A 57,671-nucleotide genomic window follows, 5' to 3' on the forward strand; every position below is an offset into this window, starting at 1 on the left:
GGCTGGTAAGGGCAATCAGGCCAGCACGGAGCAGGCATACAGCCAGTGTGGCGTGCAGAGATATAAAGTCACTGAATTTATTGATGATGTTGCGGCAGCGTATGACTGGGCTGATCTGGTGGTTTGCCGCTCTGGGGCGCTGACCGTCTCTGAGTTATCGGCAGCTGGCGTCGGCGCGATATTCGTGCCTTTCATGCATAAAGATCGTCAGCAGGCTTTGAATGCAGATCATCTGGTGGCGTGTGGTGCAGCACACATGATAGAGCAGCCGGATCTGAGCGCAGATCGTCTGGCGCAGCTCATAACAACTTTAGATCGCCCGGCTTTGCTGAGCATGGCCGAGGCGGCGAGACAGGCGGCGATTCTTGATGCAGATGCCCGGGTGGCTGATGTGATTAAGGCGCAGGCGAAGTAAAGAAGAGAACAGAGTGATGAGTAAACTGGATAACCAGCAAATAGCCAAAATCAGAACCATGGTGCCAGAGATGCGCCGCGTTGAGCGTATTCACTTTGTTGGTATCGGCGGCGCCGGGATGAGTGGCATCGCCGAAGTTCTACTGAATGAAGGTTACCGCATCAGTGGTTCGGACATTACTCCGAATTCAGTAACTGAGCGGCTTGCAGAGCGCGGGGCTGAGCTGTTTTTTGGTCACGCGGGCACCAATGTTGAAGGGGCCAGCGTGGTGGTTGCCTCCACCGCAATATCAGCGGACAACCCTGAACTGAAAGCGGCCCGGGAGCTGCGTATTCCTGTGGTGCGTCGTGCGGAAATGCTGGCCGAGCTGATGCGCTATCGCCATGGGATTGCGATAGCGGGCACACACGGTAAGACAACCACGACGGCACTGACCACTCAGATCTACTCCGAAGCCGGGCTGGATCCGACCTTTGTCAATGGCGGCCTGGTCAAGAGTGCCGGTACCAATGCTCGCCTGGGTTCCAGTCGCTATCTGATTGCTGAGGCCGATGAGAGCGACGCTTCTTTTATCCACCTGCAACCCATGGTGTGTGTGGTCACGAATATCGAAGCGGACCATATGGAAACCTATGGCGGTAACTTTGAAAACCTGAAGCAGACGTTTATTGATTTTCTGCATAACCTGCCGTTTTACGGGCTGGCCGTGATGTGTATTGATGATCCTGTGGTTCGCGAGTTATTGCCACGTGTGGGCCGTCAGGTGATTACTTACGGTTTTGCCGAGGATGCCGATGTTCAGTTGGTGAATTATCGTCAGCAGGGCCAGCAGGGGCACTTCTCGATCCTGCGCAAAGGCAAACCTGAGCTGACGGTGACACTGAATATTCCGGGGCAGCACAATGCCCTGAACGCCGCTGCGGCCGTTGCCGTGGCGACGGAAGAAGGTGTCGAGGATGAAGCGATCCTGCGCGCGCTGGTTGAATTTGAAGGAACCGGTCGCCGTTTTGATCATCTGGGTGAATTTGACAGCGGCAACGGCAATGTGATGCTGGTGGATGACTATGGCCACCATCCCAGTGAAGTGGATGTCACCATCAAGGCAGCACGGGCCGGCTGGCCGGGTAAGCGCCTGGTGATGGTCTTCCAGCCCCACCGTTATACCCGTACCCGTGACTTGTACGATGATTTCGCCAATGTGCTGGAACAGGTGGATGTACTGCTGATGCTGGATGTGTACAGCGCAGGTGAAGCGCCGATTCCCGGCGCGGATGGCCGGGCATTGTGCCGTACCATTCGTGGGCGGGGTAAGCTCGATCCGATTTTTGTGCCGAACACAGCTGCATTACCGGGCGCTCTGGCCAATGTGATTCAAGAGAATGACCTTGTTCTGACGCAAGGTGCTGGTGACGTTGGTAAAATTGCCCGTCAGTTGGCCGCGATGGCGCTCAACGTGAATGAAATGAAGAAATAATGTGCCGGCGTGGCAGGTAAAAGCTAAAATCTGGATTATTTTGTGTCACTTTCTTGCGCTTCTTCGCTAAGCTTGAAGAGAAAGCCAGAATAATCCTGCTTTTGCATGCACTTTGATGTCTAAGCACAGGAAATTGCGAACAATGGTTGGAGAGCATCGAGTTGGTCGGTATAATCGGCCAGCTTTGTTGCTATATCCTGATTCTGGTGAAATTTTATGACGGGTAAGTCATTCGTTGTCTTGTCTGGCCCATAAAATAACGTCAGACTGACATGATTCAGGAAATAAAGTGTTAAACCATGACAGAAACAGCCTTGAAACAGCGTAATTTGATTGGCGGTACGTTTTCCCAATGGCGGGGATTCAGTTTTCTGGTGCTGGTCATTACGGCAATGGCCTGGATGTTTGTCGCGGTTGTTCACTGGATGACAGATGCAAACCGGTTGCCCTTATCTCAATTGATTATTCAGGGTGAGCTGCACCATCTGACGACAGATCAGGTCAGGCAGGGCATTCTTGAAATGGGCTCACTGGGCAGTTTTATGCTTCAGGATGTGGATGAGCTCCAGCATGCCCTGGAATCTTTACCTTGGGTTGCTCAGGCATCGGTTCGCAAACAATGGCCGGATACCGTCAAAGTGTATCTGGTTGAGCATCAACCGGCAGCGATCTGGAATGATAAGTATCTGGTAAATCTGCAGGGCCAGGTGTTCCATGCCCCGGCTTCCGATGTGTCGGGCGAGCCGATGGTGACGCTGGAAGGACCGGATGGCAGCAGTGAGGAAATGCTCAGAACGTGGCGTGAAATGCAACCTGAGTTGCAGCGCGGCGGTTTAGAAATTGTTAGGCTGTCGTTGAATGAGCGGCGGTCATGGCGAATCTGGCTCAGCAATGGTATCCGGCTGGAATTGGGCCGGGAAGCCAGAATTGAGCGTATCAAACGGTTTATATGGTTATACCCGGAGCTGGAGCAGCAGGGTAAAGCTGTTGATTATGTTGACCTCCGCTACGACACAGGTGTTGCGGTTGGATGGCAACAGAATAATGAATAAGTGGTTCAGGATAAGAGCGTGCGCTAATGACGAAGGCTACAGATAAAAAACTCATCGTTGGCCTTGATATCGGTACTTCCAAAGTCTGTGCTTTGGTCGGCGAAGCATTACCTGACGGCCAGGTAAATGTCATTGGTGTGGGGAGCAGCCCGTCTAAAGGCATGGACAAAGGCGGCGTCAATGATCTGGAATCTGTCGTCAAATCTGTGCAAAGGGCGGTTGACCAGGCAGAATTAATGGCGGACTGCCAAATTGCCTCTGTTTATCTGTCGCTGTCTGGTAAACATATTCGTTGTCAGACCGAAAAAGGCATGGTGCCGATTTCTGATAAAGAAGTGACTCAGGATGACGTGGATAACGTCATTCATACGGCCAAATCGGTGAAAATCAGCGACGAGCACCGTACGCTGCATGTGATTCCGCAAGAGTTCGCGATTGACTACCAGGAAGGGATTAAGAACCCTGTGGGTTTGTCCGGCGTCCGGATGGAAGCCAGCGTTCATATGATCACTTGTCATAATGATATGGCACGTAACATAGTGAAAGCGGTCGAGCGTTGCGGCCTGAAAGTGGATCAGCTGATCTTCTCCGGACTGGCTGCCAGCTATGCGGTACTGACGGCAGATGAGCGTGAACTGGGTGTGTGCGTCATTGATATTGGTGGCGGCACCATGGACATGGCTGTCTGGACGGGTGGGGCATTACGGCATGCGGAAGTGATTCCTTATGCCGGCAATGTGGTCACCAGCGACATCGCTTATGCTTTCGGCACACCACCGGGTGATGCAGAGGAAATTAAAGTGAAGTACGGTTGCGCACTGAGCGAGCTGGTCAGTAAAGATGCCAAAGTCGATGTGCCGAGTGTGGGTGGCCGACCATCGCGCAGCCTGCAAAGCCAGACACTGGCTGAAGTTATTGAACCGAGATACAGCGAATTGCTGGGTCTGGTAAATCAAAAGTTGGTGGAAATACAAGAACAATTGCGTAATACGGGTGTTAAACACCAGCTGGCCGCTGGGATAGTGTTAACCGGTGGAGCCTCACAGATGGAAGGGCTGGTCGAATGTGCTGAACGGGTATTCCGTAACCAGGTACGTTTGGGCCGACCGCTGGCATTGAGTGGTCTAACGGACTATGTCCAGGCCCCGCATTACGCGACAGCAGTAGGCTTACTGCATTACGGAAAGGACAGTCAGACATTTGAAGATGGTGAACTTGAACCGAAACGGTCCGTTGCCGGTCTGTTCACTAAAATTAGTGGTTGGCTAAGAAAAGAATTTTAAACCTGATGCGAACAGGAAGAACGGAGAGAACACATGTTTGAACCGATGATGGAATTGTCTGATGAAGCGGTAATTAAGGTCATTGGCGTTGGCGGTGGTGGTGGTAACGCTGTCGATCACATGGTTCGTGAATCGATCGAAGGCGTACACTTTATCAGTGTGAACACTGATGCGCAGGCCTTGCGCAAAAGTAACGTCGGCACAGTGATCCAGATTGGTGGTGATATCACTAAAGGTTTGGGCGCAGGCGCAAATCCTCAGGTTGGCCGTGATTCTGCCCTGGAAGATCGCGAAGCGATCAGAGAGGCATTAGAAGGTTCTGATATGGTCTTCATCGCTGCGGGCATGGGGGGTGGCACCGGAACAGGTGCGGCGCCTATCATTGCTGAAGTAGCGAAAGAGCTGGGTATTCTCACTGTTGCAGTTGTCACGAAGCCATTTAGCTTTGAAGGCAAGAAACGTTTGGCATTTGCGGAACAGGGTATTGAAGAGCTGTCCAAGCACGTTGATTCCTTGATTACGATTCCAAACGAGAAGCTGCTCAAAGTGCTGGGCCGTGGTATCACCTTGCTTGACGCTTTTGCCAAAGCAAACGACGTCCTGAAAAACGCGGTACAGGGTATTGCTGAGCTGATTACCCGCCCGGGCATGATCAACGTCGACTTTGCAGATGTACGGACTGTGATGTCTGAAATGGGTCATGCCATGATGGGTAGCGGTGTGGCGACTGGCGAAGACCGTGCCGAAGAAGCAGCAGAAATGGCGATTTCCAGCCCGCTGCTGGAAGATATCGATCTGGCGGGCGCCCGTGGTGTTCTGGTGAACATTACTGCCGGCCTGGATATGCGTCTGGACGAGTTTGAAACTGTCGGTAATACAGTGAAGGCCTTTGCTTCTGATAACGCAACCGTTGTTATCGGTACGTCTCTGGATCCGGATATGACCGACGAGCTGCGTGTGACTGTTGTGGCAACCGGTATTGGTAAAGAATCTCGTCCGGATATCACTCTGGTGACGAGCTCAGCCAAGCCTGCAGCACAGGAAAAGCCTGTGATTCAGGAAAAGGAAGAGCCGATCGCAGCGAAAACACCAGCACAACCTGCTGTTGTTGAGAAAGGTGTTCAGTCAGGATCTGCCGCTACGGCTGCTAAGCCTAAGCAGCAAGCCGATCATGACTATCTGGATATCCCAGCATTTTTGCGCAAGCAGGCAGACTAAATTTAAAAAATTTGGGTTAGGTCACGTTTGATGGTAATATGAGCGCCTGGCCGCCCTCAAGTTTGCAGATTGGTGGCCGATAAATAGTCATCAGTCAGTTGAGACGAGTAAGCAGATGATCAGACAACGTACACTAAAAAGCATCGTTAAAACGATTGGAGTGGGTTTACATTCCGGGCGTAAAGTGACGCTTATTCTGCGGCCAGCTGCCGCAAATACTGGTGTAATCTATCGTCGTACGGATCTAAATCCGCCGGTGGATTTCCCGGCGAATGCAGATTCTGTGCGAGATACTATGTTGTGCACCGCGCTGGTGAACGATCAGGGCGTACGCATCTCAACTGTTGAGCACCTGAATGCTGCCCTTGCTGGCATGGGGATTGATAACGTGATTGTGGAAGTGGACGCACCGGAAATTCCGATTATGGATGGTAGCGCCAGTCCCTTTATTTATCTGTTGCAATCTGCCGGGATTGAAACACTGAATGCGCCTAAGCGTTTTCTGCGTTTGAAAAAAACGGTTCGCGTCGAAGATGGCGATAAGTGGGCGGAACTGCGACCGTACAACGGTTTTCGTCTGGATTTCGCCATTGAGTTTAATCATCCGGCGATTGATTCTGAGCAGCAGCGTCTGGTACTGGATTTTTCCAGCCAGTCGTTTGTAAAAGATATCAGCCGTGCCCGTACGTTCGGTTTCATGCGTGATATTGAATACCTGCAATCTCAGAACCTGTGTCTGGGTGGTAGCTTCGATAATGCGATCGTACTTGATGATTATCGCATTCTGAATGATGAAGGCCTGCGTTTTGACAATGAGTTGGTCACGCACAAGGTACTAGACGCAATTGGCGACCTGTATATGTGTGGTCACAACATTATCGGTGAAATGGTGGCTTATAAATCCGGTCATGCCCTGAACAACAAACTGCTGCGCGCAGTGCTGGCGGATCAGGAAGCTTTTGAATGGTCGACATTCCAGGACGAAGCTGAAGTACCGGTCACCTTTGCTCAGCCAGGCATGGTCCTGGCGTGAAGCTAAGCCGTTAAAGAAAAAACGTCAGACTTTGTCTGGCGTTTTTTTTTCGCCTGTTGTGCCGGTTACGGGTTGTTTTGCTTGGCAAGCGCAGCCAGCCGTTCCAAACGTGCTTTAATTTTGGCGGGGGCATCCTGAGCGGTTTCCAACAGAGACTGCGCTGCATGTTGTGAGATAGGCTTACGTTTGAGCACAGAGGTGCTGTTGGACTTCACTGGTGTTGCCGCCAGAGCCGGGTTGACACTGATTCGGATATCCTGCAACTGAGGCAATAGCTGTTCTCGGAGCCGCTGCATCAGTTGGTTCCGCTCATAATTCAGCCGCATGGACCAAGCCGCAGAGGCGACCTCAATCAGTAATATGCCTTGCCGGTAGTTGCTGACACGGCAGAGTTGCGCACAATTGAGATATTGCTGCACTTGTACATTGAGCTTATGCAGCGCCATGGCTCTTTGCTGAATATTGCCCAGCGCTGTGTCATCATCAAGCAGGCTGGCGGTTGTCTGTGGACGGTGATCTCTCATTTTGGCGCCGTAACAATGAATAGGATGAATGTTAGAGCACACCAAACGGAGTGAGATCTAACTTTTACTATCTGATCGTCAAGTTATCGCCTTAATGATAGGCGGACCAGAGAATATTTTTTATCATAACAAATTAAGGACGCAACCAGCGCTTTTTCTGGCGCTGCGGTGCATGGTTCCAACTCGCAAAGCGTGATATTGTGCCTTGATTGCCCTTGAAATTTCACAAGGGAAACACAATATCTCCATCACAGACATTTGTTTTCAACCAAGCTTGACCTTAGCGAACAGTATTGGGAAGGACGGAGCATGGAAGGGCTTCGTTTTGATTGCAATTTATTGAGTACTCAGCCTGCGCTTGTGCTGGGATCTGACATCACAAAGAGTAAAACGGCATCGCCATGTTATCAAAACTACTGACTAAAGTTATCGGCAGCCGCAACGACCGTACCATTCGACGTTTGCGTAAAATTGTTGATGAGATCAACAAGCTAGAACCACAATTTGAAAGCCTGCAGGATGAAGAGCTGAAGGCCAAGACGGCGGAGTTCCGTCAGCGTCTGGAGCAAGGCGAATCGCTGGACCAGCTGCTGCCTGAGGCATTCGCAACCGTTCGCGAAGCCTCTAAGCGTGTGTTTGGCATGCGTCATTTTGATGTGCAGCTGATCGGCGGCATGGTGCTCAATGACTGCCAGATTGCTGAGATGCGTACCGGTGAAGGTAAAACACTGACCGCCACTCTGCCAGCTTATCTCAACGCACTGACAGGCAAAGGCGTTCACATTGTGACTGTGAACGACTACCTGGCCAGCCGTGACGCAGAAACTAACCGGGCTCTGTTTGAATTCCTGGGAATGACAGTAGGTGTGAACCTGTCTCAGATGCCGCCACAGGTGAAAAAAGAAGCCTATGCATGTGACATTCTGTATGGCACCAACAACGAGTTCGGCTTTGATTACCTGCGTGACAACATGGCTTTCCGCCCGGAAGATCGGGTGCAGCGTGAACGCTTTTTTGCGGTTGTCGATGAAGTGGACTCCATCCTGATCGATGAAGCCCGTACCCCTCTGATTATTTCCGGACCTGCGGAAGACAGCTCTGAGCTCTACACCCAGATCAACACATTGATCCCTGAACTTGTTAAAGAAGACAAGGAAGACAGCGAAGAATACCGCGGCGAAGGTCATTACACAGTCGATGAGAAATCAAAGCAGGTTCACCTGACGGAAAATGGTCAGGAGTTTGTCGAAGAATTGCTCAAGCAACGCGGGTTGATGCAGGAAGACGACACCTTATACTCACCGGCCAATATTTCTCTGTTGCACCATGTCAATGCTGCCCTGCGCGCGCATGTGCTGTTTGAACGTGATGTTGACTATATCGTTAAAGATAACGAAGTCATTATTGTTGACGAGCACACCGGCCGTACCATGCCGGGTCGCCGCTGGTCAGAAGGTCTGCACCAGGCAGTTGAAGCCAAAGAAGGTGTGAAGATCCAGAATGAAAACCAGACGCTGGCTTCGATCACCTTCCAGAATTATTTCCGCCTGTATGAAAAACTGTCTGGTATGACAGGGACAGCCGATACCGAAGCCTTCGAATTCCAGAGCATCTATGGCCTGGAAACTGTGGTCGTGCCAACCAATAAACCGATGATTCGTGATGACATGGGTGATTTGGTTTACATGACCGAACGCGAGAAGTTCGCCGCCATCACTGAAGATATTCAGGCCCGTGTGGCCAATGGTCAACCGGTGCTGGTGGGTACGGTCTCGATTGAAAAGTCTGAGCTACTTTCCAGTCAGCTGAAAAAAGCCGGTATTGCGCATCAGGTTCTGAATGCCAAATTCCACGAAAAAGAAGCCGATATCGTCGCTCAGGCCGGTAAACCTGGTTCTGTAACGATTGCGACCAATATGGCTGGTCGTGGTACAGATATCGTATTGGGTGGCAGCTGGCAGAGCGAAGTCGAAGCCCTGAAAGAGCCGACTGAGGAGCAAATCGCTGCGATTAAGACGGCATGGAAAGAGCGTCATGCCGCGGTACTGAACTCAGGTGGTCTGCATATCATAGGCACTGAACGCCATGAATCTCGCCGCATCGACAACCAGCTGCGTGGCCGTGCAGGCCGTCAGGGCGATGCCGGTTCTTCCCGTTTCTATCTGTCGATGGAAGACGGTCTGATGCGTATTTTCGCTTCCGATCGCGTGTCTGCGATGATGAAAAAGCTGGGCATGGAAGAAGGTGAAGCGATTGAGCACCCATGGGTGACAAAAGCGATTGAGAATGCGCAGCGCAAGGTTGAAGGCCGTAACTTCGATATCCGCAAGCAGTTGCTGGAATTTGATGATGTAGCGAACGACCAGCGTAAAGTGGTCTATGAGCTGCGCGACGAACTGATGCACGCCGATGATATCAGTGAAATGATTTCGCATAATCGCGAAGATGTGCTGAACAGCGTGATTGATACTTACATTCCGCCGCAATCACTGGATGAAATGTGGGATATCCCTGGTCTGGAAGAACGCTTGAAAGCAGATTTCGACCTGGATTTGCCGGTTCAGCAATGGCTGGACAGCGATGATAAGTTGTATGAGGAAGCCTTGCGCGAGCGCATTGTTGCCGAAGCGGTCAATGTGTACAACAGCAAAGAAGAAGCGGTTGGTGCCCCTGTGCTGCGCAACTTTGAGAAAACTGTGATGCTGCAGAACCTGGATACACTCTGGAAAGAGCATCTGGCTGCAATGGATCATCTGCGTCAGGGAATTCACTTGCGCGGTTATGCGCAGAAGAACCCGAAACAGGAATATAAGCGCGAGTCGTTTGAACTGTTCCAGGGCATGCTTGAGAACCTGAAAAACGATGTCGTGGCCATCCTGAGCAAAGTGCGGGTACAGCAGCAGGATGACGTAGAACGTGTTGAAGCTGAACGCCAGCGTATGGCGGAAGAAATGGCCCGTCGCCAGCAATTTAACCATCAGGAAGCAACCAGTGCTGTGGCCGAAACCAGTCAGGGCGGGGAAGATTTCTCGACCGGTGAGCGTAAGGTTGGCCGCAACGAGCCGTGTCCTTGCGGTTCAGGTAAGAAATACAAACAATGCCATGGCCGAATCAGCTGATTAGGCAGGGTAATGATTCAAAGGCCGCGAATGCGGCCTTTGTTTTTTTCTGTCACAGGTTAAAATCAACCCAATGCTCTCTTCTCGAGCGAAATCATATTGGAACAGGGAAACAGCGTGAATAAAAAACGAGTCTGGATATCGGCGGGTATTATCCTGAACCGCCAGCAGGATAAAGTGTTTATCACCCGTCGTGCTGAAACGGCCCATAAAGGCGGTTTCTGGGAATTTGCCGGCGGTAAAGTCGAAGTGGGAGAAACGGCAGAGCAGGCCGTGATTCGGGAACTCAATGAAGAAGTGGGGATCACTGCCACTGAGCTGGAACACTTTATTGAGTTAGAGCATGACTATCCGGAAAAAGCCTTAAAGTTCGACTTTTTCCTGATCAAGGCTTTTGATGGCGAAGCGTACGGTCGTGAGGGGCAACCCGGCCAATGGGTGACATTAGAGGCGCTGCGTGAATTCACCTTCCCTGAAGCCAACTATCCGGTCATTGATAAGCTGCTGGCCCGATAAACCAGCAGGCTTGATAGCGGGTTGTTGACCCGCTATGTTACGCGTTATCTTCTGACCAGCCGTCTGAGTCTGACATGTCTGGGGCTCCGGGTATGGCTTTTTCCTCTGCTGCCCATTCGCCTAAATCGATCAGCTGGCAACGTTTGGAGCAAAAAGGCCGGAACGGGCTGACTTCTCCCCATACAACGTCGGCCTGGCAGGTTGGGCATTGGACTATCGTGGGTGTTCTTGGTTGCGACACGGGAACCTCAGCAAATCGCTAGTGTGAATTCAATTTTTTCGTTCACCGGATGATTTGTCGTGTTCTGCGCTTCATCAAAGGGCATGAATCGGATGGCAAACCGGCTACGGTGACCGGATATCATAGGGTAAACCCCATAGCTGGGGCAAATCTGTAAGCGAAGCAGGCTGGCATTTTCCGCATCATGCTGGAAAAAACCGTTGCGGGCTATCTGGGGTTTAAAGTGACCGGACTCCCGGGTGACTCTCAGCCACAGATGAATCGCCTGTGCCATTGGCTTGAGCTGATCGAACCAGTACGCCATATCGGCTTGCTTTCCGTCCTGCGACAGGTGTAACCAGTGATGCAGGCTGGGCAGATCAAAGCAACAACTGCCGCCGGGCAGCGAGAAGCGTTGTTTGATCCCGGCCAGAAAGCGATCTTCACGCAGAATCTGGCCCAGACGCGGTGCGGTGATCAGGTTGTGATGGATCGACGCCATTTGATCCAGCAGCGACAGCACGGCGCTTTGATCCACACCGTCGACATCCAGCCAGAGCTTGAGCTGGGACTGCAGTTTATCGAGATCTTTGGCCAGCTCACTTTTTACCTGGATCTGATCAAGAATATCCAGCACATCAAACAAAGCCCGGAAAAAGAGCTGATATTGCCAGGGATCCTCGGATTCACTGGTGTGATTCATTTGGAGCAATAAATACTCCAGTCGCAGGTAAATACGGACTTTTTCGTTTAACGGATGCTCAAAACGGGTAGTCTGTCGGGGTGTCTGCATAGTGCGGCCCTGTTATCTATCTATTGATCAGCGCGGTATCAATTGCGATCAGCCTGCTCGCTCAGAAGCAGATATTGCTGATGCAGCCGGGCAACTTCACCGCGTAACTGGTGACTGTCACCATTGTTATCAATCACATCGTCAGCCGCAGCCAGCCGTTGTTCCCGGCTGGCCTGAGCCGCCAGAATTTTCCGAACCTGCTCGTCATTGACCTTGTCCCGGACTGTGGTGCGGGCTATCTGTATCTCTTCCCGCACATCGATCACCAGCAGCCGGTCGGTCATGGCTTGCAGCTGATTCTCCACCATTAAGGGGACAACTAACAGGCAATAAGGCGAACTGGCTTGACTGATATCCTGTTTCATCTGCTGGCGAATCATGGGGTGCAGCAGGTTATCGAGCCAGGCTTTCAATGCCGGCTCATTAAAGATAGCCTCTCTGAGTTTACTGCGATTGAGCTGGCCATCTGTCAGCAGGATGTCATTCCCGAAGCGTTCAACAATGGCTTTCAGACCTGCTGAGCCTGGTGCCACGACCTCTCTTGCAATCAAATCAGCATCAATAATATCAATACCATAGTTGGCAAACAGGTTCGCTACTGTGGTTTTACCGCTGCCAATACCGCCTGTCAGGCCGACAACCAAAGTCATAATGGGTATCCTAAATATGTTCCGACATACCAGTGAAGCACGGGGGGGCCCCAGAGCAGGGCTATCCAGCCAGCCAGTGCAAGATAAGGACCGAATGAAAACGGTGTTTGCATACCGGCTTCATTGTCGCTGTGTTGCATACGCAGCAAAATGATGCCACAGATAGCGCCGAGCAAGGAAGAGAGCAGGACAATCAAAGGTAACAGCTGCCATCCGGCCCAGGCGCCCAAAGCGGCCAGGAGCTTGAAATCACCATAGCCCATGCCTTCCTTGCCTGTGAGCAGCTTGAAGACCCAGTACAGGCTCCAGAGGGACAGGTAGCCGGCCATGGCACCAATCACGGCAGATTCCAGGCTGACCGGGCTGATATCCAGCAGGGCCAGCAGCAGGCCGGCCCACATCAGAGGCAGGGTGAGCTGATCGGGCAGCAGCATTTTATCGATATCAATGAAGGTCAGGGCGATCAGGGTACAACCGGCGCCAATCACCGCCAGACTCCAGGCCGAGAAAGGCAACACCAGCGCGACCGCCAGTGCCATGAGTGCCGTCAGGATCTCAATCGCGGGATAGCGGGCACTGATTTTGGCTTTGCACTGACTGCAGCGACCGCGAAGCAGTATCCAGCTGATGACAGGAATGTTTTCCCAGGCGCGGATCTTATGTTGGCAGTGCGGGCAGCTGGAGGCCGGGACACTGAGATTAAAGACAGGCTGGGGGCCGATGTCTGCATGGCCCGGAAAACACTCGGCGCAATCAGCGCGCCATTGTCTTTCCATCATGACGGGCAGGCGCAGGATGACCACATTCAGAAAGCTGCCGGCGATCAGGCCGAAAACCGCAGCAGCAAGCGGGTAAAGCCAGGGGTAGTAGGTCAGTAACGCCATGAGATGACTCATTTTCCATCAAGATATCCGAAGAACCGTTATTTTAGCCTGATTTGGTTGTCCGTAGCGAGTCGCAGAAAAAGAACTCAGCCGACGGCTTTCATCAGGTCAAACACCGGCAGGTACATCGCCAGCAGCAGCGTACCGATAATCGTCCCGATAACAAGGATCAGCACAGGCTCGAGCAGGGTTGCCAGCGTTTTCAGCTGTTGTGACAGCGTGTTGTCATAATAAACCGCCAGCTCGAACAACAGGGTGTCTATGTTCCCGGTTTCTTCACCGACCATAATGAGCTGTATCAGACGCTCAGGAATGCGCGCTTGTTGTTTGTCCATACTTTGCCGGATGGCGGCGTGGAGCGGCTGTCCGCCGGCGACCAGCCGGGCAGTCTGACGGTAGGTGTGTGTCAGCACTTGGTTACCGCAGGTCTCTGCTGCAAGATTCAGCCCGTCCAGCAAAGGGACACCGGCTTTAAAGGTGGTACCCAAGGTTCGGGTAAACCGTGCTTGTGCGGCCAGATGCAAACAAGGGCCGGCGACGGGCAACCGCAGTACCGCACGGTGACAGCGGTACTGCCAGCCCTGGCTGCGGCGATACTGCCAGCGGCAAAGCCCGGTGAGCAGAGCCACACCGGCGATGAGTGGCAGGCTGTACCGGCTGGCGTAGTCCGACAGCGTCAGCACAGCGCGGGTCAGCCAGGGGAGCTGGTGGCCCATAGTGGCAAAAAATCCGGCAAATTGCGGAATGATCCACACCAGCATTAGCACAGTCACCGCCATGGCTACCACACAAACTGCAGCAGGATAGAGCAGGGTATGGAATAGAGTACGCTGCAACTGGTGATACTGTTCACGGTAAGCGGCAATCTGTTCCAGAGTCTGTGGCAGTTGCCCGGCGAATTCACCGGCTTTGAGCAGGCTGGTGGTAATGGCATCGCAGCCGGGCGTGTGGCGGGCTACGGCTTCAGAAAACGGGGTGCCGGATGTGACCTGCTGCTGGATGCGACTCAATATGGTAGCGGCTTCCATCCGGTGCTGCTCTTTGGTCAGAATACCCAGGGCTGCGCCCAGCGGCAGAGAGGCACTCAGCAAGCTGGCCAGTTGCCGGAACATCCCGGTCAGATCCTGCTGTCGGAAACGATGACGGCGATAAGTTCTCCAGCCGGGCCTGACACGGCGGATGGCCTGGACAGTTATCGATTGCAGACGAAGGGAAGCTTCGACCTCGTCGGGCTGGAAAGCGACACGCATGCCGCTGGTGCGGCGGCCATTGCTCAGGCGTCCGCGCCAGCGAAAGTAGCCTACCTTTTCAGCCGGTCCCATCAGCCGCACTCAGTCTCGGGCTGCAGACTGTCATACGCCAGCACCCGTTGCAGCTCGCTCAGGCTGGTGATCCCCTGGCAGAGCAGGCGGATCCCAGCTTGCTCCAGCGACATGTCGTCAGCCTGATCAGTCATAAAATCGCAGAGCGCGGTTTCATTGAACGGGTTTGCCTGACTGGTTGTGCAGGAGACCAGTTCAAATATCCCGGTTCTGCCTAAGTAGCCCTGATTACAGTGCTCGCACCCCTGAGGGTTGGCGGCGAACAAGGATGTTGCGGTGTCTATCGCCAGTCTGTCGCGCTGACTGGCCGTTAACTCAGCCGGCCGCTTACAGTGCGGGCACAGGCAGCGGACCAGCCGCTGGGCGATAATCAGGCTGAGGGAGGCACTGAGCTCATAGGGCGCGATCCCCAGATGTTGTAACCGGTTCAGGGTATCGGCGGCGGAGTTGGTGTGCAAAGTCGACAGGACCAGGTGTCCTGTTTGTGCCGCGCGTACCGCCATGGTTGCGGTTTCCTGATCCCGGATCTCGCCTATCATGATCACGTCGGGATCCTGGCGCAGAAAAGTGCGCAGTGCCGTGGCAAAATCCAGCCCTATCGCCGGGTGAATGTGGAGCTGATTGATCCCGGGAAGTTGAATTTCGACCGGATCCTCTGCGGTACAAATGTTGCGGTGCTCCTGGTTGAGCAAACTCAGGCCGGCATACAGCGACAGGGTTTTTCCGCTGCCGGTCGGGCCGGTCACCAGGATCAGACCTTGTGGTTTGGTCAGCGCCTGCTCAAAGGCACTGCGCTGCCTGTCGGTATAGCCCAGCCGATTGAGCGCCAGCGGAATATGGTTGCTGTCGAGTAACCGTAAAACGACTTTTTCTCCCCACTGCGCAGGCAGTGTGGACACCCGCATATCAACGGTCAGCTCTGGGTTGAGCGGCAGTCTGAAGCGGCCATCCTGGGGCAGGCGGCGCTCAGCTATGTTGAGTCGGGCGAGTATTTTGAGCCTGGCGGCCAGACGGGCTGCCAAATCCGAAGGCGGTGTGGCATGAATCAACAGCAGGCCATCGCAGCGAAATCGGATCCGGCACTGTTTTTCTAAAGGTTCGATATGGATGTCAGATGCCTGGCGCCGAACCGCGTCCAGCAGCAGTTGGTTAAGATAACGGCTGACAGGCGCGTCATCCTTATCGGCTGTGGTTTCGGTCGGCGCAGTCTGGACGGCGGAGAACTGTGCTATCTCATTATTGTTGAGGCTGGCCGTATGCAGCGTACTGGAAATCGGCTCGCCATAAATCCGCCTGATAGCGTTTTCCAACTGTCTGAGCGGTAAAATCACCGGTGAAATCTGATAGCCGGAGGCAAAGCGGCATTCGTCCTGACCGCGGGTATCAAAGGGATTGGCGATCCCTAAGGTCAGGACATCCTGACCCAGGGCAAGGGGCAGCACACTGTGCTTTTCGATCAGCGGTCTGAGGGTCAGCCGTTTACAGACAGCCTGGTAATCGTAATGGTGAACATCGTCCATCGGTAGGGCGCTGAGGTGCGCCAGCTGCTTGGCCAGATCCCAGTCGCTGAATACGCCGGCATTGACGACGGCAGCGATATCGCTCAGGTGATGCTGGCGCATGCCCGTCTGGATCCGATCGGCTTCAGCCGGATTGATGAGGCTGGATTGCAGTAAGGTGTTTATCAGGGCGCTGTTCATTTTATTGCCCCGGACAGAATTGCGACGGGATATCACCGCTGCAGTGTGTTCGCCAGACAATACCATGGGCGTCGCTCTGTGGCTGCAAGCGGATTACCGTGTTCGCGGGCAGGCTGCCTTTGCGCTGTCCTTCCGGAATACGCGCCACGATGGCTGTGCCGTCTGTGATGGCTGGGGTGATCCCCGACAGGCTTGCCGTGACCGTTGAGTAAATTTCAAAGCTGTCACCATTGCTTTTGCTGAAGAGTTGCTTGGCGGGCACGCCGTTACTGCCGCTTTGACAGTCGATCAGCTGTGTCGTACCAGAGGTCAGCCCTGTGATCAGGCACAAACTGACCGCAGTTTTCATCGCCGAGGAAGCCTGCAGCATTTCCGTTGCATGGGCACGCTGGGTGTAGCCCTGATAAGCCGGCATGGCAAACGCCGCCAGAATACTGATGATAGCCACCACGATCATCAATTCAATCAATGTAAATCCACTGTGCCTGGTCATGATGCTCTCTATTTGAAGAACCGATGCGTCATGAAAATAAGCCATGATATTCATAGAGATAGTCAAGGCTCTTGGTTTCTCGGGGCGATTCAAACCCTTTGGATGTAAAAACCGCGCTTACAGGCGGTGGTTGGAGGCTGCTCGAAGAAAGCGGTACTGGGCAGGCGGCGTGAATGTCTGGGGTCACCTGACTTCAGGCTGCTTTGTTCGAATGTGCTCACGGTGCGGTTTGGGTCAAAATAGAGTGTTATGACGTTAACTAGCTTAAAAGACACTGCTTTTACTGGGTTTTTATCAAGACAATACTCAGATCACAGATAGTAAATGAGCATAAACGAAAATGTTTACTTTCATCAATTTGATGAATACGCTCACTCGCTCATAAAAACCATCGCTATAATCATAACAACGAGGTTCCCTCTGAATGTTTGGAATTTTTACCCCCAAAGCGCATCAACCGCTGCTGCCGGCAGACAAGGTTGACAGCACCTACAGACGGCTGCGGTGGCAGCTTTTTATTGGAATTTTTTTCGGGTATGCCGGCTATTACCTGGTCCGTAAGAATTTTAGTCTGGCGATGCCATACCTGATTGAACAGGGCTTCAGCCGTGGTGATCTGGGTGTCGCGCTGGCCGCTGTCTCTATTTCCTATGGTCTGTCAAAGTTTCTGATGGGCAGCGTGTCTGACCGCTCCGATCCACGCTATTTCTTAAGTGCCGGCCTGCTGATGTCGTCGCTGGTGATGTTCTGCTTCGGTTTCATGCCCTGGGCGACCAGCAGCATTACCGCCATGTTTATCCTGTTGTTCCTGAACGGCTGGTTCCAGGGCATGGGCTGGCCTGCGTGCGGCCGGACGATGGTGCACTGGTGGTCCCGTAAAGAGCGGGGCGAAATTGTTTCGGTCTGGAATGTGGCGCATAACGTGGGTGGCGGCCTGATTGGCCCGCTGTTTTTACTGGGTTTGTGGGCTTTCCAGGATGACTGGCGCGCCGCTTTTTATGTCCCTGCCTTTTTTGCCGCTCTGGTTGCTGTTTTCATCTGGCTGACAGTACGTGATACCCCGCAGTCATGCGGCCTGCCGGCGATTGAAGAATACAAAAACGATTACCCGGACGATTACGACAAGTCTCATGAAAATGAAATGTCGGCTAAAGAGATTTTCTTCAAGTATGTTTTTTCCAACAAGCTGTTGTGGTCTATCGCGATTGCCAACGCCTTTGTGTATCTGATCCGCTATGGCGTACTCGACTGGGCGCCGGTATACCTGAAAGAGGCCAAGGAATTTACCGTCGATAAATCATCCTGGGCGTATTTCCTGTATGAGTGGGCGGGGATCCCGGGCACCCTGCTGTGCGGCTGGATTTCAGACAAACTGTTCAAAGGCCGCCGTGCACCGGCCGGAATTCTGTTTATGGTCCTGGTGACTCTGGCCGTACTGGTGTACTGGTTTAACCCGGCAGGCAACCCGACCGTGGACATGCTGGCCCTGATTGCGATCGGTTTCCTGATTTATGGTCCTGTGATGCTGATTGGTCTGTATGCGCTGGAACTGGCACCGAAAAAAGCAGCGGGCACCGCAGCGGGCCTGACCGGTCTGTTTGGTTACCTGGGTGGCGCCGTTGCGGCGAATGCAGTGCTGGGTTACACAGTGGATCACTTTGGCTGGGATGGCGGTTTCATCGTGCTGGTGGGATCTTGCATCGCGTCCATCGTTTTCCTGATGTATGCCTTTGTCGGTGAGCGAGCGCACCATAAACAAAAAGCACGCGAGCAGGCGCTTGCGTAATTTCATGTTTTAATCTTTATATTATTCAGGCCGTTTCATAATAGTGACGGCCTGACTCTTTTCAGGTGTCTAGGTACCAACAAATGGATAATACAATGAAACTGAACGTGATTGGCTTCACTCTGGCTGCACTGACTTACTCTTCTTATTCTCTGGCGGATCCGCTGGTGATTGCCCACCGTGGCGCGTCGGGCTACCTGCCTGAGCACACGCTGGAAGCCAAAGCCATGGCCTATGCCATGAAACCGGACTATATCGAGCAAGATGTGGTGATGACCAAAGATGACCAGCTGGTTGTGTTGCATGATCATTATCTAGATCGTGTGACAGATGTGGCGGAGCGTTATCCGGACCGTGCCCGTGCCGACGGTCGTTACTACGCGATTGATTTTACGCTGGCTGAAATTCAGGGTCTGCGTCTGACCGAAGGATTTAATATCGATCAAGACGGCAATAAGGTGGCGGGTTATCCTGATCGTTTCCCGCTGTGGAAGTCGTCATTTACTGTGCCGACACTGGCGGAAGAAATCGAGCTGATCCAGGGGTTGAACAAAACACTCGGATACAACATCGGTATCTATCCTGAAATCAAAGCGCCCTGGTTTCATCGTCATGAAGGAAAAGACATTTCGAAAGCGCTGCTGAAAGTGCTGAAAGAATACGGCTATGACAGCAAAGACGATAAAGCTTTCGTTCAGTGTTTTGACCCGATTGAACTCAAACGCATCAATGATGAGCTGATGCCGGCCATGAAGATGGATCTCAATCTGGTCCAGCTGATGGCCTACACCGACTGGAACGAGACTATGGTGTATCAGGGCAAGGATGCAACGCCGTACAATTATGACTGGATGTTTGAAAAAGGCGGCATGGCGAAAGTGGCTCAGTATGCCGATGGTATCGGTCCCTGGAAACCTATGCTGGTGGATGACAAGTCAACCAAAGACAACCTGATCATCCTGCCGCTGATGAAAGAAGCGAAGTCGGCTGGTCTGCTGGTTCACCCTTATACCTTCCGTGCCGATGAAGGCCGCATTGCCCCGTATGCGGATAACTTTGATGACATGCTGGATGTGTTTTATCACAAAGTGAAAGTGGATGGGGTGTTCACTGACTTTCCGGACAAAGCCGTGTCTTTCCTGAATCGCGGTTAATCGGAACCATTGCCTCAACATGAAAAAGGGAGCGCTCTGGCGCTCCCTTTCTGTTCTTAGTGCTCTGCTCTGTGTGATCTGCGCTTATTGAAAGCGCATCGACAAGTCCATGGCACGCACATGCTTGGTCAGTGCGCCGACCGAGATATAATCAACCCCGGTTTCGGCAAACTCACGCAGCGTTTCATCGGTAACATTGCCAGACACTTCCAGGGCAACCTGTCCCTGATTCAAGGCAACCGCTTGGCGCATCATGTCGGTGGTAAAGTTGTCCAGCATCACGATGTCGGCACCGGCATCCATGGCCTGTTTCAGTTCATCCAGGCTTTCGGTTTCCACTTCCACCGGCTTGCCCGGATTGAGTTGTTTGGCTGTTTCAACCGCCTGCTTGATCCCGCCACAGGCAATGATGTGGTTTTCTTTGATCAGATAGGCGTCAAACACGCCGATGCGGTGATTATAGCCACCGCCACACGCGACGGCATATTTCAGCGCATTACGCAGGCCGGGTATGGTCTTGCGGGTGTCGAGCAGACGGGTTGGCGTGCCATCCAGCAGATCGGCGTACCGGGCCACCTGGGTGGCGCAGCCGGACAAGGTCTGGATGAAATTCATGGCATTGCGCTCGCCGGTCAGCAGAATGCGCGATGGGCCCCGCAAGACGCACAGCACCTGATTGGGTTCAACCGGATCGCCGTCACTGACCTGCCAGTCTATGGTCACTTCATCACCCAGCTGGCGGAATACTTCATCGGCCCAGAGCTGGCCGCAGAATACCCCGTGCTCCCGGGTAATAATGGTCGCTTCTCCCAGGCTGTCTGCCGGGATCAAACTGGCTGTAATGTCGCGGGCCGCATCAATCTCGCCGCCCAAATCTTCGCGCAGCGCATCAGCCACATTGCGGCGGATATCTTCGGGAAGCTGCTGGCGCAGGTAGGCCAGGCGAGACTGCGTATCATGTTTTTGTTCCGTAGGGCGCATAACTTATATACCGTGTTGGCTGAGGCTGTCGAAATGAAGCCGATCATACTGTGAGATGCTGGCAAGGGGAAGGCATTCTCGGGTTGAGTGAGAGCGGCTACAGGTTTTATCCTTAGCGTCAGGCAAATCAAGTAAACAGGCAGCAGGCATGAACTTCAGAATTAACGACCAACACTGGCTGGACAAAGTAAAACGGGTGCCTTCTCCGTTCTGTGACAGCCGGCAGGATGAAACCGATATCTCACTGTTGGTGATCCACAATATCAGCCTGCCGCCGGGGCAGTTTGGTGGTTCTTATATAGAGCAGCTCTTTACCGGGCAGCTGGATCCGGACGGGCATCCGTACTTTCGAGAAATCCATCAGCTGCGGGTCTCTGCCCATTGCCTGATCCGCCGCGATGGCGAAGTGATTCAGTTTGTGCCTTTTAATGCCAGAGCCTGGCATGCCGGTGTGTCTGAGTTCGCTGGCAGAGATAAATGCAATGATTATTCTGTCGGGATTGAACTGGAAGGCACAGATACCCTGCCATATACCCCGGCGCAGTATGACACTTTGCGCCAACTGACCCGCACTTTATTCGCCCGTTATCCCCAGCTGACCCGTTCCCGCATTACCGGCCACGAATTTATCGCGCCTGGTCGTAAGACTGACCCGGGGTTGGCGTTCGACTGGCGCCACTATAAAACCGGGTTAAGTGACTAAAAAAAATTTGAGCTGTTTTACAAAAAGTGACATTTTTGTATGTGATAAAAATGTTAAAAAATTGGTCTGACCATTAACTTTTTGTGTGAATCTTGTTCGCAACATGCGGGATTCTGGTCTAAAGTTGCGATAATTTTTGGCTTTTATAGCACGAAATGAGGGGATTTACTGCTCGAACTACCATGACATGAATCAAGTTGTCGGTAGACATCCTCAATTATTTCTGTAAAATTTCTGTATATAGTTAAATTGGTATGACCAATTAACCGGTCGTAGGGTCGAACTGTCAGATAAAAAAGTACAAGAAGCAGATACGAATAAATGACTTATAAGCGTATTCGCCAGGCCAAGCTCTCAGACGTCATAGAGCAAGAACTTGAGCGACTGATCCTGGAGGGGATATGGTCCCCCGGAGACCAACTGCCGCCTGAACGAGAGTTAGCGCGGCAGTTTGACGTTTCGCGCCCATCGGTACGCGAAGCAATTCAACGCTTAGAAGCCAAACATCTGCTGACCCGTCGTCAGGGGGGAGGTACCTTTGTGTCGGATCAGTTATGGCAGAGCTTTTCTGATCCCCTGCTGGATTTGCTGGCAGCCCATCCTGAAACACAACTCGACTTACTTGAATCCCGCCATGCCCTTGAAGGATTGGCGGCTTATTATGCCGCTCTGCGTGGCAATGAAGACGACTTCGACCGTATCCGCGCCTGTCACAGCCGGATACAGGAAGCCCAGCAACAGGGTGATCTCAAATCTGAAGCTGCCGCTGTGATGCAGTATCTGATTGCGGTGACCGAATCCGCACATAATCTGGTACTGCTGCATATCATCCGCAGTCTCGCCCCCTTGCTGGAACAAAACGTATTACAAAACTTTGAACTCCTGAACCGTCGCCCTGAGGTGGTGGAGAAGGTGAGCAAACACCGAGCCGATATTGTGCATGCGATCGTTTCCGGGCAGCCGGAAATGGCGCGTGAAGCATCGCATGCACATTTGGCTTATATCGAGGAAACATTGTTGGATTTAACGCTTGAAGATAGCAGACGTGAACGCTCTCTTCGCAGGATTCAACAACGCAAGGACGGGCTGGATTAATACTTCCCTCATATAAGCCGAGGTCGGTATCAAACAGTCGCGACATTGTTAGGGGCGATAAAACCCTGGTTTTGTAGAATATCAACGAAAGGATAGATCGCATGTCTGAAGTCATGAAGCATGACGTGGACGCACTGGAGACTCAAGAGTGGCTAGCAGCCCTGGAGTCCGTCGTTCGTGAAGAAGGTGTAGAACGTGCACAGTACCTGCTGGAGCAAGTACTGGAAAAAGCGCGTCTGGGTGGAGTAGACATGCCAACGGGCATTACCACTAACTACATCAATACCATTCCTGCAGCTCAAGAGCCTGCGTATCCTGGTGATACCACGCTGGAACGTCGTATCCGTGCCATTATCCGCTGGAACGCCGTAATGATCGTACTGCGTGCCTCTAAGAAAGATCTGGAGCTGGGTGGCCACATGGCTTCTTTCCAATCTTCTGCGGCTTTCTACGAAGTGTGCTTTAACCACTTCTTCCGCGCAGCGAACGAAACAGACGGCGGCGACTTGGTGTACTACCAGGGCCACATCTCTCCGGGTATCTACGCTCGTGCCTTCCTTGAAGGTCGTCTGACTGAAGAGCAACTGGATAACTTCCGTCAGGAAGTGGACGGTAAAGGTCTGTCTTCTTACCCGCACCCTAAACTGATGCCTGAATTCTGGCAGTTCCCGACCGTATCTATGGGTCTGGGTCCAATCGCCTCGATTTATCAGGCGCGTTTCCTGAAGTACCTGCACGGCCGTGGTATGAAAGATACCTCTGCGCAGCGCGTCTACGCCTTCCTGGGTGACGGCGAGATGGATGAGCCAGAATCACGTGGTGCGATTTCTTTCGCTGCGCGTGAGAAACTGGACAACCTGTGCTTCCTGGTGAACTGTAACCTGCAACGTCTGGACGGCCCTGTAATGGGTAACGGCAGCATCATCCAGGAACTGGAAGGTCTGTTCAAAGGTGCAGGCTGGAACGTGGTGAAAGTGATCTGGGGTAACAACTGGGATTCTCTGCTGGCTAAAGATACCACAGGTAAACTGCTGCAGTTGATGAACGAAACCATCGACGGTGACTACCAGACGTTCAAATCCAAAGACGGCGCTTACGTGCGTGAGCACTTCTTCGGTAAATACCCAGAGACAGCCGCTCTGGTAGCAGACATGACTGACGACGAGATCTTCGCGCTCAAGCGTGGCGGTCACGAGTCTTCCAAACTGTATGCAGCCTTCAAGAACGCGCAAGACACCAAAGGCAAGCCAACGGTTATCCTGGCCAAAACCGTGAAAGGTTACGGCATGGGTGAAGCGGCTGAAGGTAAGAACATTGCGCACCAGGTGAAGAAAATGGACATGACGCATGTTCTGCACCTGCGTGATCGCCTGGGTCTGCAAGACCTGGTGTCTGAAGAAGACGTGAAGAACCTGCCTTACCTGAAACTGGAAGAAGGTTCAAAAGAGCACGAATACCTGCACGCACGCCGTAAAGCGCTGCACGGTTACACGCCGAAGCGTCTGCCGAACTTCACGCAAGAGTTCATCACACCTGAACTGGAAGAGTTCAAGCCGCTGCTGGAAGAGCAGAAGCGTGATATCTCAACCACTATGGGCTTTGTTCGTGCACTGAACGTGCTGTTGAAGAACAAGAACATCGGCAAGAACATCGTGCCTATTATTGCCGACGAAGCACGTACTTTCGGTATGGAAGGCCTGTTCCGTCAAATCGGTATCTACAACCCGCACGGTCAGACGTATACCCCTGAAGACCGCGGCGTTGTGTCTTACTACAAAGAAGACACCGCCGGTCAGGTACTGCAGGAAGGTATCAATGAGCTGGGTGCTATGTCTTCGTGGGTAGCTGCGGCGACCTCGTACAGCACCAACGACCTGCCAATGATTCCGTTCTACATCTACTACTCTATGTTCGGCTTCCAGCGTGTGGGCGACATGGCGTGGATGGCGGGTGACCAGCAAGCACGTGGCTTCCTGCTGGGTGCAACTGCCGGTCGTACAACCCTGAACGGTGAAGGTCTGCAGCACGAAGATGGTCACAGCCACATTTTGGCCAACACCATCCCGAACTGTATCTCTTACGATCCGACGTTCGCGTACGAAGTGGCCGTTATCATGCAAGACGGTATCCGTCGCATGTACGGCGATCAGGAAAACGTGTTCTACTACCTGACGCTGATGAACGAAAACTACGCGATGCCAGCAATGCCGGAAGGCGCTGAAGAGGGTATCCGTAAGGGTATCTACAAGCTGGAAACTTACGCGGGCGATAAAGCGAAAGTTCAGCTGATGAGCTCAGGTACCATCATGAACGAAGTGCGTAAAGCGGCTCAAATCCTGAGCGACGATTACGGCATCGCGTCTGACGTATTCTCTGTGACCTCATTCAACGAACTGGCCCGTGACGGTCAGGACGCAGAGCGTTACAACATGCTGCACCCTGAAGCTGAGCAGAAAGTCTCTTACATCGCGGAAGTGATGGGAACTGAGCCGGCAATCGCAGCCACCGACTACATGAAAAACTACGCGGATCAGGTTCGTGCCTTCATCCCGGCAGAATCTTACAAGGTTCTGGGTACTGATGGCTTTGGCCGTTCTGACAGCCGTGAAAACCTGCGTCGTCACTTCGAAGTGAACGCTGGCTACGTGGTTGTTGCAGCTCTGAACGAGCTGGCTAAGCGTGGTGATGTTGAGAAATCTGCGGTTGCGGAAGCAATCAAGAAATTCAACATCGATGCCGACAAGATCAACCCGCTATTCGCGTAAGAGGCAATAAATAATGGCAATCGAAATTAATGTACCTGACATCGGTGCTGATGAGGTTGAGGTTACTGAAATCCTGGTCAGCGTTGGCGACAAGGTGGAAGAAGAGCAATCTCTGATCACGGTTGAAGGCGACAAGGCTTCCATGGAAGTACCGGCTTCTCAGGCGGGTATCGTAAAAGAAATCAAAGTAGCGGAAGGCGACAAAGTGTCTACCGGCTCTTTGATCATGATCTTTGAAGCAGAGGGTGCAGCAGCCGCTGCACCTGCTCCGGCCGCAGAAGCCGCGCCTGCTGCAGCCCCTGCCGCTCCAGCAGCCGCTGAACTGAAAGAAGTTCACGTGCCGGATATCGGTGGCGACGAAGTTGAAGTGACTGAAATCATGGTTGCGGTTGGCGACAGCGTCGACGAAGAGCAGTCTCTGATCACTGTAGAAGGCGATAAGGCTTCTATGGAAGTACCCGCGCCATTCGCCGGTACGGTAAAAGAAATCAAGATCGCATCCGGTGACAAAGTGTCGACGGGCTCGCTGATCATGGTATTTGAAACAGCAGGTTCTGCACCTGCTGCAGCGCCTCAGGCGGCGGCTCCTGCTCCGGCAGCAGCACCGGCAGCGGCGGCTGACAAAGAAGTGAACGTACCGGATATCGGTGGCGACGAAGTTGAAGTGACTGAAATCATGGTTGCCGTTGGCGACATGGTGGAAGAAGAGCAATCTCTGATCACGGTTGAAGGCGATAAGGCTTCGATGGAAGTACCGGCGCCATTCGCGGGTAAAGTGAAAGAAATCAAGATTGCGACCGGCGACAAAGTCTCTACCGGCTCTCTGATCATGGTCTTCGAAGTAGCCGGTGCCGCTCCTGCGGCAGCACCACAGGCAGCAGCACCAGCTCCGACGGCAGCACCTGCCGCAGCGCCGGCCGCGAAAGCGGAAGCTCCTGCAGCGGGCGGCGATTTCGTTGAGAACAACGAGTACGCACACGCCTCTCCGGTTGTTCGTCGTCTGGCACGTGAATTTGGCGTTAACTTGGCGAAAGTCAAAGGTACCGGCCGTAAGAACCGCGTTCTGAAAGAAGACGTTCAGAGTTATGTGAAAGACGCGCTGAAACGCCTGGAATCTGGTGCCGCGGCATCTGCATCCGGTAAAGGTGACGGTGCGGCACTGGGTCTGCTGCCTTGGCCGAAAGTGGACTTCAGCAAGTTCGGCGAAACAGAAGTGAAACCGCTGTCTCGCATCAAGAAGATCTCTGGCGCCAACCTGCACCGTAACTGGGTGATGATCCCGCATGTTACTCAGTGGGATGACGCAGACATCACAGCGCTGGAAGCGTTCCGTAAAGAGCAGAACGCGATCGAAGCGAAGAAAGACTCAGGCATGAAGATCACCCCGCTGGTGTTCATCATGAAAGCCGTTGCCAAGTCGTTGGAAGCCTTCCCGGCGTTCAACTCTTCTCTGTCTGATGACGGTGAAAGCCTGATCCTGAAGAAATACGTCAACATCGGTATTGCCGTTGACACGCCAAACGGTCTGGTTGTGCCTGTGTTCAAAGACGTGAACAAGAAAGGCATTTACGAGCTGTCTGAAGAGCTGATGGTGGTTTCTAAGAAAGCCCGTGCCGGTAAACTGACGGCTGCAGACATGCAGGGCGGCTGCTTCACTATCTCAAGCCTGGGTGGCCTGGGTGGTACGGCGTTCACCCCGATCGTGAATGCACCTGAAGTGGGCATCCTGGGTGTGTCTAAGTCTGAGATGAAACCAGTATGGAACGGCAAGGACTTTGAACCTCGCCTGATGCTGCCGCTGTCACTGTCTTACGATCACCGCGTGATCGACGGTGCTGAAGGTGCACGCTTCATTACTTACCTGAACGGCATGCTGTCCGACATTCGTCGTCTGGTGCTGTAAAAGGTGTGACCCGAGATTCCTTGCCCGTATGAACGGGCAAGGAATTGTTGCATGGCTCACAGGGAATGCCATTTTCCTTTTCAGGGTGATAACAGGTCTGTAAACTGTTGCGCGGTCTGAAAATAAAAAAATAACGCATTCTGCCTTACAGCCAGTTAGGGATAGATGACTTACAACGAGGTCAATAATGAGTAAAGAAATTAAAGCCCAGGTCGTAGTTCTAGGCTCAGGTCCTGCCGGTTACTCTGCCGCTTTCCGTTGCGCGGACTTAGGTCTGGAAACGGTTCTGATTGAAAAGTACAGCACTTTGGGTGGCGTGTGTCTGAACGTGGGTTGTATCCCATCTAAAGCATTGCTGCACGTGGCGAAAGTCATCGAAGAAGCGAAAGCCATGGCCGAGCACGGCGTGGTATTTGGTGAGCCACAAACCGATATCAACAAGATCCGTATCTGGAAAGATAAAGTCATCAACCAGCTGACCGGTGGTCTGGGTGGTATGGCGAAAATGCGTAAAGTGACTGTCGTGAACGGTTACGGTAAATTTACCGATCCGAACACTATCGTTATAGAAGGCGAAGAAGCCACTACAGTGAAATTTGACAACGCGATTATCGCTGCCGGTTCACGTCCGATTGAACTGCCTTTCATTCCGCATGAAGATCCACGCATCTGGGATTCCACTGACGCGCTGGAACTGAAAGAAGTACCAGAAAAACTGCTGGTAATGGGCGGCGGTATCATTGGTCTGGAAATGGGTACTGTGTATGACGCACTGGGCTCTCAGATCGATGTGGTTGAAATGTTTGACCAGGTGATCCCTGCGGCAGACAAAGACATCATCAAAGTCTTCACCAAGCGTATCAGCAAGAAGTTCAACCTGATGCTGGAAACCAAAGTAACTGCGGTTGAAGCGAAGGAAGACGGCATCTATGTGTCAATGGAAGGCAAGAAAGCACCGGCTGAGCCTGTTCGTTATGACGCGGTTCTGGTGGCGATCGGCCGTACGCCAAACGGTAAGCTGATTGACGCTGAGAAAGCCGGCGTTGCTGTTGATGAGCGTGGCTTTATCAACACCGACAAGCAAATGCGTACCAACGTTCCTCACATCTTCGCCATCGGCGATGTAGTGGGTCAGCCAATGCTGGCGCACAAAGGTGTGCATGAAGGTCACGTAGCGGCAGAAGTGATTGCCGGTAAGAAGCATTACTTCGACCCGAAAGTCATTCCTTCAATTGCTTATACTGAGCCAGAAGTTGCCTGGGTTGGTAAGACAGAGAAAGAAGCAAAAGCAGAAGGTATCAACTATGAAGTTGCGACTTTCCCTTGGGCCGCTTCTGGCCGTGCGATTGCCTCTGACTGTGCTGACGGCATGACTAAGATGATCTTCGACAAAGACACTAACCGTGTGATCGGTGGTGCTATCGTAGGTACTAACGGTGGTGAGCTGCTGGGCGAAATCGGTCTGGCTATCGAGATGGGCTGTGATGCTGAAGACATCGCACTGACCATCCACGCGCACCCGACTCTGCACGAGTCTGTGGGTCTGGCTGCGGAAGTGTTCGAAGGTTCGATCACTGACCTGCCAAACGCCAAAGCGAAGAAGAAAAAGTAAGTTTTTACCTTTTCTTATTGCATGAAAAAAGCGCCCTTGAGGCGCTTTTTTACGTTTTGAACCAGAGTAAAGGCTTTTAGCGCCTGCCTTGCAAAGGGGAAGCAAGCGTTTGAGTTGCAAGGACTGGTGCGTGCTTTGTTCCTCCCCCTCGTGGCGGGGGAGGTTAGGAGGGGGTGTTCAGGACACGATAACTGAAGCCGCTGCAGCGTCTGATTACTGCTTGAAGCTGCTGACCATACGCTCCAGACGGAGCGACAAAGCGTGCAGATTCTGACTGGACGCGACCATCTCATTGGCTGTGTCTGAGGTGCGCTGGGTATTTTCGTTGATATCTTCGATATTGATGTTGATGTCCGATACAACGGTAGACTGCTCCTCGGTTGCCGTGGCGACCTGGGTGTTCAAATCTGAAATCTGCAGGATCTGCTCATTGATCAGCAGCAGTGCTTTGGTGGCATCATCAGCGGCCTGGGTGCCGGCTTCGGTTAACTGCTGGCTGTTCTGCATGGCATGTACGGCGTGTTGCGCTTCCTGCTGCAAGCGGTTAATCATGGTCTGGATTTCATCGGTTGAGGCCGCGGTGCGGCTGGCCAGATTACGAACCTCGTCGGCGACCACGGCAAAGCCTCGTCCCTGTTCGCCTGCCCGCGCCGCTTCAATGGCGGCATTGAGTGCCAGCAGATTGGTTTGTTCAGAGACCCCGCGGATCACTTCTAAAATCCCGCCAATGGCGACCGTGTTGTCTGCCAGAGTTGCGACCACTTTCGCCATGTTGTGCATATCGCCGGCCAGTTGCTCAATGCTGTCTTGCGCGCTCTGGACCACCTGCTGGCCATTGCTGGTGGCTGAGGTGGCCTGTGAGGCGGATTCTGCTGCATAAGCCGCATTACCGGCAATTTCATTGACAGTGGCGCCCATCTGATTAATAGCGGTGACCACTTGCAGGGTGCGATCGCGTTGATTCTGGCTGTGATCCAGTGTGGCCTGCGCCTGGGCAGAGACTTGCTCGGCGGCCACCCTGAGTTCTGTGCCCGTGGCAGCCACGTCGACAACCAGCGCATGGATCTTGCCGGCAAAGGCGTTGAAACCATTGGCCAGTTCGGCAATTTCGTCTTTACCCGACACCGGAATGCGTCGGCTCAGATCGCCATCACCTTCGCCCAGTTCGCGGAAGGTATCTGCGGCCTGGCGGATCGGTCGGGTGATGGTCTGGCTCAGGTACACCGCAAGGCCAATGAATGCCAGGGTGGTCAGGGCAGCCAGAAGCATCACATAATTGCGGGTCTCATTTAACTGGGCAAACACTTCTTGCTCAGGCACCTGAGCAATGACGAACCAGTCCATCGCCGGAATATAGCTGGAAGCCAGCAGCAGTGTCTGGCCCTGATACTCGGCGGTAAACAGATTAAAAGGGCTCTTTTCCAGTAACACCCGGCTTCCGGCACCAAAGCGATCGGTAAAAGGCGTTTTTTCCGGGTTGCGGTTGTTGGGATCAAGCTGCACCACGCCGCGTGCATCCGTCAGGATCACAAAGCCGGATTGCTCCAGTTTAAACTGCGAGAGCAGATTCGCCATATCATTGAATGAGCGGGAAAAGCCGGACATGCCCATACCGTTTAACTGCTGGTAATTGACGAACAGCTTCAGCTCACCGTTTGCTTCCCTGAACACCTGGGTCATTCTTGACGTGTTGCTGTCACGGAAGTTGTAGAACCAGCTATCCTGAGTGCGGTTCAGGCGGCGCAGGAAACCGTTCTGGTTCCAGTAATCCCCGGTTTCCCGGTTGGCAATTGACGCATCGTTGAGGCCATACTGGCGCTTGAGGCTGTTCAGCTGATCAATCAGCTGCTGTTCATCGGCGGCGCTGACGGGGTGCGCCAGCAGATTGAGCATGGCCCTATTGTTCGCCAGCTGTTCAGTGGCGTTTTGCAGCAGTCTGACTTCTGATTCCACCTGCCCGCTGAAATGAGCCAGCCGGGTCGGCAGTTCATTGCTGAGCAGGCGCGACTGAATAATGTCCTGCGAGGTGCTGAGACTGAGGTAACTGACTAATGCGCTTGAGGCAATGACGGCGATACTCATTGCCAGTGTAAGTTTTTGCCTGATGGAAAGCTGCTTGAGGTTCATGCATCAATTCTCTGTTGCTACCGGGATTTCTGCGGTATAAGTGTGCGAATTAATAGTGTTTTTTAGCCGGTGTACTCCACAGCGGCCTAGTGATCAAAGTGGTGTTTTTAAAGGGATGTTTCGTTTTATTGCATTGTTTGTTGTGATATCGGCCGTATTTACCCCGACTTTAGTGACGGCCGAGCAAAAAAGTGCTGATCGCCTGAAGGTCGGACTTGTGCTCGGTGGCGGCGGTGCCAAAGGGGCGGCCCATGTCGGGGTGCTGAAGGCGCTGGAAGAGCTGCAAATCCCGGTGGATTACATTGTGGGCACCAGCATGGGGGCTTATGTCGGTGGCTTATATGCCTCAGGGATGAGCGCCGATGAGATCGAAGCCATTCTCAATACGGTTGACTGGGAATCGGGTTACGAGGACAGGGTACAGCGCAGTGAGCGGCGGGTCCGTGAAAAACAGCAAGAGGACAGATTCCAGATCGTCACCGATCTGGGGTTCAAGTTCTGGGAAATCAAAGTGCCGAAAGGGTTTGTGCAGGGGCAGACCATGGGCGAGATCCTGCGTACCACGTCCGGTAATTTGCCCTGGATGGAGAGCTTTGATGCCTTGCCTGTGCCGTTTCGTGCGGTCGCCACCGATATTGAGAATCTGAAACCGGTTGTCTTGGCTGGGGGTGATCTGGCCGAGGCGATGCAGGCAAGTATGTCGGTACCCGGTTTGCTGCCGCCTGTGATGCTGGAAGGCAAATTGCTGGTTGATGGTGGTATTACCAATAACCTGCCTATTTCTGTCGTGAAGGAGATGGGGGCCGACTTAATCATCGCGGTGGATATCAGTAACGATTTCAAAACCGCCGATGAGCTGACTGACTATCTGGTGGTGATGGATCAACTGACTGATTTCATGGTACGGGATAACTCTGCCCGTCAGGAATCGCTCTTGTCAGAGGCCGACATACTGCTGCGTCCGGATGTCCGCGGTATCAGCACCACAGACTTTCACCGGATGCCGGAAGCCTTTGATAGCGGCTATCACAGTGTTCAGACGGTGCGATTCCAGCTGTCAGAACTCGGAAACGCCAGTACCTATCAGACCTACATAGATAATAAACAGAATGCCCGGCGTGAGCTGGAATTTCTGGAAGAAGGGCGGATTGACGAAATTGAGCTGCTCAATAACAGCCCTTATGCCGACGAAGTCCTGCTGGAGCGTCTGCAACTGAAACCCGGCATGAAGGTCAATACCGAGCAACTGGAGCAAAGTGTACGCGACCTGTATGCGCTGGACCGGTTTGAGCGGGTGGATTACCGGTTTGAGCGTTTAGGTAACCGCCATATCCTGATCTTTGAAGTGAAGGCTAAAAGCTGGGGTCCCAATTTTATCGACATGCGTTTCGCCTTAGAAGATGACTTTGCCAATAATACCGATTTTTCCATTGGCCTGGGATTAACGGCAACCGGACTGTCAGAGAAAGGAGCTGAGTGGCGAAACGAGCTTGAATATGGCTCAGACAAGCGCGTTGCCAGCGAATTGTATGTGCCTTTTAGCAGCGATCAGGAATGGTTTGCCGTGATGGGCATGGAATATGATGTCACCAATACCTATCTGGCGGTTTCGGGGGAAGAACCGAGCCTGAAGAACATCGATGATTTTATTGCAGCACGTTTTATTGATGTGAATATTGACAGCTCGCTGGGGTGGCAACCTGCACTATGGCAGGAATTCAGGCTGGGTTACTTGTTTGGCGACGGAAAAACACAATTTCCCGGGATTCTGAATCTGGGTGATCAAGACCGCAACAGCCGGCGACTTTATCTGAGATATAATCTCGATACTCTGGATGATTTTACCTTACCGAACAGCGGCCATTTCTTTTTGGCCGAAGTCGCCTCATCAGATGACAGCGTGCGTTTTCAGGGAGAGCACAGGGCAGATACTTCTTTTCATTTTGATCTGGGCTGGAAAGGCGCGTATACCTTTGGCCGCCATACTGTAATGGGCAAGGCGGAATACGGCAATGTTCATTCCGATGAAGATTTACGGCTTGATCCCAAAGAGCTGGGGGGATTCCTGAACTTATCCGGTATCCCGAAAAACAGCCTGTCGGGGAACAATAAAGTGTTTTCTGCCCTGGTGTACCGTTACCATTTGCTCGATAACGACTTTGGTCTGTTTAACTCAGCGGTGTACCTGGGGGGCTCGGTTGAATGGGGCGGCGTGTTCAATAACCCCAATCTTTCGGTTTCTGAGATACCGGGTTATTATGCCGGTAGCATATTCACAGGTATTACCACGCCATTTGGGCCATTCATTCTGGCTTATGGCAGAACGGAAGAAGATTTAAGCTCATTGTATCTGTTTTTTGGAGGAGCCTTGTAATACCGGGATTTTTCCTGTTTTGTGAATGTTGTAAAAGTCCGCCTGATTTTAATGTTTAGTTAAAAATGGTATGCTCCGTAACCGGTTTTGGTCTCTCCTGCACGCCAAAAAGGTCTGAATCAAGTCAAGCATAATGCGTGCGAGAACACCGGAGAGGGCAATCACTTCCAAGGATGTTTAGCCGGTTGGCTAAACCGAAAAATGAGGAATATGTCGTGCTTGAAGCCTACCGTAAACACGTCGAAGAGCGTGCTGCTGAAGGGATTGTCCCTAAGCCTCTGGATGCCGAGCAAACTGCTGCTCTGGTTGAACTTCTGAAAAATCCCCCTGCAGGTGAAGAAGCCTTCCTGGTCGACCTGCTGGAAAACCGCATCCCGCCAGGTGTTGATGAAGCCGCATACGTGAAAGCGGGCTTTCTGGCCGCGATTACCACAGGTGAAGCGACTTCTCCTATTGTCAGCAAAGAAAAAGCGGCTGAACTGCTGGGTACCATGCAGGGTGGTTATAACATCGAGCCCCTGATCAGCCTGTTAGACAATGCCGAACTGGCACCGATTGCGGTGAAAGCCCTGTCTCATACACTGCTGATGTTCGACGCTTTCTATGATGTCGAAGAAAAAGCAAAAGCCGGCAATGACTTCGCCAAGCAAGTGCTGCAATCCTGGGCGGATGCCGAGTGGTTCCTGTCTAAGCCTGAGCTGGCTGAAAAAATTACCCTGACCGTCTTTAAAGTGACCGGCGAAACCAATACCGATGACCTGTCTCCGGCACCAGATGCCTGGTCTCGTCCGGATATTCCGCTGCACGCGCTGGCAATGCTGAAAAATGAACGTGACGGCATTGAACCGGATCAAGCCGGTTCTATCGGTCCGGTGAAGCAAATTGAAGCCCTGAAAGAAAAAGGCCATCAGCTGGTTTATGTGGGTGACGTGGTCGGTACGGGTTCATCCCGTAAATCGGCGACGAACTCTGTACTCTGGTTCATGGGCGATGACATTCCGAATGTCCCGAATAAGCGTGCCGGCGGTTATGTGCTGGGTGGTAAGATTGCGCCTATCTTCTTTAATACTATGGAAGATGCCGGTGCATTGCCGATTGAAGTGGATGTGACAGCGCTGAACATGGGCGATGTGATCGACGTTTACCCATTCAAAGGCGAAGTGCGTCGTCACGGCAGTGATGAACTGGTCTCCACTTTCTCGCTGAAAACCGATGTGCTGATTGATGAAGTGCGTGCCGGTGGCCGTATTCCGCTGATCATCGGCCGTGGTCTGACTGACCGTGCCCGTGAATGTCTGGGTCTGGAAGCGTCGACGGTATTCCGCCGTCCGCAGCCAGTGGCCGATTCTGGTAAAGGGTTTACCCTGGCTCAGAAAATGGTCGGTAAAGCCTGTGGCGTTGAAGGTATCCGTCCGGGCACTTACTGTGAGCCTAAGATGACCACAGTGGGCTCTCAGGACACCACAGGTCCTATGACCCGTGATGAGCTGAAAGACCTGGCATGCCTGGGCTTCTCTGCTGAGCTGACCATGCAGTCATTCTGTCACACCTCGGCGTATCCTAAGCCAGTGGATGTCAACACCCACCATACCCTGCCTGATTTCATCATGAACCGTGGCGGTGTCTCGCTGCGTCCTGGTGACGGTGTGATCCACTCCTGGCTGAACCGTATGCTGCTGCCTGATACTGTCGGTACCGGCGGTGACTCGCACACTCGCTTCCCTCTGGGGATCTCGTTCCCGGCAGGCTCTGGTCTGGTGGCGTTCGCAGCGGCAACCGGTGTGATGCCGCTGGATATGCCAGAGTCTATCCTGGTGCGCTTCAAGGGTGAAATGCAAGAAGGTATCACGCTGCGTGATCTGGTGCATGCCATCCCTTACTACGGTATCAAGCAAGGTCTACTGACCGTAGAGAAAGCCGGCAAGATCAACGAATTCTCCGGCCGCGTACTGGAAATTGAAGGTGTTGAGCACCTGACGGTTGAGCAGGCATTCGAGCTGTCTGATGCCTCGGCAGAGCGCAGTGCGGCGGGTTGTACAGTGAAACTGTCGCAGGAATCTGTGGCTGAGTACCTGGAATCCAACATTGTGATGCTGAAGTGGATGATCGCGGAAGGTTATGGCGATCGTCGTACCATTGAGCGTCGCATTACTGCAATGCAGGAATGGCTGGATAATCCGTCACTGATGGAAGCAGACAAAGACGCCGAATATGCTCACGTGATCGAAATCGATCTGGCTGAGATCAAAGAGCCTATTCTGTGTGCACCTAACGATCCGGACGATGCTCGCCTGCTGTCTGAGGTTCAGGGTACGGAAATCGACGAGGTCTTCATCGGTTCTTGTATGACCAACATCGGTCACTTCCGCGCAGCCGGTAAGTTGCTGGATAAATTTGGTGGTCAGCTGAACACGCGTTTGTGGGTTGCTCCACCGACTAAGATGGACCGTGATCAACTGACAGAGGAAGGTTACTACGGTATCTTCGGCCGTGCCGGTGTCCGTATTGAAACCCCGGGATGTTCACTGTGCATGGGTAACCAGGCACGTGTGGCTGACAAAGCGACTGTAATGTCTACTTCTACCCGTAACTTCCCTAACCGTCTGGGTACCGGTGCCAATGTGTACCTGTCTTCAGCTGAGCTGGCAGCGGTTGGTGCTATTCTGGGTCGCATCCCGACTGTGGAAGAGTACATGGAGTATGCTAAGCAGATTAATGCAACGGCAGCAGATACTTACCGCTATCTGAACTTCCACCGCATGGGTCAGTACACCAAGCGAGCGGATGAAGTGATCATTCAGGCTGCGGTATAATCCTACCCGGCCAGGATCAATGGCAATGAATCAAACAGGGAGCCAATGGCTCCCTGTTTTTTTTCTTCTTTTGGTACTGAGCTAGGTTTCTCCCTGCACCAGCTCAGCGCGCTCAGGTTTCGAAGACTGCACATTGCAGCTTCAGGTTGCATTTTGAGCGGGTTCCTGACAAGGTGCGCGGCGAAATGATCCCGGCTCCCTTCACTCCAGGCAGTATGCGGACGATAGTTAATGAGTGCGCCGCCTGACGGTAAGACACCTATCACTAAAAAACGAATCACAATAATAAAGGGCAGGTATGGACTACGAATTTAAGAAAAACATGCTGGACGGCAGCTATCATGTGGTTTTTTCTATGGGGCATGAAGCCCTTGGCCGCTGGCTGGTGGAAGAAGTGCAGTCTGATGAGGCAAAGATAGCCTTGATCCTGAATCAACTTGGTGCACTGAAAGGCACCACGAGTGAGTGGCGGTTAAGCGGGGAAGAAATGACACTGATTCTGGAAGATAACGAAGCCATCGTTCAGGCTAATTATTTGTTTTTTCAAGATGAAGATCAGCTGGATGAAGATATGAGTCATTATGACGATGAAGCAGTTTCCCTGTGTGGCTTCGAGGATCTTGAACAAGTTTTGCATGCTTGGCGTGCATTCATTCGCGGACGATAAGCGTCAGATTCAGTGTAAATTCCTGCTTTGCTTCTTTTCGGGGAATGAACCGCACCACCATGGTGCGGTTTTTTTGTGCAACTTTTCTGTTGTTTATTTAAGTTTATGTTTATTAAGAGTTTTCAAAGTTGGCACGAAGCTTGTTTATTAACCTGTGTATGTTAGGGATGCACAGGTTTAAGGAGCAAGGTTAATGAAACTCATCAATGCAATAATCAAACCTTTTAAGTTGGATGATGTGCGTGAAGCACTGGCGGACGTCGGGGTTGAGGGGATGACCGTTTCTGAGGTCAAAGGATTTGGTCGTCAGAAAGGGCACACTGAACTGTACCGCGGTGCGGAATACCAGGTTGATTTCCTGCCTAAGGTCAAGCTGGAAATCGCCACCCAGGCGGAGAACCTGGACATCATTCTTGAAGCCATCACCAAGGCGGCGCATACCGGCAAAATCGGTGACGGTAAGATTTTTGTTTACGACCTGGACCATGCGGTACGTATCCGTACCGGTGAGACAGACGCAGAAGCATTATAACAACAAGATGTGATAAGAGGACGACAACCATGGAATTATCAACAACGGTGACAGAGCTGCGCTACGCGCTCGACACATTCTTTTTCCTGATCTCTGGTGCCCTGGTCATGTGGATGGCTGCTGGCTTTGCCATGCTCGAAGCCGGCCTGGTGCGCTCAAAAAATACGACTGAAATTTTAACCAAAAACTTTTGTCTGTACGCCATTGCCTGCACCATGTACCTGATTGTGGGTTATCACATCATGTATGTCGATAACGGCGAAGGGGGCTGGCTGCCTTCATTCGGTACCTTATTCGGGACTCAGGCGGAAGGGGCTGACCACTCGCTGGAATCAGACTTCTTCTTCCAGGTAGTCTTTGTTGCGACAGCCATGTCTGTGGTTTCAGGGGCTGTTGCTGAACGCATGAAGTTGTGGGCTTTCCTGGTATTCTCAGTGGTTCTGACGGCTGTGATTTACCCGGTTGAAGGTTACTGGACCTGGGGCGGTGGCTTCCTGTCGGCCGCTGGTTTTAGTGACTTTGCCGGCTCAGGGATTGTGCATATGGCGGGTGCGTCTGCGGCACTGGCTGGTGTGTTGCTGCTGGGGGCTCGTAAAGGCAAATACGGTAAAAATGGTGAAATCCTGCCGATTCCCGGTTCAAACATGCCGTTGGCGACTCTGGGTACTTTTATCCTGTGGTTTGGCTGGTTCGGCTTCAACGGCGGTTCGCAGCTGATGATTTCCGATTTCGAGAACGCAACGGCTGTGGGTAAAATTTTCCTCAACACCAATGCCGCCGCCGCAGCGGGTGCCATCGCCGCACTGGCTGTGTGTAAAACCACCTGGGGTAAAGCCGATCTGACCATGATTCTCAATGGTGCATTGGCGGGCCTGGTGGCGATCACCGCTGATCCGCTGTCTCCATCACCGATGTCTGCGGTGATTATCGGTGTGATTGCCGGTGCACTGGTTGTCTTCAGTATCATCGGTCTGGACAAGCTGAAAATCGATGATCCTGTCGGTGCAATTTCAGTACATGGTGTGTGCGGTTTCTTCGGGCTGATGGTGGTACCGTTCAGCAACACAGATGCCAGCTTTGGTGCTCAGCTGCTGGGTGCAGTGGTGATTTTCGCCTGGGTATTTGGTGCGAGTCTGGCCGTATGGGCCATCCTGAAAGCGACCATGGGAATCCGTGTCAGCGAAGAGGAAGAAATGGCAGGTATGGATTTACACGACTGTGGTATCGATGCTTACCCTGAGTTTGTCAGTGTGAAGTGATTACTTTAAAGTTGAGCTAATTCACATAAATATCAAAAACGCTGCCTAATGGCAGCGTTTTTTTGTGTTCCTTTGTTTCAACGCATTGTTGGCTGAAGCAGCTACAGTATAATTGAGCGATACTGATAAACGTTATCATTCATTTTTGTATTAAGGGAATGCTCAATGAAAAAACTGCTCGCTTCTGCTGTATTACTTGGTCTGTCGTCACCGCAAATGGTTCAGGCGGCCGAAGAAGTCAACGTCTACTCTCTACGCCAGCCGTTTTTGATTGAGCCGATGCTGAAAGAATTTACGGATGAAACCGGCATTCAGGTCAACGTAAAATTTGCCAAAGATGGCATTGCTGAAAAACTGGCTCAGGAAGGCGAATACAGCCCGGCCGATGTGATTCTGACCGTTGACATCAGCCGTCTGGCAGAATTGAGCGATAAAGGCCTGGTTCAGGCGGTTGACAGTGATGTGATTGACAAGAATGTTCCGGCTCAGTACCGCGATTCTGATGATGAGTGGTTTGCCTTGACGTTACGTACCCGCAGTGTGTACTCATCCAGAGAACGTGTCGGCCGTCTGCCAGCCAGTTTTGATTATCTGGATCTGGCGAAACCTGAGTGGAAAGGCAAAATCTGCACCCGCTCCGGTAAGCACCCTTACAATATTTCCCTGGTCTCCTCGATGATTGCCCATTACGGCGAAGCGGAAACCAAAACCTGGCTTGAAGGTGTGAAGGCGAACCTGGCGCGTAAACCTCAGGGTAACGACCGTGGTCAGGTGAAAGCGGTGAAAGAAGGCCTGTGTGATCTGGCCATTGGTAACAGCTACTACCTGGGCAATATGCTGAGTGATGAAAACCAGAAATCATGGGCAGAAGCGGTTTACATTAACTTCCCGGGCCAGCAGGCGAACGGTACTCATGTCAATATCAGTGGGATGGCAATGGCTAAGTATGCGCCGAATAAAGCCAATGCCCAGAAACTGATGGAATTCCTGACATCAGACAAAGCCCAGCACATGTACGCTGAAGTGAACTTTGAATACCCGGTGAAAGCGGGTGTCGAGCGCTCAGAGCTGGTGGCATCCTGGGGGGATTTCAAGGCTGATACACTGCCACTGGAGAAGGTTGCTGAGTATCACAATGCTGCGACCAAACTGCTGGATGAAGTGCAGTTTGATCTGTAAGTAAAAGAAAAAACAGGGGTCGGTAGGCCCCTTTTTATCGATTGTCTGGTATCTTTGGGGGCGTTTTTTTCGCGAACCGCTTGGACGCATGTGTTGCCCTGTGTTGGGCAAGGCTTTCCCGTGTCAGCTCAAGGATACTAAGTTGTCGGCAATGAAAGACAGATACCCTATTTGGAAAACCAGCGGCTGGACGTTTGGTGTGTTACTGGTTTTGCCCATTTTAGCCATTTTCTATACGGCGCTGGGGGAATCAGATCAGGTGTTTGCCCATCTGATGAGCACAGTGATGGGAACTTATACCCTCAATACACTGGTGCTGGTCGCTGGCACGGCATTATTGGCTGCGTTGTTTGGCTTGCCCGCCGCCTGGTTTATGGCCATGTGCCGACTGCCGGGTGAAAAGTGGCTGCAATGGGCCTTAGTCCTGCCATTGGCGATGCCGGGCTACATCATCGGCTACATCTATACCGACTGGTTTGATTATGCTGGACCGGTACAAATTCTGCTGCGCGACTGGTTTGGCTGGCAAAGTTATCAGGACTACTGGTTTCCGGATATCCGAACCTTGGGCGGTGCGTGTCTGGTGCTGGCTTTAGTGCTTTATCCTTATATCTATCTGCTTGCCCGCACGGCATTTATGGAACAGAGTGCCAGCTTGCTGCAGTCAGCCCGTTTACTGCGCTGTTCGCCGCTGGAGAGCTTCCGGCGTATTTCTCTGCCTCTGGCCCGGCCTTCCATTGCGGTTGGCCTGTCTTTGATTGCGATGGAAACCTTAGGCGATTTTGGCACGGTCAGTTACTTCGCTGTTCATTCTCTGACTACGGCGGTCTACGACACCTGGCTGGGTTATTCCAATCTCAACGCTGCGGCAAAAATTTCTGCCATGATGCTGCTGGCCATTTTTTTGCTGATCAGTGCAGAGCGGTTCAGCCGTCGTCGTCAAAAACTATTTCAGCAACACAGTGAACCGAATGAAGATATCCGCTATCGTCTGTCTGGCTGGAAGAAGTGGCTGGCACTGAGCTGGTGCTGGGGACTGATTGGATTTGCTTTTCTTCTGCCACTCCTTCAATTGCTTTATTATGCCTGGCAGTATTTCGCCGATAGCTGGAATTCGGCATTCAGGCAGTTCAGCATCAATAGCTTGATTGTCTCGGTGAGTGCTGCTCTGTTGGCGGTTGCTGTTGCACTGCTGGTCAATTTTTATCATCGTCTGGATGGCCGTCGCTCCAGCATCGCCCCGATGCGCTTAAGTGTAATGGGGTATGCCGTCCCCGGTACTGTGCTGGCAATTGGTGTGATGATCCCGCTGACCACGGCCGATCATTGGCTCAATGATTTGGCTCGGTATATGGACTGGGGACGCCCTGGACTCTTTTTCTCCGGCACTGTGTTTGCCATGATTTTTGCTTTTGTGGTGCGCTTTGGTGCGGTTGCCGTGGGCAGTATTGAAAGCAGCCTGGCCAAAATACCGCCGTCGTTGGATATGGCGGCCAAGACCATGGGCTGCGGCCCGATGTCGATGCTGAGGCGCGTGCATTTGCCGCTCATCCGGCGGGGCTGCCTGATCGCGGGTCTGCTGGTCTTCATTGAGTCGATGAAGGAGCTGAACGCCGCGCTGTTACTGCGGCCATTTAACTTTGAAACTCTGGCAACCTATGTCTTCAACTATGCCTCAGATGAGCAGCTGGAGCTGGCCGCGATGCCAGCGATTCTGCTGGTGCTGGTCGGCTTGGTGCCTTTGGTTGTTGTCAACCGTTCATTGGAGCAATCACACTGATGAGTCATGCGTTATCTGTCCATAATCTGACCTGTCGTTATAACGGTCACGCCGTACTGGAAAATCTGTCTCTGGTGGTGGAAGACAATGAAATCATCTGTTTGTTAGGGGCCAGCGGCTGCGGGAAAACAACCTTGCTCAAAGCTATTGCCGGTTTATTACCCCAAGAGCAGGGGGAGTTGCGGATCAATGGCCGGACAGTGGTGGATGCCGTGACCTGGGTGCCACCGGAAAATCGTCATATAGGGATGATTTTCCAGGATTATGCGTTGTTTCCCCATCTGACGGTGGCGGAGAATATCGCCTTTGGTCTGCGGGACTGGGAAAAAAACAGTGCGCAAACCAAAGTAGAAGAAATGCTGTCGCTGGTCAGGCTGGAAAACCTTGGTCAGCGTTACCCGCATCAGTTATCCGGGGGGCAACAACAGCGTGTGGCGATTGCGCGGGCCCTGGCGTGCGAGCCGGATCTGATCTTGCTGGATGAACCGTTTTCGAATATTGATACTCAGGTGCGCCATGGTCTGATTCGGGAAATACGGCGAATCTTCAAGGCGCAGGGGGTCACGGCTATCTTTGTGACGCACAGCCGGGAGGAAGCCTTTGCTTTCGCAGATAAGCTGGCAGTGATGCACAATGGTGTAATCGAACAGTTTGGTACCGCAGCGGAGCTTTACTATCAGCCCTGCAGCCGCTTTGTCGCCGATTTTCTGGGCGCGGGGTCTTATCTGCCGGCCACTGTCGGGCATGATGAATTATTGACGCCGTTTGGCCGTATTGAGCTGGCTAAAGCCGTGATCTTTGGCGAAGGCAAGCATGTTGAGTGGCTTGTCAGGCCACAAAATCTGAAGCTGACACCAGCGGAAGACGGGGAAGGAGTGATCCTGGAGCAGCAATTTATGGGAGACAGTTGCCGCTACACTGTGGACTATGAGGGGCACCACTTAATCGTGAATACCCCCATGATCCTGCAAACCGGTCAGCGCGTATCCGTAGAGCTGGATTTATACCAGCCCAGGATACTTGCTGCTGCCAGTTAACGGCAACTGTTATGCCTGCGGGAACATTAGGCTGATGTAAGCGTCGGCCTGTGTTTGCATGCTGTTTTTGTCTGGTTCAATGTTGGCGCGCAAATACAGCACATAACATAAACCATGAAGCAGCCAGGTCAGATCATAAGAGGTGATATCCGTACTGAGCTGACCATCCTGCTTGCCTTGCTCGAAGATGTTTGTCAGCTGTTTCAGGTTCGGACGGTTTGCATCAAGAAACTGCGGCCAGGTTTCTGTCCTGACAGAAGTACTCCACTCAAACCAGACCTTTAACCAGTCTTGCTGTTCGATAACCGCATCTATCATATAGCCGGTGATGCAGCTCAAATGACTATGCAGGGTATCGTGCTCTTCTCCCAGACACAGATTCAGCAGTTCATTAAAATTTCTTTCTACCTGTGACAGAACTTGTTCGACAAGCGCTTCACGGGTCGGAAAATAATTGAAGACCGTTGCCACGGAGACATTGGCCATATCAGCAATGTCGGCATGTCCTGCTCGTCCTATGCCGCGGCGGGCAAACACTTCCAGCGCACACTTGAGAAGTTGTTGTTTTCGTTTCTCAGGTGAGAGACGCGTCCTCGTTTTTTTAACTATGGTGTCCATGCTACAAATTCCCTAGCCAATCGATTTATATGCACTTTGCTTAATAACTCTACCTCAGCAATGGATTTGGTTCAATCTGATTTATACTCGTTGTGTCATATGGCTCGAATAATTGAAGCAATAACTTTTCTTGTTCAAGGATGGTAGAATAGCGTTTTAGTAATCACAGAGACCCATGTGCATGCCAAATGCGCATATGGAGAGATAAATGAAGCATACCATTGAAGTCATGATTTCTGAGCAGGATGTTCAGGCAAGGATTAAAGAGCTCGGAGAGCAGATCACCGCCTATTATCAGGGCTCAGAAAACCTTGTCATGGTGGGATTGCTGCGAGGTTCCTTTGTTTTTATGGCTGACCTGGCCCGTGCGATTGAACTGCCGCACGAAGTGGATTTTATGACAGCGTCCAGTTACGGAAACGCGATGGAAAGCAGCCGTGATGTACGGATTCTGAAAGATCTGGATGATGAAATCGAAGGTAAAGATGTCCTGTTGGTTGAAGATATTATTGATACCGGCAATACGCTGAATAAGGTCCGGGAAATTCTGGCCCTGCGTAATCCGAACTCAATCCGCATCTGTACTTTGCTGGATAAGCCTGAGCGCCGTGAAGTTGCCGTGGATGCCGAGTGGATTGGCTTTGAAATTCCGGATGAATTTGTGGTCGGTGTTGGTATCGATTATGCGCAGAAGTACCGTCACCTGCGGTTTATCGGAAAAGTGATTCCGCTGGAAGACTGATAGATATCAGCTGTCGGCTGGATGAATCAAGTAAAAGCGACCGGATGGTCGCTTTTACTTTATGGGTTATTCTTTGGGTAAAATCGTTGCCATGGCATTCTGGAAAGAAACTTCCAGAGATTCCCGGCTGGTGGCAGTCACGCCTAAATCAGCCAGCTTGCCATCACCAATCCCGTACACCCAGCCGTGAATTTTCACTTTCTGGCCACGTTCCCAGGCTTGTTGCATGATGGTGGAGTTGCCCAAGTTGTATACTTGCGAAGCGACGTTGATTTCACAGAGCTTATCGGCCCAGGCTTCACGGGGCAGAACCCCCAGATCACTGCGGTGCTTGAGGTACAGGTCGCGAATGTGAAGCAGCCAGTTATTGATCAAACCCAGTTGCGGGTTATCAATTGATGCTGCCACACCGCCACAGCCGTAGTGGCCGCAGATAATGATGTGTTTGACCTTCAGCACATCGACAGCATACTGCACGACAGACAGGCAGTTCAGATCGGTATGGATGACCTGATTGGCGACGTTTCTGTGGACGAAGAGCTCGCCTGAATCCAGGCCCGTCAGACGTTCTGCCGGAACCCGGCTATCTGAGCAGCCGATCCAAAGGTATTCGGGGTGCTGCGCTTTTGCGAGATGTGAAAAGAATTCCGGGTTTTCTGCTTTGATCTTTTCCGACCAGGAAAAGTTATTTGCAAAGAGCTGTTTAATTTCTGCCATGACAACACCTTAGTTTGCTACATTGGGTTGTTTATCTTTGGTCAGGCTTTGGCTGGTAACCTACCAATGGCAAAGCCAAAGATAAACAGGTCATTACTATACACTTGCGAGGCGGCTTGCAAATCCGATTTGTTGATTTTTTTACTCTTTATACCAAATAAAAAGCGTATTGTATGAATGCATTAGAAATTACTGATTTAAACAAGGTCTATCCAGGGGTACAGGCCCTGAAGGATATGAGCCTGACCGTCGAAGAAGGGGACTTTTTCGCGCTGCTGGGGCCGAATGGTGCCGGTAAATCGACCACGATTGGTGTGATCAGCTCCCTGGTGAATAAAACGTCCGGACAGGTGAAAGTGTTTGGCTATGACATCGACAAGCAGCTGGTTGAAGCGAAAAATCAGCTCGGTCTGGTGCCGCAGGAGTTTAACTTCAACCAGTTCGAGACTGTCGAGCAGATCGTGATCAATCAGGCCGGTTTTTATGGCGTCCCCAAGGCGCTGGCCAAAGAGCGGGCAAAGAAGTACCTGACCCAGCTGGATCTGTGGAATAAGCGCAATGAGCGTGCCCGGAGTTTGTCTGGCGGGATGAAGCGGCGCCTGATGATCGCCCGGGCCCTGATGCACGAGCCGAAGCTGCTGATTCTCGATGAGCCGACCGCAGGGGTGGATATTGAGCTGCGCCGCTCAATGTGGACTTTTCTGCGAGAAATTAATCGCCAGGGCGTCACGATTATTCTGACCACGCATTATCTGGAAGAAGCCGAAATGCTGTGTCGTAATATCGGTATCATTAATCACGGCGAGCTGATTGAACACACCAGTATGAAATCGCTGCTGGCCAAGCTGGAAGTGGAAACCTTCATTCTTGATGTTGCCCTCAATGGCAGTCAGCCCGAACTCAATGGTGTGACCTGGAAAATGCCCGATAACCACACCCTGGAAATCGATATCCATAAAGGGACGGCTCTCAACGCTGTGTTCAGCCAGCTGAGTGCCCAGGGAATTGATGTACTGTCTATGCGTAATAAAGCTAACCGTCTTGAGGAGTTATTCGTGACGCTTGTTGCCCAGAGCAAAGGAGAGCAGTCCGCATGAGATACCAGTATTGGATTGCTTTTCAAAGCTTAATCAGTAAAGAAGTGAACCGTTTTGCCCGTATCTGGGTACAGACGCTGGTGCCGCCGGCCATCACTATGACCTTATATTTCATTATTTTCGGCAGCCTGATCGGCAGCCGGATTGGTGAAATGGGCGGTTTTACCTATATGGAATATATCGTGCCCGGTTTGATCATGATGTCCGTGATTACAAACTCTTATTCGAATGTCGCGTCCTCTTTCTTTAGTGCCAAGTTTCAGCACAACATTGAAGAGTTGCTGGTTGCACCTGTGCCCAACTTTGTCATTATCGCCGGCTATATCGGCGGTGGTGTGTTGCGCGGATTGGGGGTTGGTGTGATCGTGACAGCGGTGTCGCTGCTGTTCGTCGATTTGCAGATCGCGCATCTGGGGGTCATTATTGCCACTGTGATGATGACCTCCATTGTTTTCTCTCTGGGTGGATTGATCAACGCGGTGTTCGCCAAAACCTTTGATGACATCAGTATCATTCCCACCTTCGTGCTGACGCCTTTGACGTATTTAGGCGGGGTGTTTTATTCCCTCAATCTGTTGCCCGAGTTCTGGCAGTGGGTGTCCAAGCTCAATCCTATCGTGTACATGGTCAATGCCTTTCGTTATGGCTTCCTCGGGGTCTCTGATGTCGGTATCGGCACCGCCTTTAGCGTGCTGCTGGCCTTTGTGGTTGCTTTGTACGCTCTGGCCCATTATCTCATCTCGAAAGGGATAGGTTTGCGTTCCTGAGTCGATACAGCGGGTTTGAACGCGCAATAAAAAACGCCCGGTACCTGTTGGTAACTGGGCGTTTTCGTCTGATGCGGATCCGAAAGGGATTAGGCGCTGTTAATGGGTGGTCTCTGCTGAGACAGAAGCCAGCTCGATGACCTGATTATCAATCAGACGCGCTTTGCCGAGGAAAGCGGACATCAGGATCACTGCCTGTGTGGTCTCTTCGCCGACAACCTGCAAGGTGCGGGCATCGCGGATGTAAATTTCATCCGGCTCCAGACCTGCGGCACGCAACTGATCATTGGCATCCAGCACGACCTCATCAAAGTCACGGCGGCCGCCGCGGATCTGGCTGCTGATCCAGCGCATGGTTTTGGCCAGTACCGGTGCGCGCTGACGCTCATCGACGGTGAGGTATCCATTTCGTGAACTCATTGCCAGGCCATCCATTTCACGCACTGTCGGGACACCAATGATCTCAATCGGCATCGCGAGATCGCTGACCATTTGACGGATCAACGCCAGCTGCTGGTAGTCTTTTTCACCAAAGCAGGCCACATCGGGCTGCACGATATTAAACAGCTTGGTCACTATGGTGGAGACGCCACGAAAATGGCTCGGGCGCAAGGCACCTTCCAGCATGTGAGACAGGCCAGGCACTTCGACAAAGGTCTGCCGATCCATGCCATTGGGATAAATGATATCCGGTGTTGGAGTGAAGACCAGTTCAACACCCTCACCATTTAATTTGGCCAGATCATCTTCCAGAGTACGGGGATAGTTGTTCAGATCGTCAGCTTTATCAAATTGCATCGGGTTCACGAAGATACTGACCACAACGACATCGGCTTGTTCGCGTGCTTTGCGAACCAGAGTCAGGTGCCCCTGATGCAGATTTCCCATGGTCGGAACAAAGGCAATACGGCGGCCTTCACGGCGCCAGGCCCGAACCTGTTCACGAACAGGGGAAATATCAGCAAAAGTCTGCATGGTGGGTTTTCCTTACTCAAAGGTATGCTCTGGACCCGGGAATGTTCCCGCTTCCACTTCTTTCAGATACTGTGCTACCGCTTTGCGGATATCGCCAGTCTGCGCAAGATAGTTCTTAGAGAAACGCGGTATATAGTTGGCAGAAATGCCGAACATGTCGTGCATCACTAAAATCTGGCCGTCAGTCACGTTACCGGCACCGATGCCGATCACAGGAATCTCTAATGCTTCGGTGATACGTTTGGCCAGAGAGGCGGGTACACACTCCAGCACGACAATTTGCGCGCCTGCATTTTGCAGCGTGATGGCATCGGCCAGCATCTGGTCAGCGCGTTCTTTATCGCGTCCCTGGACTTTGTAACCGCCAAAGATGTTGACCGATTGTGGTGTCAGGCCCAGATGGGCGCACACAGGGATGGCACGTTCGGTCAGGGTTCTGACAGTCTCTGCCAGCCAGCTGCCCCCTTCCAGTTTGACCATATTGGCACCGGCGCGCATCAGCTTGGCAGCATTGTCGCAAGCTTGTTCTGGTGTGCCGTAGGTCATGAAAGGCAAGTCCGCCAGAAGCAGGGCGTTCGGGCTGCCGGCACGCACACAGCGGGTGTGATAGGCCATTTCATCAATCGTGACCGGCAGGGTATCCGTCTGCCCTTGCAGAACCATACCCAGGGAATCGCCGACCAGAAGGACAGGCACTTCCTGTTGCTCAAACAGTTGGGCAAAACTCGCGTCATAAGATGTGAGTGAGGCAAATTTACGACCTTCCTGCTTCCACTTCATCAGGTCGTTAATGGTGATTTTCTTCATTGTTATCTCCCTTCTCCCGGGTGTGTCAGGATGACCACACACGCAGGCCGTTACGGTCCACCTCAGGTAGCAGATCTGTCAGCGCTGTACCGTCAGGCAGGACGAGTTCAGGGGCAATTTCAGCCAGTGGATAAAGCACAAACTCACGGGCTTTCATGCCATAGTGCGGAATGGTTAAACGTTCACAGCTGTGCTGCAAATCGCCATAAAGCAGGATATCCAAATCCAGCGTGCGCGGCCCCCAGCGTTCTGCTTTGCGGACTCTTCCATGCTGCTGTTCAATCTGCTGAGTCAGATCGAGCAGCGCCAGTGGTGCCAGTTCAGTGTCAACGGCAACCACAGCATTGATGTAATCGGGCTGGTCCTGCGGTCCCATAGGGCTACTGCAGTACAAGGAGGATTCGGCGACGACGGTCAGTTTGCTGGTCTGACGCAATGCCGCCATCGCCTGATAAGCCTGATCGACCGGATCGTTGAGATTGCTGCCAATGGCAATATAGGCACGAATCATGATGCCGATTTCGCCTGTGGTTTCTTCCGGCGTTGCGGACGGCGGCGGCGACGCTGATGACCGCCACCCAGTTCTTGCACCATCTTATTGCGTTCATCACGGCCGGCGAACTGGAACTTGTGCCACCAGGTTGCCAGCTCAGCTACGTCTTGTCCTTCAAACTGGCCACGCATTTCGAGAAAATCGTAGGCAGCCCGGAATTTAGGGTGTTCCAGCATCGCAAAGGCGCGTTTACCGAAACGTCGGCTGAATCTGTGTTGTTGTTGCCAGATATCACGCACTGTTGTGGTCAGACGGCGTGGGATGGCAATGTTTTTGACCTGATCATCCAAAATGTCATTGGCGGCGATCATGAAGGCGTCATAGTCGCTCAGGCCGCTGGTGCTGGCAATTTCTTCTGCCCGGACATTCATGGGATACCAGAGCATAGCCGCAAACATAAACGCAGGATTGACGCGTTTCCCTTCTGCGATTCTGTCATCAGTGGCCGCCAGAATGTGCTCGATCATCTGCTCGGTCTGGCTGCTGTGATCTTCGGTAAAGTGTTCGGCCAGAATCGGAAACAGCTGCTGGAACAGGTTGTATTCGCGCAGCATTTTGTAAGTTTCCAGCCCTTTACCGGCCTGCAGCAGTTTGAGGCTCTCTTCAAACAGGCGTGCTGCTGGAATGTCTTTCAGCAGGGTCGAGAGTTCCAGAATCGGGGCTGCCGTGTTTGCTTCAATCTGCATGTCCAGTTTGACGGCAAAACGCACGGCACGCAGCATGCGTACCGGATCTTCGCGGTAGCGGGTTTCCGGATCGCCAATCAGGCGGATCAGGCGGTTTTGCAGATCGACGACACCGTTCGCATAATCAGTGACGGTGAAGTCTTTGATGCTGTAATACAGTGCATTAATTGAGAAATCGCGTCGCTCTGCATCTTCATCGATCGTGCCGTAGACATTGTCACGCAGCAGCATGCCTTCATGATTGCGCGAAGCAATGGCTTGCTTGCCGGCTGGCATCTTGACTGTGCCAGCATCATGGTGGCCGCGGAACGTGGCGACTTCAATCACATCACGGCCAAATAAAATATGGGCAAGACGGAAACGTCGGCCGATCAGGCGGCAATTGCGGAACAGCGCCTTGATTTCTTCCGGCGTTGCATTGGTCGCAATATCAAAATCTTTGGGTTCTTTGTCCAGCAGCAAATCCCGAACACCACCGCCGACCAAATAGGCGTCAAAACCGGCTTTATTGAGGCGATAGAGTACCTTCAGTGCATTTTCACTGATGTCTTTGCGGGAGATACCGTGCTCCTCGCGTTGATAAACTTGCAAGCTTGGCTCCTTGTTACCCAGAGCTTTTTGCTCTCTGGTCAATACTTTACGGCAAAAGCTGGCGACTCGACTAAAGATAACACACCTCGTAATTGTGATAAGGCCGGACTGAACAGCCGCATATCATATACCCAAGTCACCTTAAGATGCTAGGTTCAGCGTGATCGCTGTTGTTGGCGGCAGGTTCGCGACATCCCAATGTGCGATCCCCCAACGAAGAATTTCGTCGCGTTCTGCGTCCTGTAATTCTGGTGGCGGGCACATGCCCAGAAACAGCATTGCCTGCCACAGCTGTGGACCCGGCCGATCCGTGTCGATAGCCGGCGCGTGATTTTGTTTGGACAGTTTATTGCCGTTTTCCGTCACGGCAAGCGGCAGATGTAAATAGCTGACCTCGGGATGGCCCAGGCGATGATAGAGACCGATCTGCCGTCCTGTCGGTTCAATCAGATCGGCACCCCTGACCACTTCCGTCACGCCCTGGGCGATATCATCCAAAACGACCGCCAGGTTGTAGGCATACAGGCCGTCACGGCGGCGGATAATGAAATCTTCCCGGGCCAGCGCTTCTGGGATGGCGATCCAGCCGTGTAACTGGTCATGAAATCCTGTGATGGCCTGGTCGACTTTTAACCGTACCGCACTGTGTTCAGCACTCAGTCTGGCATGACGACAGGTACCGGGGTAGTATCCCCCCGCTTCTTTGATCGCTTTGCGGCTGCAACGGCAATAATAGGCGTCGCCCTGACTCAGCCAGTGCTCGATCTGGGCCTGATAGACAGGATGCCGCTGGCTCTGATAGATCACGCTGCCGTCCCATTCAAGGCCAAAAGCGGCCAGCGTGCGCAGGATATCATCCGCTGCACCGGGCATTTCTCGCGGGGGATCCAGATCCTCGATTCTGACCAGCCATTGGCCCTGCCGGGATCGCGCCTGTAAATAACTGCCCAAAGCCGCAACCAGTGAGCCGAAGTGCAGCGGGCCGGAAGGTGAAGGCGCAAAGCGTCCTATGTATGAAGATCGTGTTGTCATGGTGTTGGATAGCAGACAGTGAATCACAATAAAAAAGGGAGCCTTGGCTCCCTTTTATCAGATTACGGTTACAAAGGGCAGATTAGCCAGCCATTTGTTTTTCTTTGATCTCTGCCAGTGTCTTACAGTCGATACACAGGTCGGCTGTCGGACGGGCTTCCAGGCGGCGAATACCAATTTCCACGCCACAGGAATCACAGAAACCAAAATCGTCATCTTCAATACGTTGCAGCGTTTTTTCGATTTTCTTGATCAGTTTACGCTCACGATCTCGGTTACGCAGTTCCAGGCTGAATTCTTCTTCCTGTGCTGCACGGTCAACCGGGTCCGGAAAGTTCGCCGCTTCGTCCTGCATATGGTTAACGGTACGGTCAACTTCTTCGCGCAATTGGTTGCGCCAGGCTTCAAGAATTTTGCGGAAGTGCTCTAGCTGCGCTTCACCCATATATTCTTCGCCGGCTTTTTCCTGATACGGGTCAACCCCAGCAATAGCCAGGATGCCTAACGATTTTTTAACCTTGCTCTCTGGCATATAGCATCTCCTAACATATACCGAATAACCGTCACTGGTTAATTTTGGCGGGTATCTATAGCAGAAAGGATATAACGTGGCAATTGCTGCATATCTTCAATTTTATACCATTGTGAAGAAAGCATCATTTTTCCGCGTTACTGAGCAAATTCTATCCGCTGGCTTAACGTTAAAGCCGTCGGGCTGATGTCTGCGCGGTAACAGAGGACTTCCACACCTGCTTTTTCTGCCTGCTCCAGTAACTCATCATAGACCGGGTCTATATGGTGCGCTGCGGCGACATTTTCAATCCCGGAATGCAGGACGGCGAAAAATAACACAGCGCGCTGGCCTGTGGCTGCGACCTCTGCCAGCTCCCTTAAATGCTTTTGCCCTCGGGTGGTTACTGTATCCGGGAAATACCCATGCCCATTCTCTTCCAGCAAAGTGACACTTTTGACTTCGATGAAACAAGATGGCAGTAAGGGATCATCCAGAACAATATCTACCCGGCTGTTTTCAGTACCATACTTCACTTCAGTGCGCAATGAAGCATAGCCGGATAATTCCGGAATGTGGTTATTTTTGAGTGCTTCGACCACAATTTGATTCGCTCTGGCGGTATTGATGCAAATCCAGTGTCCGTCTTGAGTTTGTGTTAATTCCCAACTGTGGGCGTATTTCCGCTTCGGGTTGTCTGAGGTGGAATACCAGATAGTGGCGCCGGGCTCGGCGCACCCTGTCATGGCACCCGTGTTGGCACAGTGGATCGTGGTGATACTGCCGTCGGGTAAAGCGACATCGGCCAGAAAGCGTTTATAGCGTTGAATGAGCGTGGCTGGCTGCAGGGAAGGTGTGTAATTCATTCGCTGTCCTGTACGGGGATCTCCGGTTGAATCAGTGGCCACTGGTGTGTGAGCCGGTAGCGGACCCCTGGTCCGTCAGGCTCTGAAATATACAGACCAAAGCGCTGAAAGTGAAAAAGAAAATCCGGTTGTTGGTCAGGAATGACAGGGCGCTGGCGCAGGTTCTTCCTGAGCGTGATGTGCGGGGTATAGCGTCTGGTGTCGTGTCTCAGCCCGAGTTCCAGGGCGAGCTGGCTCAGCTGCGCGGCGAGATGCGCTAAAGGTTCAGGGCAGATGTCGCCACCCAGCCAGAGCACCCGGCTGCGTTTCCAGTAACGCAGCAGGTTGAAATGCATTGAGAAGGCCGGGACGGCAAGCTGACTGACGGCGCGGATCAACTGCCCGGTTTGCTCATCGGTGATGTGCCCGAGAAAGGCCAGTGTCAGATGCAGGTTGGCATCTGACACGGTACGTCCTTTGCCGGGTATCGCATCTTTCAGCTGACACAGGCGTTGGTACGGCGCCAGATTCGCTGCAGGTGGCTCTGTCAGCGGCAGGGCAAAAAACATTCGCTGGCTGTCTGGCGGGTGTGGCAAACCGGGTTGCCTGGAGTGATGTGTTCCGGAGTGATGTGTCATAGCGTTCTCCTGCCGGCTGGATGGCACCGTTACCCCTGTTTGAGTACAATACGCCCGTTTTTTCTCAATGTTCTGTATCGTTTGAAACGCAGGCGCCTTCATAGAAGATGACACAAGGTAAAGATATTGTCACAACTCCCCATTGATGCGGTGCTGCCTGATTTGCACCAGGCGCTTGAGTGCAGCGCACAGATGATTCTCAAAGCCCCGCCAGGCGCGGGTAAATCCACCCGGCTGCCGCTGTCACTGTTGGCTGAGGGGGCTGTGGCCGGCAAAATTGTCATGCTGGAGCCGCGCCGGCTGGCAGCCCGTAACATTGCATCCTATCTGGCGGCTCAGCTGGGCGAAACAGTCGGACAGACCGTAGGTCTCAGGGTGCGGGGTGAAACCCGGGTGAGTGATCGCACCAGACTAGAGATAGTGACGGAAGGGGTCATGACCCGGATGTTGCAGCAAGATCCTGAACTGTCCGGTATCGGTCTGCTGGTTTTTGACGAGTTTCATGAACGAAGCCTGCATGCTGACACGGCATTAGCGCTGGCGCTGGAAGTGCAGGAAGCCTTACGTGACGATCTCAAATTGCTGGTGATGTCGGCCACTTTGGATCATCAGGCTTTGCAGTCGTTACTGCCCGATGCGAAATATCTGGTCTCTGAAGGCCGTAGCTACCCGGTGGCGTACCGATACCAGACTCAGGGAACCAGCGCCCAGCAGGGCAATGGTGTTTCGATTGAATGGACCGGGCGCGAAATCCTCAAACTGATGGCGGCCGAGCCTGGCTCAGTGCTGGTCTTTCTGCCCGGCGCCGGTGAGATCCGCCGGCTGGCTGAGTGGTTGCAAGCTGCTGTCGGCCCGGAGGTGATAATTGCGCCCCTGTACGGTCAAATGGATGGCAAAGCCCAGCAGCAGGCGATACAGCCTGCCATCAAGGGGAAACGGAAAATTGTACTGGCCACCAATATCGCGGAAACCAGTCTGACCATTGAAGGGATTCGTCTGGTGGTAGATTGCGGTTTAGAGCGGATTGCCCGCTGGGACGCCAAAACCGGTATCAGCCGTTTGGAATTAGTGCGCATTGCCCGTTCCTCAGCGGAGCAGCGAGCCGGACGTGCCGGGCGGCTTGAGCCAGGTCTCTGTCTGCGGCTGTACAGCGAAGCGTTGCTGGCCCGTCAGCCCGCCGTGCCTGAGCCGGAAATCCTGCGTGCCGATCTGAGCCATCTGGCGATGGAGCTGGCCCAGTGGGGCTGCGTGTCAGCCCGTGAGCTGCGCTGGCTGGATGTGCCGCCTGAGGGCGCGCTGCAGCAGGCGCAGGCATTACTGGTCGCACTGGGCGCGATGGATACCCGCCATCAGCTCACCGCAAAGGGTCAGGCCATCCAGCAACTGGGGACTGAACCCCGGCTGGCGGCGATTCTGGCGCATGCCAGATCGCTCGAGGTCAGTGCGCGCGTGACCGCTGCGATGCTGGTGGCTTTGTTAGAAGATCCAGTCAGAGGCCAGGACAATCCCGATCTGGCGTTTCAGCTGCACCTGCTGGAATCCGGCCAGTTACCCCGCACGGCTTACTACCGGCAGCGTGCCAGACAGCACTTGGCTAAGCTCGGGGCAGCAGAGCCTCCCCAAGCGGGCGGATGGCGGACAGACAGCCGCTGGCTACCGGTATTGATGGCGGCAGGCTTTCCCGACCGCATTGCCATGTCCCGGGGGCAGGGCGGCCGCTTTCAGCTGGCGAACGGTCAGGGCGTGATGCTAGATGAAGTCCATCCGCTGGCGGGCGAGTCTGCGCTGGTGGTGGCTGATGTGGTGAAAACCCGGCAGGGTGACAGCCGGGTATTTTCCGCTGTGGCGGCGGATATCAGCCAGTTGCAGCAGGCGATGCCGCAATTGTTCAGTGAAAAAGAATGGCTTGACTGGGATGACAAAAAAGGCCGTCTGGTCGCAGAAAAGCAATATTGCTGTGGCAAACTGATCCTTCAACGAACGGCGCTGGCAGAGCCTGATCCAGCCCGTGCCGGTGAAGCCTTACTCAATGCCATTCGCCGTAAAGGGCTGAATGTTTTGCCCTGGAATGCACACAGTGAAAGTCTGTTGAACCGTGCGCGCTGTGCGGCACACTGGTTGCCCGAGATGGGACTGCCGGCCATGGACGAGGCGAGCTTACTGCTGGCACTGGAAGACTGGCTGCTGCCTTTCATGACAGGGATTGGCAGCATGAAAGCGCTGGCGAAGCTGGATCTGACCGCGGCCCTGGAATCTTATCTGGGTTGGGAACAGGCCAAGGCGCTGGCCGTTGCGCTGCCGACCCATTATGAGGTGCCGACCGGATCACGCTACCCGATACGGTATCAGCCCGGCCAGGCGCCTGTGCTGGCGGTGCGTATGCAGGAGATGTTCGGGGAGCAGGTCTCCCCCAGGATTGCGCAGGGAAAGGTGTCGCTGGTGCTTGAACTGCTTTCCCCGGCCCAGCGGCCGTTACAGATCACCTCAGATCTGGCCGCATTCTGGCAAGGTGCCTACAAAGAAGTACAAAAAGAGATGAAGGGCCGTTACCCTAAGCATGTCTGGCCTGATGATCCTGCCCATCATGCGCCGACACGAAAAACCAAGAAATATCTGTAGTGGGCCAGCCTGTGCTGCGCTGAAACTGACAGCCTGATAGCCGAAGACATCATGATGACCCAAGAGTCCAAGCACCGCCTGGCGGCGCCTAAAAAGCCCGGTGACAATCAAACTCGCGCACCGAGAAAAAATGCACCGGCAAGTAAAAGCGCGAAAGCACAACCCCGGAAGAAAAGTACGCAGCCAAAGACCAAGCGCCAGCCACAGAAAAGTCGTCTGGCACGGTTCGGGCGCTGGGTCTTGTTTTCCAGCCTCAAGCTGGGCTTGGCGATTTTAGCCGTGGTCGTGGTGATGGGCATTTATCTGGACACCCTGGTGCGGGACAAATTTGAAGGCCAGCTCTGGGATTTACCCGCAGTCGTGTACGGCCGGGTCCTGGATCTGCAGCCCGGCCAGGCGATCACTCTGAGTGAAGTGAAGCGTGAACTGGACGCTTTGCAGTATCACAAAGTTCGTACCCCGCAGCGAGCCGGGGAATATTCAGCCTCGTCGACCCGCATTGAGCTGGTGCGCCGTCCGTTTGAGTTTGATGACGGCTATGAAAGCCAGCGTCATGTGATGCTGACATTCGGCGACAGTGGTCTGAATCGGATTGACGACCTCGGGCGGGAAAAGGCGCTGGGTTATCTGCGTGTCGAACCCAAAATGCTGGGGATGCTGGGCACCAAAGAAGGGGAGCAGCGGATCTTCACGCCAAGGGAAGAGTTTCCTGAAGTGCTGATTGATGCGCTGCTGGCAACTGAAGATCGGGATTTCTATCACCATGGCGGGGTGTCGCCACTGGCTATCTTGCGTGCGGCGCTGGTGAACCTGAAAGCTGGACGTACCGTGCAGGGTGGCAGTACCTTAACTCAGCAACTGGCGAAAAATATCTTCCTGACCCGTGAACGCTCGCTGTGGCGCAAGATCCAGGAAGCTTACATCGCCATCATTATTGATTATCGCTACAGCAAAGACCGCATTCTGGAAGCCTATCTGAACGAAGTGTATCTCGGCCAGAGCGGCAGCCGGGAAATTCATGGCTTTGGCCTGGGCGCCCGCCTGTACTTTGGCCGGCCTTTACAGGAACTGCGCATTGATCAGCTGGCCATGCTGGTGGGCATGGTCAAAGGACCGTCCTATTACAACCCGTGGCGGCATACCGAGCGCGCCAGAGACAGGCGGGATCTGGTGCTCAGACTGATGCTGGATCAAAATATCCTGACCGGCGCTGAGTATGAGCAGGCTGCGTCAAGAAAACTGGATGTGCAAAAGCAACCGGTGATCGCCAGCCGACAGCCTGCGTACTTCCAGCTGCTGCAACGGGAGCTGAAAGAGAAAGTCGGTAACCGTTTTACACCGGGCGTCGGTTTACGAATCTTCAGCACCCTGGATCCTGTGTCGCAGCAAGAAGCTGAAAACGCGGTCGCTCAGTGGATCCCGGTGCTGGAGAAAAAAGCCGGGAGTCCGATTGAAACCGCGATGGTGGCAGTGGACCGACACAGTGGTGAGATCCGGGCCATGATAGGCGGCAGCCGGCCGGGTTATGCCGGGTTCAACCGGGCACTCGACAGTCGCCGGCAGATTGGTTCTCTGGTGAAACCTGCTGTGTATCTGAGCGCCCTGCGTCAACCGGAGAAGTTCAGTCTGGCCACGACACTGGACGATAAGCCGATTTTGCTCAAAGGCAATCAGGGCAGTGAGTGGCGGCCGCAAAACTATGATCGCCAATATCGCGGCCAGGTACCTTTGTATGACGCCTTATCACGTTCGCTGAATGTCCCGACGGTGAACCTGGGTCTGCAGGTCGGGCTGGATAATGTCATCACCACGCTGGCGGAACTGGGTGTTGCCAAAGAAGCCGTGCCACGCCTGCCTTCTATTTTGCTGGGGGCGTTTACCCTGTCGCCGTTTGACGTCAGCCAGATGTATCAGAGCCTGACCAGCGGGGGGCGTCGTGCTGATCAGACGGCCTTGCGTGCTGTGGTTGACCGTCAGGGTAAGGTGCTTTACCGGCATCTGCCTTCCGGC

The 57,671-nt window shown here is 52.9% G+C and carries 48 protein-coding genes (2 of these 48 cut by a window edge); 28 read left to right on the forward strand and 20 right to left on the reverse strand.

Features of this window, described 5'->3' with window-relative positions; genetic code table 11:
- From murG to lpxC, 6 genes are all read left to right on the forward strand, one after another.
- On the forward strand, window positions 1-415 hold the 3' end of the coding sequence (gene murG / locus LN341_RS01960; protein WP_234203938.1) for an undecaprenyldiphospho-muramoylpentapeptide beta-N-acetylglucosaminyltransferase. 647 nt of this gene lie to the left of the window's left edge; the window shows 415 of its 1,062 coding nt (coding positions 648-1,062); its start codon lies beyond the left edge, outside the window; the stop codon is at window positions 413-415.
- Window positions 416-431: 16 nt separating this feature from the next.
- On the forward strand, window positions 432-1,889 hold the full coding sequence (gene murC, locus LN341_RS01965) for a UDP-N-acetylmuramate--L-alanine ligase (RefSeq protein ID WP_234203939.1): 1,458 nt from the start codon (window positions 432-434) through the stop codon (window positions 1,887-1,889).
- 299 nt (window positions 1,890-2,188) lie between these two features.
- Complete coding sequence (locus tag LN341_RS01970) at window positions 2,189-2,941, forward strand: cell division protein FtsQ/DivIB (protein ID WP_046220561.1); 753 nt, start codon at window positions 2,189-2,191, stop codon at window positions 2,939-2,941.
- 26 nt (window positions 2,942-2,967) lie between these two features.
- On the forward strand, window positions 2,968-4,224 hold the full coding sequence (gene ftsA / locus LN341_RS01975; RefSeq protein ID WP_027253673.1) for a cell division protein FtsA: 1,257 nt from the start codon (window positions 2,968-2,970) through the stop codon (window positions 4,222-4,224).
- A 33-nt stretch (window positions 4,225-4,257) separates the two neighbouring features.
- Entirely contained in the window at window positions 4,258-5,442 is a 1,185-nt protein-coding gene (gene ftsZ, locus LN341_RS01980) for a cell division protein FtsZ (RefSeq protein ID WP_234203940.1), read from the forward strand.
- A gap of 115 nt (window positions 5,443-5,557) precedes the next feature.
- Window positions 5,558-6,475, forward strand: coding sequence for a UDP-3-O-acyl-N-acetylglucosamine deacetylase (lpxC, locus tag LN341_RS01985; RefSeq protein ID WP_046220559.1), 918 nt, complete (start codon window positions 5,558-5,560; stop codon window positions 6,473-6,475).
- Window positions 6,476-6,540: 65 nt separating this feature from the next.
- Here the strand turns inward: lpxC and LN341_RS01990 are convergent, their stop codons facing one another.
- Window positions 6,541-6,999 (reverse strand): DUF721 domain-containing protein, encoded by a 459-nt coding sequence (locus tag LN341_RS01990; RefSeq protein ID WP_046220558.1) that lies wholly within the window; start codon window positions 6,997-6,999, stop codon window positions 6,541-6,543.
- A 401-nt stretch (window positions 7,000-7,400) separates the two neighbouring features.
- Between LN341_RS01990 and secA the strand changes: the two genes are divergently transcribed.
- Together secA and mutT are read left to right on the forward strand one after the other, a co-directional pair.
- Window positions 7,401-10,118 (forward strand): preprotein translocase subunit SecA, encoded by a 2,718-nt coding sequence (secA, locus tag LN341_RS01995; protein ID WP_046220557.1) that lies wholly within the window; start codon window positions 7,401-7,403, stop codon window positions 10,116-10,118.
- 117 nt (window positions 10,119-10,235) lie between these two features.
- Window positions 10,236-10,634, forward strand: a complete 399-nt coding sequence (gene mutT / locus LN341_RS02000) for an 8-oxo-dGTP diphosphatase MutT (RefSeq protein WP_046220556.1) — start codon at window positions 10,236-10,238, stop codon at window positions 10,632-10,634.
- A gap of 37 nt (window positions 10,635-10,671) precedes the next feature.
- Here the strand turns inward: mutT and yacG are convergent, their stop codons facing one another.
- The 7 genes from yacG to LN341_RS02035 all read right to left on the reverse strand — a co-directional run bounded on the left by yacG (window position 10,672) and on the right by LN341_RS02035 (window position 16,696).
- Window positions 10,672-10,875, reverse strand: coding sequence for a DNA gyrase inhibitor YacG (gene yacG, locus LN341_RS02005; protein WP_082095739.1), 204 nt, complete (start codon window positions 10,873-10,875; stop codon window positions 10,672-10,674).
- Between the two features lie 7 nt (window positions 10,876-10,882).
- Window positions 10,883-11,647: a cell division protein ZapD gene (gene zapD, locus LN341_RS02010; protein WP_046220555.1), complete on the reverse strand. Its 765-nt coding sequence runs from the start codon at window positions 11,645-11,647 to the stop codon at window positions 10,883-10,885.
- A gap of 38 nt (window positions 11,648-11,685) precedes the next feature.
- Complete coding sequence (coaE, locus tag LN341_RS02015; RefSeq protein WP_046220554.1) at window positions 11,686-12,297, reverse strand: dephospho-CoA kinase; 612 nt, start codon at window positions 12,295-12,297, stop codon at window positions 11,686-11,688.
- Window positions 12,294-13,181 (reverse strand): A24 family peptidase, encoded by an 888-nt coding sequence (locus LN341_RS02020; protein ID WP_234203941.1) that lies wholly within the window; start codon window positions 13,179-13,181, stop codon window positions 12,294-12,296. Before LN341_RS02020 ends, coaE begins: the two co-directional genes overlap by 4 nt.
- An 86-nt stretch (window positions 13,182-13,267) precedes the next feature.
- The gene (locus tag LN341_RS02025) at window positions 13,268-14,503 is read right to left on the reverse strand and encodes a type II secretion system F family protein (protein ID WP_234203942.1); all 1,236 of its coding nucleotides are present in this window, start codon (window positions 14,501-14,503) and stop codon (window positions 13,268-13,270) included.
- Complete coding sequence (locus tag LN341_RS02030) at window positions 14,503-16,203, reverse strand: GspE/PulE family protein (RefSeq protein WP_234203943.1); 1,701 nt, start codon at window positions 16,201-16,203, stop codon at window positions 14,503-14,505. Before LN341_RS02030 ends, LN341_RS02025 begins: the two co-directional genes overlap by 1 nt.
- A 1-nt stretch (window position 16,204) precedes the next feature.
- Window positions 16,205-16,696 carry a prepilin-type N-terminal cleavage/methylation domain-containing protein gene (locus tag LN341_RS02035; RefSeq protein WP_046220638.1) on the reverse strand — a complete coding sequence of 164 codons (492 nt, stop codon included), beginning with the start codon at window positions 16,694-16,696 and terminating at the stop codon, window positions 16,205-16,207.
- Window positions 16,697-17,120: 424 nt separating this feature from the next.
- Between LN341_RS02035 and glpT the strand changes: the two genes are divergently transcribed.
- Together glpT and glpQ are read left to right on the forward strand one after the other, a co-directional pair.
- Window positions 17,121-18,482 (forward strand): glycerol-3-phosphate transporter, encoded by a 1,362-nt coding sequence (gene glpT / locus LN341_RS02040; RefSeq protein ID WP_234203944.1) that lies wholly within the window; start codon window positions 17,121-17,123, stop codon window positions 18,480-18,482.
- 95 nt (window positions 18,483-18,577) lie between these two features.
- A complete protein-coding gene (gene glpQ / locus LN341_RS02045; RefSeq protein ID WP_234204829.1) occupies window positions 18,578-19,636 on the forward strand; it encodes a glycerophosphodiester phosphodiesterase in 1,059 nt (352 codons plus the stop codon).
- An 84-nt stretch (window positions 19,637-19,720) separates the two neighbouring features.
- Here the strand turns inward: glpQ and nadC are convergent, their stop codons facing one another.
- Window positions 19,721-20,617, reverse strand: coding sequence for a carboxylating nicotinate-nucleotide diphosphorylase (gene nadC / locus LN341_RS02050; RefSeq protein ID WP_046220548.1), 897 nt, complete (start codon window positions 20,615-20,617; stop codon window positions 19,721-19,723).
- Between the two features lie 148 nt (window positions 20,618-20,765).
- On the opposite strand from nadC, the gene ampD reads away from it, so the two are divergent.
- From ampD to lpdA, 5 genes are all read left to right on the forward strand, one after another.
- Entirely contained in the window at window positions 20,766-21,320 is a 555-nt protein-coding gene (gene ampD, locus LN341_RS02055; protein ID WP_046220547.1) for a 1,6-anhydro-N-acetylmuramyl-L-alanine amidase AmpD, read from the forward strand.
- Window positions 21,321-21,641: 321 nt separating this feature from the next.
- Window positions 21,642-22,415, forward strand: coding sequence for a pyruvate dehydrogenase complex transcriptional repressor PdhR (gene pdhR, locus LN341_RS02060; protein ID WP_027253657.1), 774 nt, complete (start codon window positions 21,642-21,644; stop codon window positions 22,413-22,415).
- Between the two features lie 101 nt (window positions 22,416-22,516).
- Complete coding sequence (aceE, locus tag LN341_RS02065) at window positions 22,517-25,180, forward strand: pyruvate dehydrogenase (acetyl-transferring), homodimeric type (protein ID WP_046220546.1); 2,664 nt, start codon at window positions 22,517-22,519, stop codon at window positions 25,178-25,180.
- 13 nt (window positions 25,181-25,193) lie between these two features.
- A complete protein-coding gene (aceF, locus tag LN341_RS02070) occupies window positions 25,194-27,083 on the forward strand; it encodes a pyruvate dehydrogenase complex dihydrolipoyllysine-residue acetyltransferase (protein WP_120513358.1) in 1,890 nt (629 codons plus the stop codon).
- 187 nt (window positions 27,084-27,270) lie between these two features.
- The gene (lpdA, locus tag LN341_RS02075) at window positions 27,271-28,695 is read left to right on the forward strand and encodes a dihydrolipoyl dehydrogenase (protein ID WP_234203945.1); all 1,425 of its coding nucleotides are present in this window, start codon (window positions 27,271-27,273) and stop codon (window positions 28,693-28,695) included.
- Between the two features lie 213 nt (window positions 28,696-28,908).
- On the opposite strand, the gene LN341_RS02080 is transcribed toward lpdA, so the two are convergent.
- Window positions 28,909-30,822 (reverse strand): methyl-accepting chemotaxis protein, encoded by a 1,914-nt coding sequence (locus LN341_RS02080; protein WP_234203946.1) that lies wholly within the window; start codon window positions 30,820-30,822, stop codon window positions 28,909-28,911.
- A gap of 115 nt (window positions 30,823-30,937) precedes the next feature.
- On the opposite strand from LN341_RS02080, the gene LN341_RS02085 reads away from it, so the two are divergent.
- The 8 genes from LN341_RS02085 (at window position 30,938) to LN341_RS02120 (ending at window position 42,463) form a co-directional block, all read left to right on the forward strand.
- Window positions 30,938-33,196, forward strand: coding sequence for a patatin-like phospholipase family protein (locus tag LN341_RS02085; protein WP_046220542.1), 2,259 nt, complete (start codon window positions 30,938-30,940; stop codon window positions 33,194-33,196).
- A 215-nt stretch (window positions 33,197-33,411) separates the two neighbouring features.
- A complete protein-coding gene (gene acnB, locus LN341_RS02090) occupies window positions 33,412-36,009 on the forward strand; it encodes a bifunctional aconitate hydratase 2/2-methylisocitrate dehydratase (RefSeq protein WP_120513505.1) in 2,598 nt (865 codons plus the stop codon).
- A gap of 298 nt (window positions 36,010-36,307) precedes the next feature.
- Window positions 36,308-36,676, forward strand: coding sequence for a YacL family protein (locus LN341_RS02095; protein ID WP_234203947.1), 369 nt, complete (start codon window positions 36,308-36,310; stop codon window positions 36,674-36,676).
- A 193-nt stretch (window positions 36,677-36,869) separates the two neighbouring features.
- Entirely contained in the window at window positions 36,870-37,208 is a 339-nt protein-coding gene (locus LN341_RS02100) for a P-II family nitrogen regulator (RefSeq protein WP_027253649.1), read from the forward strand.
- 29 nt (window positions 37,209-37,237) lie between these two features.
- A complete protein-coding gene (locus tag LN341_RS02105) occupies window positions 37,238-38,467 on the forward strand; it encodes an ammonium transporter (protein ID WP_046220540.1) in 1,230 nt (409 codons plus the stop codon).
- A gap of 165 nt (window positions 38,468-38,632) precedes the next feature.
- Entirely contained in the window at window positions 38,633-39,646 is a 1,014-nt protein-coding gene (locus LN341_RS02110) for a Fe(3+) ABC transporter substrate-binding protein (RefSeq protein ID WP_234203948.1), read from the forward strand.
- Between the two features lie 151 nt (window positions 39,647-39,797).
- Window positions 39,798-41,426 (forward strand): iron ABC transporter permease, encoded by a 1,629-nt coding sequence (locus tag LN341_RS02115; RefSeq protein WP_046220538.1) that lies wholly within the window; start codon window positions 39,798-39,800, stop codon window positions 41,424-41,426.
- Entirely contained in the window at window positions 41,426-42,463 is a 1,038-nt protein-coding gene (locus LN341_RS02120; RefSeq protein WP_234203949.1) for an ABC transporter ATP-binding protein, read from the forward strand. Before LN341_RS02115 ends, LN341_RS02120 begins: the two co-directional genes overlap by 1 nt.
- Window positions 42,464-42,472: 9 nt before the next feature.
- Here the strand turns inward: LN341_RS02120 and LN341_RS02125 are convergent, their stop codons facing one another.
- Window positions 42,473-43,081 (reverse strand): TetR/AcrR family transcriptional regulator, encoded by a 609-nt coding sequence (locus tag LN341_RS02125; RefSeq protein WP_046220536.1) that lies wholly within the window; start codon window positions 43,079-43,081, stop codon window positions 42,473-42,475.
- Between the two features lie 208 nt (window positions 43,082-43,289).
- Here LN341_RS02125 and hpt point away from each other — a divergent pair, with 208 nt between their 5' ends.
- The gene (gene hpt, locus LN341_RS02130; protein WP_027253643.1) at window positions 43,290-43,823 is read left to right on the forward strand and encodes a hypoxanthine phosphoribosyltransferase; all 534 of its coding nucleotides are present in this window, start codon (window positions 43,290-43,292) and stop codon (window positions 43,821-43,823) included.
- A 66-nt stretch (window positions 43,824-43,889) separates the two neighbouring features.
- Here hpt and can read toward each other — a convergent pair whose 3' ends face one another.
- Entirely contained in the window at window positions 43,890-44,540 is a 651-nt protein-coding gene (gene can / locus LN341_RS02135) for a carbonate dehydratase (protein ID WP_046220535.1), read from the reverse strand.
- A 173-nt stretch (window positions 44,541-44,713) separates the two neighbouring features.
- Here can and LN341_RS02140 point away from each other — a divergent pair, with 173 nt between their 5' ends.
- Together LN341_RS02140 and LN341_RS02145 are read left to right on the forward strand one after the other, a co-directional pair.
- Complete coding sequence (locus LN341_RS02140; protein WP_234203950.1) at window positions 44,714-45,637, forward strand: ABC transporter ATP-binding protein; 924 nt, start codon at window positions 44,714-44,716, stop codon at window positions 45,635-45,637.
- Window positions 45,634-46,404: an ABC transporter permease gene (locus LN341_RS02145; RefSeq protein WP_046220533.1), complete on the forward strand. Its 771-nt coding sequence runs from the start codon at window positions 45,634-45,636 to the stop codon at window positions 46,402-46,404. The genes LN341_RS02140 and LN341_RS02145 overlap by 4 nt, the downstream gene beginning before the upstream one ends.
- Before the next feature lie 99 nt (window positions 46,405-46,503).
- Here LN341_RS02145 and panC read toward each other — a convergent pair whose 3' ends face one another.
- From panC to thpR, 8 genes are all read right to left on the reverse strand, one after another.
- Entirely contained in the window at window positions 46,504-47,379 is an 876-nt protein-coding gene (gene panC, locus LN341_RS02150) for a pantoate--beta-alanine ligase (RefSeq protein WP_234203951.1), read from the reverse strand.
- A 12-nt stretch (window positions 47,380-47,391) separates the two neighbouring features.
- Window positions 47,392-48,186: a 3-methyl-2-oxobutanoate hydroxymethyltransferase gene (gene panB, locus LN341_RS02155; RefSeq protein WP_234203952.1), complete on the reverse strand. Its 795-nt coding sequence runs from the start codon at window positions 48,184-48,186 to the stop codon at window positions 47,392-47,394.
- A gap of 25 nt (window positions 48,187-48,211) precedes the next feature.
- Window positions 48,212-48,697: a 2-amino-4-hydroxy-6-hydroxymethyldihydropteridine diphosphokinase gene (folK, locus tag LN341_RS02160; protein WP_046220530.1), complete on the reverse strand. Its 486-nt coding sequence runs from the start codon at window positions 48,695-48,697 to the stop codon at window positions 48,212-48,214.
- Window positions 48,694-50,058 (reverse strand): polynucleotide adenylyltransferase PcnB, encoded by a 1,365-nt coding sequence (gene pcnB / locus LN341_RS02165; RefSeq protein WP_234203953.1) that lies wholly within the window; start codon window positions 50,056-50,058, stop codon window positions 48,694-48,696. Before pcnB ends, folK begins: the two co-directional genes overlap by 4 nt.
- Window positions 50,059-50,157: 99 nt before the next feature.
- Window positions 50,158-51,048, reverse strand: a complete 891-nt coding sequence (gene gluQRS / locus LN341_RS02170; RefSeq protein WP_234203954.1) for a tRNA glutamyl-Q(34) synthetase GluQRS — start codon at window positions 51,046-51,048, stop codon at window positions 50,158-50,160.
- An 82-nt stretch (window positions 51,049-51,130) separates the two neighbouring features.
- Window positions 51,131-51,580, reverse strand: a complete 450-nt coding sequence (gene dksA, locus LN341_RS02175; protein ID WP_046220528.1) for an RNA polymerase-binding protein DksA — start codon at window positions 51,578-51,580, stop codon at window positions 51,131-51,133.
- Window positions 51,581-51,717: 137 nt separating this feature from the next.
- On the reverse strand, window positions 51,718-52,425 hold the full coding sequence (gene sfsA, locus LN341_RS02180; protein WP_046220527.1) for a DNA/RNA nuclease SfsA: 708 nt from the start codon (window positions 52,423-52,425) through the stop codon (window positions 51,718-51,720).
- Window positions 52,422-53,042, reverse strand: a complete 621-nt coding sequence (gene thpR / locus LN341_RS02185; protein WP_234203955.1) for an RNA 2',3'-cyclic phosphodiesterase — start codon at window positions 53,040-53,042, stop codon at window positions 52,422-52,424. Before thpR ends, sfsA begins: the two co-directional genes overlap by 4 nt.
- A 126-nt stretch (window positions 53,043-53,168) precedes the next feature.
- Between thpR and hrpB the strand changes: the two genes are divergently transcribed.
- Window positions 53,169-55,661 carry an ATP-dependent helicase HrpB gene (hrpB, locus tag LN341_RS02190; RefSeq protein WP_234203956.1) on the forward strand — a complete coding sequence of 831 codons (2,493 nt, stop codon included), beginning with the start codon at window positions 53,169-53,171 and terminating at the stop codon, window positions 55,659-55,661.
- A gap of 54 nt (window positions 55,662-55,715) precedes the next feature.
- A protein-coding gene (mrcB, locus tag LN341_RS02195) for a penicillin-binding protein 1B (protein ID WP_255783092.1) crosses the window boundary here: on the forward strand, window positions 55,716-57,671 show its 5' portion. It continues 471 nt past the right edge of the window; the window shows 1,956 of its 2,427 coding nt (coding positions 1-1,956); the start codon lies at window positions 55,716-55,718; its stop codon lies off the right edge, out of view.

Source organism: Photobacterium sp. TLY01 (assembly GCF_021432065.1).
GTDB lineage: Bacteria > Pseudomonadota > Gammaproteobacteria > Enterobacterales > Vibrionaceae > Photobacterium > Photobacterium halotolerans_A.

What these genes read in the sequence shown, in the direction of transcription:
- hpt (WP_027253643.1), top strand. Translation starts at nt 43,290, where the DNA reads ATGAAGCATACCATTGAAGTCATGATTTCTGAGCAGGATGTTCAGGCA.
- thpR (WP_234203955.1), bottom strand. Translation starts at nt 53,042, where the DNA reads ATGACACATCACTCCGGAACACATCACTCCAGGCAACCCGGTTTGCCA.
- LN341_RS02120 (WP_234203949.1), top strand. Translation starts at nt 41,426, where the DNA reads ATGAGTCATGCGTTATCTGTCCATAATCTGACCTGTCGTTATAACGGT.
- nadC (WP_046220548.1), bottom strand. Translation starts at nt 20,617, where the DNA reads ATGCGCCCTACGGAACAAAAACATGATACGCAGTCTCGCCTGGCCTAC.
- glpT (WP_234203944.1), top strand. Translation starts at nt 17,121, where the DNA reads ATGTTTGGAATTTTTACCCCCAAAGCGCATCAACCGCTGCTGCCGGCA.
- panC (WP_234203951.1), bottom strand. Translation starts at nt 47,379, where the DNA reads ATGCAGACTTTTGCTGATATTTCCCCTGTTCGTGAACAGGTTCGGGCC.
- lpxC (WP_046220559.1), top strand. Translation starts at nt 5,558, where the DNA reads ATGATCAGACAACGTACACTAAAAAGCATCGTTAAAACGATTGGAGTG.
- aceE (WP_046220546.1), top strand. Translation starts at nt 22,517, where the DNA reads ATGTCTGAAGTCATGAAGCATGACGTGGACGCACTGGAGACTCAAGAG.
- LN341_RS02085 (WP_046220542.1), top strand. Translation starts at nt 30,938, where the DNA reads ATGTTTCGTTTTATTGCATTGTTTGTTGTGATATCGGCCGTATTTACC.
- gluQRS (WP_234203954.1), bottom strand. Translation starts at nt 51,048, where the DNA reads ATGACAACACGATCTTCATACATAGGACGCTTTGCGCCTTCACCTTCC.
- secA (WP_046220557.1), top strand. Translation starts at nt 7,401, where the DNA reads ATGTTATCAAAACTACTGACTAAAGTTATCGGCAGCCGCAACGACCGT.
- LN341_RS02035 (WP_046220638.1), bottom strand. Translation starts at nt 16,696, where the DNA reads ATGACCAGGCACAGTGGATTTACATTGATTGAATTGATGATCGTGGTG.
- glpQ (WP_234204829.1), top strand. Translation starts at nt 18,578, where the DNA reads ATGAAACTGAACGTGATTGGCTTCACTCTGGCTGCACTGACTTACTCT.
- pdhR (WP_027253657.1), top strand. Translation starts at nt 21,642, where the DNA reads ATGACTTATAAGCGTATTCGCCAGGCCAAGCTCTCAGACGTCATAGAG.
- LN341_RS02020 (WP_234203941.1), bottom strand. Translation starts at nt 13,181, where the DNA reads ATGGCGTTACTGACCTACTACCCCTGGCTTTACCCGCTTGCTGCTGCG.
- LN341_RS01990 (WP_046220558.1), bottom strand. Translation starts at nt 6,999, where the DNA reads ATGAGAGATCACCGTCCACAGACAACCGCCAGCCTGCTTGATGATGAC.
- LN341_RS02125 (WP_046220536.1), bottom strand. Translation starts at nt 43,081, where the DNA reads ATGGACACCATAGTTAAAAAAACGAGGACGCGTCTCTCACCTGAGAAA.
- aceF (WP_120513358.1), top strand. Translation starts at nt 25,194, where the DNA reads ATGGCAATCGAAATTAATGTACCTGACATCGGTGCTGATGAGGTTGAG.
- LN341_RS02105 (WP_046220540.1), top strand. Translation starts at nt 37,238, where the DNA reads ATGGAATTATCAACAACGGTGACAGAGCTGCGCTACGCGCTCGACACA.
- can (WP_046220535.1), bottom strand. Translation starts at nt 44,540, where the DNA reads ATGGCAGAAATTAAACAGCTCTTTGCAAATAACTTTTCCTGGTCGGAA.
- murC (WP_234203939.1), top strand. Translation starts at nt 432, where the DNA reads ATGAGTAAACTGGATAACCAGCAAATAGCCAAAATCAGAACCATGGTG.
- LN341_RS02100 (WP_027253649.1), top strand. Translation starts at nt 36,870, where the DNA reads ATGAAACTCATCAATGCAATAATCAAACCTTTTAAGTTGGATGATGTG.
- ampD (WP_046220547.1), top strand. Translation starts at nt 20,766, where the DNA reads ATGAACTTCAGAATTAACGACCAACACTGGCTGGACAAAGTAAAACGG.
- sfsA (WP_046220527.1), bottom strand. Translation starts at nt 52,425, where the DNA reads ATGAATTACACACCTTCCCTGCAGCCAGCCACGCTCATTCAACGCTAT.
- coaE (WP_046220554.1), bottom strand. Translation starts at nt 12,297, where the DNA reads ATGACTTTGGTTGTCGGCCTGACAGGCGGTATTGGCAGCGGTAAAACC.
- zapD (WP_046220555.1), bottom strand. Translation starts at nt 11,647, where the DNA reads ATGCAGACACCCCGACAGACTACCCGTTTTGAGCATCCGTTAAACGAA.
- ftsA (WP_027253673.1), top strand. Translation starts at nt 2,968, where the DNA reads ATGACGAAGGCTACAGATAAAAAACTCATCGTTGGCCTTGATATCGGT.
- lpdA (WP_234203945.1), top strand. Translation starts at nt 27,271, where the DNA reads ATGAGTAAAGAAATTAAAGCCCAGGTCGTAGTTCTAGGCTCAGGTCCT.
- LN341_RS02145 (WP_046220533.1), top strand. Translation starts at nt 45,634, where the DNA reads ATGAGATACCAGTATTGGATTGCTTTTCAAAGCTTAATCAGTAAAGAA.
- panB (WP_234203952.1), bottom strand. Translation starts at nt 48,186, where the DNA reads ATGAAGAAAATCACCATTAACGACCTGATGAAGTGGAAGCAGGAAGGT.
- dksA (WP_046220528.1), bottom strand. Translation starts at nt 51,580, where the DNA reads ATGCCAGAGAGCAAGGTTAAAAAATCGTTAGGCATCCTGGCTATTGCT.
- LN341_RS02080 (WP_234203946.1), bottom strand. Translation starts at nt 30,822, where the DNA reads ATGAACCTCAAGCAGCTTTCCATCAGGCAAAAACTTACACTGGCAATG.
- ftsZ (WP_234203940.1), top strand. Translation starts at nt 4,258, where the DNA reads ATGTTTGAACCGATGATGGAATTGTCTGATGAAGCGGTAATTAAGGTC.
- LN341_RS02030 (WP_234203943.1), bottom strand. Translation starts at nt 16,203, where the DNA reads ATGAACAGCGCCCTGATAAACACCTTACTGCAATCCAGCCTCATCAAT.
- LN341_RS02095 (WP_234203947.1), top strand. Translation starts at nt 36,308, where the DNA reads ATGGACTACGAATTTAAGAAAAACATGCTGGACGGCAGCTATCATGTG.
- LN341_RS02140 (WP_234203950.1), top strand. Translation starts at nt 44,714, where the DNA reads ATGAATGCATTAGAAATTACTGATTTAAACAAGGTCTATCCAGGGGTA.
- LN341_RS01970 (WP_046220561.1), top strand. Translation starts at nt 2,189, where the DNA reads ATGACAGAAACAGCCTTGAAACAGCGTAATTTGATTGGCGGTACGTTT.
- folK (WP_046220530.1), bottom strand. Translation starts at nt 48,697, where the DNA reads ATGATTCGTGCCTATATTGCCATTGGCAGCAATCTCAACGATCCGGTC.
- LN341_RS02115 (WP_046220538.1), top strand. Translation starts at nt 39,798, where the DNA reads ATGAAAGACAGATACCCTATTTGGAAAACCAGCGGCTGGACGTTTGGT.
- LN341_RS02025 (WP_234203942.1), bottom strand. Translation starts at nt 14,503, where the DNA reads ATGGGACCGGCTGAAAAGGTAGGCTACTTTCGCTGGCGCGGACGCCTG.
- LN341_RS02110 (WP_234203948.1), top strand. Translation starts at nt 38,633, where the DNA reads ATGAAAAAACTGCTCGCTTCTGCTGTATTACTTGGTCTGTCGTCACCG.